The organism is Serratia sp. ASV30, from assembly GCF_016428815.1.
GTDB classification, from domain to species: domain Bacteria; phylum Pseudomonadota; class Gammaproteobacteria; order Enterobacterales; family Enterobacteriaceae; genus Chania; species Chania fonticola_C.
In genome coordinates this window covers 1-57,671 of the sequence record NZ_JAELTL010000032.1, presented here as the reverse complement: position 1 = coordinate 57,671, position 57,671 = coordinate 1, and the positions used below count along the sequence as shown (strand labels likewise).

46 protein-coding genes, 1 pseudogene and 1 riboswitch (1 of these 48 running past the window's edge) are annotated in these 57,671 nt (G+C 55.2%); of the genes and pseudogenes, 31 read left to right on the top strand and 16 right to left on the bottom strand.

The features are described from left to right. Positions 1-448 carry the 3' portion of a polymer-forming cytoskeletal protein gene (locus JHD74_RS15310; RefSeq protein WP_233169550.1) on the top strand. It extends 293 nt beyond the left edge of the window, so only the last 448 of its 741 coding nucleotides appear in the window; the start codon falls outside the window, past its left edge; it ends in the stop codon at positions 446-448. A 12-nt stretch (positions 449-460) separates the two neighbouring features. Here JHD74_RS15310 and pstB read toward each other — a convergent pair whose 3' ends face one another. The 3 genes from pstB to JHD74_RS15295 are packed head-to-tail and all read right to left on the bottom strand — an operon-like array spanning position 461 to position 5,110. Then, positions 461-1,273: a phosphate ABC transporter ATP-binding protein PstB gene (pstB, locus tag JHD74_RS15305; RefSeq protein ID WP_074031434.1), complete on the bottom strand. Its 813-nt coding sequence runs from the start codon at positions 1,271-1,273 to the stop codon at positions 461-463. 28 nt (positions 1,274-1,301) lie between these two features. Further along, positions 1,302-2,954, bottom strand: coding sequence for a phosphate ABC transporter permease PstA (gene pstA / locus JHD74_RS15300; protein WP_199063011.1), 1,653 nt, complete (start codon positions 2,952-2,954; stop codon positions 1,302-1,304). Then, positions 2,951-5,110, bottom strand: coding sequence for an ABC transporter permease subunit (locus JHD74_RS15295; RefSeq protein WP_199063010.1), 2,160 nt, complete (start codon positions 5,108-5,110; stop codon positions 2,951-2,953). Before JHD74_RS15295 ends, pstA begins: the two co-directional genes overlap by 4 nt. Before the next feature lie 255 nt (positions 5,111-5,365). On the opposite strand from JHD74_RS15295, the gene ppk1 reads away from it, so the two are divergent. Then, positions 5,366-7,429, top strand: coding sequence for a polyphosphate kinase 1 (gene ppk1 / locus JHD74_RS15290; protein WP_024486375.1), 2,064 nt, complete (start codon positions 5,366-5,368; stop codon positions 7,427-7,429). Between the two features lie 10 nt (positions 7,430-7,439). Next, positions 7,440-8,999: an exopolyphosphatase gene (gene ppx / locus JHD74_RS15285; RefSeq protein WP_024527048.1), complete on the top strand. Its 1,560-nt coding sequence runs from the start codon at positions 7,440-7,442 to the stop codon at positions 8,997-8,999. Between the two features lie 346 nt (positions 9,000-9,345). On the opposite strand, the gene JHD74_RS15280 is transcribed toward ppx, so the two are convergent. Then, entirely contained in the window at positions 9,346-11,589 is a 2,244-nt protein-coding gene (locus JHD74_RS15280) for an EAL domain-containing protein (RefSeq protein WP_024527047.1), read from the bottom strand. 520 nt (positions 11,590-12,109) lie between these two features. On the opposite strand from JHD74_RS15280, the gene JHD74_RS15275 reads away from it, so the two are divergent. The 3 genes from JHD74_RS15275 to JHD74_RS15265 all read left to right on the top strand — a co-directional run bounded on the left by JHD74_RS15275 (position 12,110) and on the right by JHD74_RS15265 (position 17,386). After that, positions 12,110-12,277, top strand: coding sequence for a YfgG family protein (locus JHD74_RS15275; RefSeq protein WP_065686557.1), 168 nt, complete (start codon positions 12,110-12,112; stop codon positions 12,275-12,277). Between the two features lie 165 nt (positions 12,278-12,442). Beyond that, positions 12,443-13,876, top strand: a complete 1,434-nt coding sequence (gene mgtE / locus JHD74_RS15270) for a magnesium transporter (RefSeq protein ID WP_024527046.1) — start codon at positions 12,443-12,445, stop codon at positions 13,874-13,876. A 168-nt stretch (positions 13,877-14,044) separates the two neighbouring features. Next, positions 14,045-17,386 (top strand): diguanylate cyclase, encoded by a 3,342-nt coding sequence (locus tag JHD74_RS15265; protein WP_199063009.1) that lies wholly within the window; start codon positions 14,045-14,047, stop codon positions 17,384-17,386. Here the strand turns inward: JHD74_RS15265 and alkA are convergent. Continuing rightward, positions 17,354-18,862 (bottom strand): DNA-3-methyladenine glycosylase 2, encoded by a 1,509-nt coding sequence (gene alkA / locus JHD74_RS15260; RefSeq protein ID WP_199063008.1) that lies wholly within the window; start codon positions 18,860-18,862, stop codon positions 17,354-17,356. The genes JHD74_RS15265 and alkA overlap by 33 nt on opposite strands. Positions 18,863-19,047: 185 nt before the next feature. Between alkA and yegD the strand changes: the two genes are divergently transcribed. Both yegD and JHD74_RS15250 read left to right on the top strand, forming a co-directional pair. After that, positions 19,048-20,400 carry a molecular chaperone gene (gene yegD, locus JHD74_RS15255; RefSeq protein WP_024527043.1) on the top strand — a complete coding sequence of 451 codons (1,353 nt, stop codon included), beginning with the start codon at positions 19,048-19,050 and terminating at the stop codon, positions 20,398-20,400. A 40-nt stretch (positions 20,401-20,440) separates the two neighbouring features. Then, on the top strand, positions 20,441-20,986 hold the full coding sequence (locus JHD74_RS15250) for a GNAT family N-acetyltransferase (protein WP_029710745.1): 546 nt from the start codon (positions 20,441-20,443) through the stop codon (positions 20,984-20,986). A gap of 42 nt (positions 20,987-21,028) precedes the next feature. Here the strand turns inward: JHD74_RS15250 and JHD74_RS15245 are convergent, their stop codons facing one another. Continuing rightward, positions 21,029-21,982: an aldo/keto reductase gene (locus tag JHD74_RS15245; RefSeq protein ID WP_024527042.1), complete on the bottom strand. Its 954-nt coding sequence runs from the start codon at positions 21,980-21,982 to the stop codon at positions 21,029-21,031. Positions 21,983-22,254: 272 nt separating this feature from the next. Between JHD74_RS15245 and JHD74_RS15240 the strand changes: the two genes are divergently transcribed. Genes JHD74_RS15240 through baeR form a run of 6 tightly spaced genes read left to right on the top strand, consistent with a single transcriptional unit; the run spans position 22,255 to position 33,284 of the window. Further along, a complete protein-coding gene (locus JHD74_RS15240) occupies positions 22,255-23,517 on the top strand; it encodes an MdtA/MuxA family multidrug efflux RND transporter periplasmic adaptor subunit (RefSeq protein WP_199063007.1) in 1,263 nt (420 codons plus the stop codon). After that, complete coding sequence (locus JHD74_RS15235) at positions 23,517-26,636, top strand: MdtB/MuxB family multidrug efflux RND transporter permease subunit (RefSeq protein WP_199063006.1); 3,120 nt, start codon at positions 23,517-23,519, stop codon at positions 26,634-26,636. Before JHD74_RS15240 ends, JHD74_RS15235 begins: the two co-directional genes overlap by 1 nt. After that, entirely contained in the window at positions 26,633-29,713 is a 3,081-nt protein-coding gene (gene mdtC / locus JHD74_RS15230; RefSeq protein ID WP_199063005.1) for a multidrug efflux RND transporter permease subunit MdtC, read from the top strand. The genes JHD74_RS15235 and mdtC overlap by 4 nt, the downstream gene beginning before the upstream one ends. A gap of 29 nt (positions 29,714-29,742) precedes the next feature. Further along, positions 29,743-31,188, top strand: a complete 1,446-nt coding sequence (locus tag JHD74_RS15225) for an MFS transporter (RefSeq protein ID WP_199063004.1) — start codon at positions 29,743-29,745, stop codon at positions 31,186-31,188. After that, the gene (baeS, locus tag JHD74_RS15220; protein WP_024527037.1) at positions 31,185-32,555 is read left to right on the top strand and encodes a two-component system sensor histidine kinase BaeS; all 1,371 of its coding nucleotides are present in this window, start codon (positions 31,185-31,187) and stop codon (positions 32,553-32,555) included. The genes JHD74_RS15225 and baeS overlap by 4 nt, the downstream gene beginning before the upstream one ends. Before the next feature lie 12 nt (positions 32,556-32,567). After that, on the top strand, positions 32,568-33,284 hold the full coding sequence (gene baeR / locus JHD74_RS15215; RefSeq protein WP_024527036.1) for a two-component system response regulator BaeR: 717 nt from the start codon (positions 32,568-32,570) through the stop codon (positions 33,282-33,284). Positions 33,285-33,287: 3 nt separating this feature from the next. On the opposite strand, the gene JHD74_RS15210 is transcribed toward baeR, so the two are convergent. Together JHD74_RS15210 and JHD74_RS15205 are read right to left on the bottom strand one after the other, a co-directional pair. Continuing rightward, positions 33,288-33,677, bottom strand: a complete 390-nt coding sequence (locus tag JHD74_RS15210; RefSeq protein WP_199063003.1) for a type II toxin-antitoxin system VapC family toxin — start codon at positions 33,675-33,677, stop codon at positions 33,288-33,290. 6 nt (positions 33,678-33,683) lie between these two features. Further along, positions 33,684-33,944, bottom strand: coding sequence for an antitoxin (locus tag JHD74_RS15205; protein ID WP_024527034.1), 261 nt, complete (start codon positions 33,942-33,944; stop codon positions 33,684-33,686). A 345-nt stretch (positions 33,945-34,289) separates the two neighbouring features. On the opposite strand from JHD74_RS15205, the gene JHD74_RS15200 reads away from it, so the two are divergent. The 16 genes from JHD74_RS15200 to gutQ all read left to right on the top strand — a co-directional run bounded on the left by JHD74_RS15200 (position 34,290) and on the right by gutQ (position 50,765). Beyond that, the gene (locus JHD74_RS15200; protein ID WP_024527033.1) at positions 34,290-34,628 is read left to right on the top strand and encodes a YegP family protein; all 339 of its coding nucleotides are present in this window, start codon (positions 34,290-34,292) and stop codon (positions 34,626-34,628) included. A 180-nt stretch (positions 34,629-34,808) separates the two neighbouring features. Continuing rightward, the gene (yegQ, locus tag JHD74_RS15195; protein ID WP_024527032.1) at positions 34,809-36,161 is read left to right on the top strand and encodes a tRNA 5-hydroxyuridine modification protein YegQ; all 1,353 of its coding nucleotides are present in this window, start codon (positions 34,809-34,811) and stop codon (positions 36,159-36,161) included. Between the two features lie 532 nt (positions 36,162-36,693). Continuing rightward, entirely contained in the window at positions 36,694-37,593 is a 900-nt protein-coding gene (gene yegS / locus JHD74_RS15190) for a lipid kinase YegS (RefSeq protein WP_074029415.1), read from the top strand. A 442-nt stretch (positions 37,594-38,035) separates the two neighbouring features. After that, positions 38,036-39,250, top strand: a complete 1,215-nt coding sequence (gene manD, locus JHD74_RS15185) for a D-mannonate dehydratase ManD (protein WP_024486179.1) — start codon at positions 38,036-38,038, stop codon at positions 39,248-39,250. Between the two features lie 14 nt (positions 39,251-39,264). Next, positions 39,265-40,278: a Zn-dependent oxidoreductase gene (locus JHD74_RS15180; RefSeq protein ID WP_199063002.1), complete on the top strand. Its 1,014-nt coding sequence runs from the start codon at positions 39,265-39,267 to the stop codon at positions 40,276-40,278. Between the two features lie 107 nt (positions 40,279-40,385). After that, positions 40,386-41,780, top strand: coding sequence for an MFS transporter (locus JHD74_RS15175; RefSeq protein WP_024527029.1), 1,395 nt, complete (start codon positions 40,386-40,388; stop codon positions 41,778-41,780). 67 nt (positions 41,781-41,847) lie between these two features. After that, on the top strand, positions 41,848-43,308 hold the full coding sequence (locus JHD74_RS15170; RefSeq protein ID WP_024527028.1) for a mannitol dehydrogenase family protein: 1,461 nt from the start codon (positions 41,848-41,850) through the stop codon (positions 43,306-43,308). A 101-nt stretch (positions 43,309-43,409) separates the two neighbouring features. After that, the gene (locus JHD74_RS15165; protein ID WP_024527027.1) at positions 43,410-44,096 is read left to right on the top strand and encodes a GntR family transcriptional regulator; all 687 of its coding nucleotides are present in this window, start codon (positions 43,410-43,412) and stop codon (positions 44,094-44,096) included. Positions 44,097-44,320: 224 nt separating this feature from the next. Further along, positions 44,321-45,370, top strand: a complete 1,050-nt coding sequence (gene fbaB / locus JHD74_RS15160) for a class I fructose-bisphosphate aldolase (RefSeq protein WP_021178801.1) — start codon at positions 44,321-44,323, stop codon at positions 45,368-45,370. A gap of 243 nt (positions 45,371-45,613) precedes the next feature. After that, the gene (locus JHD74_RS15155) at positions 45,614-46,162 is read left to right on the top strand and encodes a PTS glucitol/sorbitol transporter subunit IIC (protein WP_021178802.1); all 549 of its coding nucleotides are present in this window, start codon (positions 45,614-45,616) and stop codon (positions 46,160-46,162) included. Positions 46,163-46,177: 15 nt separating this feature from the next. After that, the gene (locus tag JHD74_RS15150; RefSeq protein ID WP_024527025.1) at positions 46,178-47,167 is read left to right on the top strand and encodes a PTS glucitol/sorbitol transporter subunit IIB; all 990 of its coding nucleotides are present in this window, start codon (positions 46,178-46,180) and stop codon (positions 47,165-47,167) included. Positions 47,168-47,185: 18 nt separating this feature from the next. Beyond that, positions 47,186-47,548, top strand: coding sequence for a PTS glucitol/sorbitol transporter subunit IIA (gene srlB / locus JHD74_RS15145; RefSeq protein ID WP_021178804.1), 363 nt, complete (start codon positions 47,186-47,188; stop codon positions 47,546-47,548). A 10-nt stretch (positions 47,549-47,558) separates the two neighbouring features. Further along, entirely contained in the window at positions 47,559-48,338 is a 780-nt protein-coding gene (srlD, locus tag JHD74_RS15140) for a sorbitol-6-phosphate dehydrogenase (RefSeq protein WP_074029427.1), read from the top strand. Positions 48,339-48,584: 246 nt separating this feature from the next. Then, entirely contained in the window at positions 48,585-48,941 is a 357-nt protein-coding gene (gene gutM / locus JHD74_RS15135) for a transcriptional regulator GutM (RefSeq protein WP_024527023.1), read from the top strand. 83 nt (positions 48,942-49,024) lie between these two features. After that, entirely contained in the window at positions 49,025-49,801 is a 777-nt protein-coding gene (locus JHD74_RS15130) for a DNA-binding transcriptional repressor (RefSeq protein ID WP_021178807.1), read from the top strand. Next, the gene (gene gutQ, locus JHD74_RS15125; RefSeq protein WP_024527022.1) at positions 49,794-50,765 is read left to right on the top strand and encodes an arabinose-5-phosphate isomerase GutQ; all 972 of its coding nucleotides are present in this window, start codon (positions 49,794-49,796) and stop codon (positions 50,763-50,765) included. Before JHD74_RS15130 ends, gutQ begins: the two co-directional genes overlap by 8 nt. An 82-nt stretch (positions 50,766-50,847) precedes the next feature. Here the strand turns inward: gutQ and JHD74_RS15120 are convergent, their stop codons facing one another. The 4 genes from JHD74_RS15120 to thiM form a co-directional block, all read right to left on the bottom strand. After that, on the bottom strand, positions 50,848-51,306 hold the full coding sequence (locus JHD74_RS15120; protein ID WP_199063001.1) for an inhibitor of vertebrate lysozyme family protein: 459 nt from the start codon (positions 51,304-51,306) through the stop codon (positions 50,848-50,850). An 84-nt stretch (positions 51,307-51,390) separates the two neighbouring features. Next, positions 51,391-52,440: a Fic family protein gene (locus JHD74_RS15115; protein ID WP_199063000.1), complete on the bottom strand. Its 1,050-nt coding sequence runs from the start codon at positions 52,438-52,440 to the stop codon at positions 51,391-51,393. Positions 52,441-52,567: 127 nt separating this feature from the next. Next, the gene (gene thiD / locus JHD74_RS15110) at positions 52,568-53,368 is read right to left on the bottom strand and encodes a bifunctional hydroxymethylpyrimidine kinase/phosphomethylpyrimidine kinase (RefSeq protein ID WP_199062999.1); all 801 of its coding nucleotides are present in this window, start codon (positions 53,366-53,368) and stop codon (positions 52,568-52,570) included. Beyond that, on the bottom strand, positions 53,365-54,159 hold the full coding sequence (gene thiM, locus JHD74_RS15105; RefSeq protein ID WP_024527018.1) for a hydroxyethylthiazole kinase: 795 nt from the start codon (positions 54,157-54,159) through the stop codon (positions 53,365-53,367). Before thiM ends, thiD begins: the two co-directional genes overlap by 4 nt. Positions 54,160-54,195: 36 nt before the next feature. Then, positions 54,196-54,287, bottom strand: a riboswitch (TPP riboswitch). Between the two features lie 250 nt (positions 54,288-54,537). On the opposite strand from thiM, the gene JHD74_RS15100 reads away from it, so the two are divergent. Then, on the top strand, positions 54,538-54,942 hold the full coding sequence (locus JHD74_RS15100; RefSeq protein WP_199063013.1) for a tyrosine-type recombinase/integrase: 405 nt from the start codon (positions 54,538-54,540) through the stop codon (positions 54,940-54,942). A 284-nt stretch (positions 54,943-55,226) separates the two neighbouring features. Here the strand turns inward: JHD74_RS15100 and JHD74_RS15095 are convergent, their stop codons facing one another. The 4 genes and pseudogenes from JHD74_RS15095 to JHD74_RS15080 form a co-directional block, all read right to left on the bottom strand. After that, on the bottom strand, positions 55,227-56,126 hold the full coding sequence (locus tag JHD74_RS15095; RefSeq protein WP_199062998.1) for an IS1 family transposase: 900 nt from the start codon (positions 56,124-56,126) through the stop codon (positions 55,227-55,229). Between the two features lie 74 nt (positions 56,127-56,200). Next, positions 56,201-56,464 carry a PAAR domain-containing protein gene (locus tag JHD74_RS15090; protein ID WP_199062997.1) on the bottom strand — a complete coding sequence of 88 codons (264 nt, stop codon included), beginning with the start codon at positions 56,462-56,464 and terminating at the stop codon, positions 56,201-56,203. Positions 56,465-56,540: 76 nt separating this feature from the next. Then, entirely contained in the window at positions 56,541-57,293 is a 753-nt protein-coding gene (locus tag JHD74_RS15085) for a hypothetical protein (RefSeq protein ID WP_199062996.1), read from the bottom strand. A 43-nt stretch (positions 57,294-57,336) separates the two neighbouring features. Further along, positions 57,337-57,671 (bottom strand): annotated as a pseudogene (locus JHD74_RS15080) (hypothetical protein); the annotation flags it as partial.

The window sequence follows — 57,671 nt, the reverse complement described above, 5'->3', positions numbered from 1 at the left end:
TGCCGACGCCATCAAGCCAATCCGTGCCAAGAAGGACACCTTTATCTCCAATGGTGCGCTGTTCACCGGTGTGATCGAAGGCGATGGCAATATCATTGTCGAAGGCCGAGTTGAGGGAAACATCATTTGCAGCCACATGGTGCGCATTGAAACCAGCGGCCATGTCAAAGGCGAGATCCGCGCCCAGCAAATCATGATCAATGGCCCCGTTGAAGGCCGTTGCTTCGCCGACTCGCTGTCAATCCAGCCGAAGGGCAGCATGCGCGGTGATATTTTCGCCGACGAAATCTCCATCGAGAAAGGCGGCCTGTTTATTGGTCAGTCCCAACTGATGCAAAAAACGCCTCCACAGGCCCAGCCCGCTCAGGCAAAAGTGACCACACTGAAAAAGGTTGAAACTGAACAGCAGGAACAACCGACCGCACAGCCGAGCAAGCATGCCAATTAAGCTCCTCGCCCGTCAGCCATAGCGGCCAGTAATGTAATCCTCTGTACGGCGTTGGCGTGGCGAAGTGAAAATCGCGTCGGTATCGTTATATTCCACCAGCGTCCCCTGGTGGATAAACGCCGTATAATCTGAAACCCGCGCAGCCTGCTGCATGTTGTGGGTCACCAGCACCACGCTGTAGCGCTGTTTCAGCACCGAAATCAATTCCTCGATGGTTAAGGTGGAAATCGGATCCAGCGCAGAGGTCGGTTCATCGAGCAACAACACTTCCGGTTCAACCGCGATCGCCCGTGCAATCACCAACCGCTGTTGTTGGCCGCTGGATAGGCGGAACGCATTTTCCCGTAACCGATCTTTCACCTCATGCCACAGCGCGGCGGCACGTAAGGATCGCTCCACGGCTTCATCCAGAATGCGCCTGTCACGGACGCCCTGTAAGCGCAGGCCGTAAACCACGTTTTCGTAGATCGATTTCGGGAACGGGTTTGGCCGCTGAAATACCATGCCCACGCGCCGCCGCAAAGCGGCAACGTCAATCTGCGGGCCGGAAATGGTTTCGCCATTAAGCTGCAGTTCGCCGTCAATCCGGCAGCGCTCCACCAGATCGTTCATCCGGTTAAAGCAGCGCAACAGCGTCGACTTGCCGCAGCCAGAAGGACCGATCAGCGCCGTCACCCGGTGTTTGGGAATGCGCAGGGAAATATTGTGCAGCACCTGCTTGTCACCATAAAACAGATCCAGGCCGTTGACCGCCAGCGCGGTATGCTCATCGGCAAGATGCTGGACGTCCAACCGGGGTAGGCTGCCCGGCGTTATCAGACTCATTTGGCACTCCCCAAAAGATTTAACCTTGTTACTGCGACCATGCTTTATACCGCTCCCTTAGCGAATGCCGGATACCCATTGCCGTCAGGTTCAACCCAACAACAATTAACACCAGCAGGAATGCCGTGGCAAACACCAGTGGCCGCGCTGCTTCTACGCTGGGGCTCTGAAATGCCATATCGTAGATCTGGAAGCTCAGGTGCATGAATTTACGTTCCAGGTGCAAATAGGGGAAAATATCGTCCACCGGCAGCACCGGTACCGATTTCACCACGCCAACCAGCATCAGCGGAGCTGTTTCCCCAGCCGCTCGTGCTACGGCCAGGATCAGGCCGGTCATCATCGCCGGTGCCGCCATCGGCAGCACGATCCGCCAGAGGGTCTCCGCCCGGGTGGCTCCCAGAGCTAATGACCCTTGGCGCAACGAAACGGGAATGCGCGACAACCCTTCTTCAGTAGCGACAATCACCACCGGCAAGGTCAGCAAGGCCAGGGTCAAGGCGGCCCACAGCACTCCCGGTGTGCCGAACGTTGGGTTCGGCAAGGAGTCGGCGTAAAACAGCCGATCGAGCGAGCCTCCCACCATATAGACAAAGAATCCCAGACCAAATACCCCGTAGACGATCGACGGCACCCCTGCCAGATTCACTACGGAGATGCGGATCAGCCGCGTCAGCAGATTATTACCGGCATACTCGTGCAGATAGACGGCGGCAATCACGCCAAACGGCATCACCACGATCGACATCAGGATCACCATCAACACGGTACCAAAGATCGCCGGGAACACGCCCCCTTCGGTATTGGCTTCCCGTGGGCTGTCGGTCAGAAATTTTTGTATTTGCTTGGTCCAGTGCGCCAGCTTCTGCCCGCTGCTCATGTCGTTCGGATACCAGGCATCGCGCACCTGGCTCAGGGCAATGGTGTGAACCTGCCCGTGCATGTCGCGCAGCAGTAAGGCATCACGCTGGCGATCGCGTTCCAATCCTTGCAGCTTGCCTGCAAGCTGACGGTATTGGCGTTGCAACTCCTGCCGTTCGGCACGGATAGAGGCTTGCCAGCGCGCATCCAGCTTATTCTCACGCTGCAGGCTCTTTTCATGCAGGCGTAAATGCTCAAACTGTTCGTTAATCCGTGCCATGTCGCGAAACTGAATATCATGTGCCTGTCGCGTCAGCGCCGCAATCTGCGGCAAGCGCTGTTGCAACGCCTGGCTCAGATCGCTGCCGGTTAACGGTTGGCCATCTTCCAGTAAACCGGCCAGGTAGCCGTAAGCGGTGCCGCGACTGTTGCGCTCCAACACCAATAAGTCGCGAGGGGTGGTCATTTTACTGACGTCACTGGCCAGCAAAGTACGAAAATCCTGCCCTTCGTTTTCCCGGTTCCCCACTTTGATCAAGTAACGGATAAAGCTTTGTGCTTCTCCTGGTGGCAATGCAACACCGGCGTCTTGCAATTGCTGGCGCGAGATCGTCTGCCGTTGATACAGCTCACCCACGACCGTTACCGGGCCTGCGGCCGTCTGATTCAGCTCGAACTGATAGACTGGGCTGGGCCAGAAATAACGCGTCCCCTGCCCGGCCAGCAGCAGTAAAATGCCGATCAGCGCCAGCAGGCTGATGGCCACCGATGCCGCCGTCAGCCAAATCCACGGGGAGCCGCTTTTAACCCAGCTTCTCATGGTGTCTCCTGGTTCAGCGTATAGCGCTTACGCAAGCGTAAACGTACCGCCTCCGCCAGCGTGTTAAACACAAAGGTAAAGATGAACAGCACCAGCGCGGTCAGGAACAGGACCCGATAATGGCTGCTGCCCGTGACGGCCTCTGGCATTTCGATAGCGATATTGGCCGCCATCGCCCGTAAGCCCTGGAACAGGCTGCCGTCGATCAGCGGCGTGTTGCCGGTGGCCATCAGCACGATCATGGTTTCCCCCACCGCGCGGCCAAAACCGATCATTAGCGCAGAGAAAATACCGGCGCTGGCGGAGGGCAGCACCACTCGCAATACGGTTTGCCACTGGGTGGCCCCCAGAGCCAATGAACCCCGGCTAAGCGAGGCTGGCACGCTGAATAACGCATCCTCTGCCAGCGAAAAGATAATCGGCACCAGTGCGAAGCCCATCGCCACGCCCACCACCAACGTATTGCGCTGATCGAAGTCCTCACCCAACCAGAAATGCAGCGGTTCACCAAACAGCTTAAGCTCCAGCCAAGGTCCTACGGCAAGCGCCAGCCAAACCGTTAGCACCACCACCGGTAACAGCAACAGTAAATCCCAACCCGGTGACCAAGGCCGCCTCATAAATCGGTTAACCAGCCAACTGCATAACAGCACGACCCCTGCCAACAAGAACGGCAAAGCCAACACGGCCAGCAGATAACGCTCGATCATCGGTGCCAGCCAGATACCGGCCACCAGCCCAATCACCACCGTTGGCAACGCGCCCATCACCTCGACCGCCGGTTTGACGACCCGCCTTAACCCTGCCGACATAAAGCAGGCGGTATAAATCGCCCCGGCCAACGCCAGCGGGATGGCGAATAACATGGAGTACGCCGCCGCCTTGAAGGTGCCAAAGATCACCGGCATCAGGCTGAATTTAGCCTGGTAGCTATCTTCCCCCGAGGTGGATTGCCACACATAGGCCGGCTCAGGGTAGTTCTCATACCACAGCCGCTGCCACAGTGAACGCCAGGTGACGTCTGGATAGAGATTATCCACGGCATAATGCTGCCAACCCTGGGCCGTTTCCAGCAACAGACCGTCGCCACGTGGGGCAAACGCCATCTGTTGTACGTTGGCGGGGAGCTTGTCCTTGAGCAACGGCTTGGACTGGATACTGGAAAACAAGGCGAACTCGCCCTGCGGCTGCAAGGTGGCGAATACCCGCCGATACGGCTCGGCGACCAACAACTCCTGCGTGGTAGTCTGATGGGCAAATTGCTGTATCGGTGCTAACTGGTAGCGCTGGTTTTTCTCCACGTCAAACCATTCACGCAGGCTGCCGTCGCCAGCCTGGATCAGTAATGCGCTCCCCCCTGGCAACGCCGTCAGGCGGTAGGGAGGATGTTCACCCAGGATTCGCGTTTCACGCAGCTGCGGTTGCGTCCCTTCAATCTGATAGCGGGCCAGTTGGTTACCGATTAACAGATAAAGCTGGCGGCCATCCGGCGTTAGCAGTAGTTGTTGTGGTGCGTCGGCCAAAGGGATTTCCGTGGGTTGGCCCTGAAGCGTCGGGCTGAAACGCCCAAACAGCAGCCGATTGTCGTCCGTTACCGCCGCCAGCAGGAAATTGGCCTGGCGGACTTGTGCCAGGCTTAGCAATGTCAATGCATGCCCATGGGGATCAAACGCCAAGGGCTCCTGCCCCAGCGGGAAACGCCACTGGGGTTCACCACCGCCCGCCGGTGCAAAATCTGCTTGGGCAACCACCAATCGGCCATCCCCGCGAGCCAGGGCAAACAGGTCACGCTCTCCAACCGCCTGAGCCAATAATGTAGGCTGGCTCAATAGCGTTTGCTGTGCAGGGTTATTGCTCGGTGCCTGCAACGGATAAAAATGCCCTTCCCCCTGGCGATCGATGCGATAACCAATACGCTGCTGTACGTCCATCCCAATGGCCAGCGCCGGGGAGCTGTAGCTCATTGGCAATACGCGCGAAGTGCCTAGCGAGGCCGGTTTGAACAGCGGTAAAACCGAAAGCAAGAGATAGACAAAGATCAGCATCAGCGTCATCAATACCAGCAGCCCGCTGACGGTCACGGCCCCTTGTACGCCACGATCAACGTGCGCACGCAGGCGATCCCGGGGATGTTGGTTAAGCGTTGTCTGTGCCATTTGCCTGTCGTCGGTTCCGTTGTCGGGCTTGCACCCAAAGATAACCGGGCATCTTATGTCAGTTTTGTGACGTTTGCATGACAAAGTTGCCGGGTACCACGATGGAGGAATAACAATTTGTGGCGGGCAATGCGGCGGGATAACTCCGCAGATATGTTGGACATTGTTGTCAATCTCTCGCAATAATGAAGAAGGACACTAGAGCGGTATTCGGCGATAAGTCCGATCCTTTTCTAAAATTGAACTGGAGTAGCAATGGGTCAGGAAAAGCTCTACATCGACAAAGAATTAAGCTGGTTATCCTTTAATGAACGCGTGTTGCAGGAAGCCGCAGATAAGAGCAATCCCTTGATTGAGCGCATGCGATTTCTGGGCATTTACTCCAATAACCTGGATGAATTCTACAAAGTCCGCTTTGCCGATCTGAAACGGCGCATCTTGATTAGCGAAGAACAGGGTTCAGGTGGCGCTTCACGTCATTTGCTGAAAAAAATTCAGGCCAAGGTGCTGAAGACCGATCAGGAGTTCGACGGCCTGTACAACGATCTGCTGCTGGAGATGGCGCGCAACCAGATCTTCCTGATCAACGAGCGCCAGGTGTCGGAGAACCAGCAAATCTGGCTGCGGCAATACTTCAAGCATCATTTGCGCCAGCACATCACGCCGATCCTGATCAATCACGACACCAATCTGGTGCAGTTCCTGAAGGACGATTACACCTATCTGGCGGTGGAGATCATTCGCGGTACGCGCATCGATTATGCGTTACTGGAAATTCCTTCCGATAAAGTGCCCCGTTTCGTCAATCTGCCGCCGGAAGCCCCCCGCCGACGCAAGCCAATGATCCTGTTGGATAACATCCTGCGCTATTGCCTGGACGACATCTTCAAGGGCTTCTTCGACTATGACGCGCTCAACGCCTATTCGATGAAAATGACGCGCGATGCAGAATACGATCTGGTGACCGAAATGGAATCCAGCCTGTTGGAACTGATGTCGTCGAGCCTGAAACAGCGCCTGACCGCCGAGCCGGTACGCTTTGTGTATCAGCGCGATATGCCCAACGAGATGGTGGAGCTGCTACGCAACAAGCTGGGGATATCCAATTACGACTCGGTGATTGCCGGTGGCCGTTACCACAATTTTAAAGACTTCATCAGCTTCCCGAACGTCGGCAAGGCCAATCTGGTCAATCGCCCGTTACCGCGCCTGCGGCATATCTGGTTCGATAAATTCCGCAACGGCTTCGATGCCATCCGCGAAAAAGACGTGCTGCTGTATTACCCGTACCACACCTTTGAACACGTGCTGGAGCTGTTGCGTCAGGCGTCGTTCGATCCCAGCGTGCTGGCGATAAAAATCAATATCTATCGGGTAGCCAAAGACTCGCGCATTATCGAATCGATGATCCATGCGGCGCATAACGGCAAGAAAGTGACCGTGGTGGTGGAGCTACAGGCACGCTTCGACGAAGAGGCCAACATCCACTGGGCCAAACGCTTGACCGAGGCCGGGGTGCACGTGATCTTCTCCGCACCGGGGCTGAAAATTCACGCCAAACTATTCCTGATTTCGCGCCGTGAAGGCGACGATATTGTGCGCTATGCTCATATTGGTACCGGCAACTTTAACGAAAAAACCGCCCGTATCTACACCGACTACTCGCTGCTGACCGCCGATTCGCGCATCACTAACGAAGTACGCCGGGTATTCAATTTTATTGAAAATCCGTACCGGCCGGTCTCCTTCGACAACCTGATGGTGTCGCCGCAGAACTCCCGCCGTATGCTGTACGATCTGATCGATCGTGAAATTGCCAACGCATTAGCCGGTGAAAACGCCGCTATTATGTTGAAAATAAATAATCTGGTGGATAAAGGGCTGGTAGATCGGTTATATACCGCTGCCGCTGCCGGCGTGAAAATCCGTCTGTTGGTACGTGGCATGTGTTCGCTGATCCCCAACCTGCCGGGCATTAGTGACAATATTCAGGTTATCAGCATCGTCGACCGTTTTCTGGAACACGATCGGGTATACGTTTTCGAAAACAAAGGTGACAAACGGGTTTACCTCTCTTCCGCCGACTGGATGACCCGTAACATAGATTACCGTATCGAAGTGGCAGTATCGCTGCTGGATCCGGCGCTCAAGCAGCGCGTTCTGGACATTCTGGAGCTGCTGTTCAGCGATACGGTCAAGGCACGCTATATCGATAAAGAACTGAGCAACCAGTATGTACCGCGTGGCAATCGCCGTAAGGTCCGTGCACAGGTGGCCATTTATGAGTATTTAAAAGCTCTGGAACAACCGGACAACTAGGCCAGCAACTATGCCGCTAAAAAGCACTGCAACCAATAATAAGCCACAGGAAATCGCTGCCATCGATCTTGGCTCGAACAGTTTCCATATGGTGATCGCCCGCGTCGTTAACGGCGCCTTACAGGTGTTAGGCCGTTTAAAACAGCGGGTACACCTTGCCGATGGATTGGACAGCGAAAACGTGCTCAGTGAAGAAGCCATGGAGCGCGGCTTGGCCTGCCTGGCGCTGTTTGCCGAGCGATTACAGGGGTTCCCGGCGGATAACGTCACGATCGTAGGTACTCACACCCTGCGTCAGGCGGTGAATGCCGAGGTGTTCCTCAAGCGGGCGGAAAAAGTGATCCCTTATCCAATCGAAATCATCGCCGGGCAGGAAGAGGCCCGCCTGATTTTTATGGGTGTCGAACATACTCAGCCGGAAAAAGGCCGCAAGCTGGTGATCGACATCGGTGGTGGTTCTACCGAACTGGTGATCGGGGAGGATTTCGAGCCTCTGCTGGCAGAGAGCCGTCGCATGGGTTGCGTGAGCTTTGCCCACCTGTTCTTCCCAGATGGGGAGATCAGCAAAACCAACTTTAAGCGGGCACGCCTGGCCGCCGCACAAAAATTGGAAACCCTGGCCTGGCAATACCGCATTCAGGGTTGGCAATATGCCTTGGGGGCATCTGGCACCATCAAGGCCGCTCACGAAGTTTTGGTGGCCATGGGTGAAAAAGACGGTTTGATTACCCTTGAACGGCTGGAGTTGCTGGTTGAGCAGGTGTTGCAGTTTAAAAACTTCAGCGCCCTGAGCCTGCCGGGCCTGTCGGAAGATCGTCAATCGGTATTTGTGCCGGGGCTGGCGATCCTGTGTGGGGTGTTTGATGCGCTGGCAATCCGCGATCTGCGCCTGTCAGACGGAGCCCTGCGCGAAGGTGTGCTGTATGAAATGGAAGGCCGCTTCCGCCACCAGGATATTCGCAGCCGCACGGCCAAAAGCCTGGCCGATCACTATAATATTGACCGCGAGCAGGCCAAGCGCGTGCTCGATACCACCGAGCTGTTGTACGCTCAGTGGATGGCGCAAAATACCAAACTGGTGCAGCCACAGTTGGAGGCGCTGTTGAAATGGGCCGCCATGCTGCATGAGGTGGGGCTGAGCATCAACCATAGCGGTATGCACCGCCACTCCGCCTATATTCTGCAAAATACCAACCTGCCGGGCTTCAACCAGGAACAGCAGTTGCTGCTGTCGGCGCTGGTGCGCTTCCAGCGTAAAGCGATCAAGCTCGAAGAGTTACCCCGCTTGAACCTGTTCAAGAAGAAATATTATCTGCCGCTGATCCAGTTGTTACGCCTGAGTACCCTGCTTAACAATCAGCGTCAGGCCACTACCACGCCGGAAACTCTACGCCTGACAACCGATGATAATCACTGGACGCTACGCTTCCCAGTGGGCTATCTGACGCAGAATAACCTGGTACAGCTCGATTTCGAGCGTGAGCAGGAATACTGGAATGACGTGGTTGGCTGGAAACTGGTGATAGAAGAAGAAGGCGAGCAGGACGCAGACGCAAAACCTGCGGCGTAACCCACACCGTATTCAGTACGTTTTGATTGAGATCTTAATGGAATATCCAGCCGTTTGTGCCCCTCACCCCAACCCTCTCCCACGGGGAGAGGGAGCTGACCGGAGTGCTTGGTTAGCCTATGCTGCTTCGGTATATGCGGAGTAGAACGCGGATGGAGTATGGCGCAGAAAAATCAGCGTACTCGATCGGTCCCTGTGGGAGAGGGAGCTGACCGGAGTGTTTGGGTGGCCTATGCTGCTCCGGTATATGCGGAGTAGAACGCGGATGGAGTATGGCGCAGAAAAATCAGCGTACTCGATCGGTCCCCTCTCCCTGTGGGAGAGGGTTAGGGTGAGGGGCATACTCTCAGTCAGACTCTTCGTCTTCCGACTGTGGTTCCATCGGCACTAGAGACGCCAACAACTGAGGTTTACCGATAAAGTAGCCCTGCATATAATCCACACCCAGGCTTTTAAGCGCATCGCGCTGCTCGGCCGACTCGACATATTCCGCCACAATCGACAACCTTCTCATCAGCGCCACTTTACAGATTGACGAAATGATCTGGTAATCCACCTTGCTGGTCAGCATGTCCTGCACAAAACTGCCATCGATCTTCAAGATATCGACATGCAGCTCTTTCAGTCGATCGTAGGTGGCATAGCCGGTGCCAAAATCATCCAGGGCAATGCGGCAACCTAACTGACGCAGCTCTTTCAGCGAGTTCTTGGCATATTTCACATCCTGCACCAGATGAGACTCTGTCACCTCCAGCACCAGTTGATAAGGCTCAATCTGGTATTGCCGCAGGGCATCGCGCACGTCTTGGCACAGGCTTGGGCGACATAGCGAGGACGGTGACAAATTCACTGCAAAGCGCGCGCTAGGCATACCTTCGCGATGGAGCGCCATAAACTGCAGGGTTTGGCGCAGTACCCACATATCCAACTGGTAAGCCAAACCAAATTCATGCACCACCGGTAGAAATTCGTTGGGAGGAATGACGTTACCTTCATCATCCAGCATACGCAGCAGGATCTCATGGTAAGAATCGCCGCGAATCCCGACAATCGGTTGAGCCATCAGCATGAAACCGTCGTTATCTAGCGAACGTTGCACCCAGTGTAACAAAGCGACTTTGCGCTTGATTTCATCCTGCACCACATGATGACCGTTCTGCACGTTTTCAGGCCGACCACTGGTCAGCGACATTTCCGCCAACGAGCTCAATTCCCCCAGTAACAGATGCAGATGTTCCACTTCCGAATAGACTCCACAGTAGCTCATTCCCAGCGGTGGATGGATTGGCAGACCGTTCCACACCAGACGAAACTTCTCCAGCGTACTCTGGATTTTGGCCACCCGTGCCTCACCGTCAGAACCGTTGAGCCGCAGCACCAGATCGTACCCCGGCAGGTGATAGACGTCTTCCCCTTCCTCGAGCACCGTGCGCAGGCTGCCCGCCAATTTCTGTTTGAAGCGGATGCGCAACTGCATACCATAGTTCCGGCTGAGCAAATCCAACTCGGAAATCCGCAGGAAGCACAGCGTAGAGCGCGGCACCTTGGCCAGATCGCGCTTCAATGCGCGCAGGTTGGGCAGGCCGATAACGGGATCTTTCAGAGAGGCGTTTTGCGCCTTGGCATGATCCATTCGCTGGCGAGTGTGCACCGCAGAAGTCAGCAAAATACTGAGGGTGAACGCCAGCATCATTGACGAGATCATGGTCAGGTTATGCAGCAGGCTGTCCCACTGCACATAGCCCGGATAGTTAAAGAACAGCACCAGCAGAGTCGCCGCCCAGATAATACAGTTGAACAGATAACCAAAGCGCATGGCGCTATACAGCATCACCGGCAATAACAGCGTCAGGCTGTAGTCGGGCACCTGCATCGCGTTGGTATCTGCCGTGTGGTAGGCAAGTACCACCACCAAGGCAATCAGCACCACCAACCACAGTTGCAGCTCACTCTTTTTGACCGACGGCGCCATCTCACGGCGGATCCTTCCCAACAGTACGCGGGCAAATTTGGGATTCTTAATGATCCGTAAGGCGAAATAGAACAACTGCATGGAAGACAGGCAGCCAATCAGGATCGCCTGAAAATTGATCAGTGCGTGTAAATGATTACCGTTACCGGAAAGCATGCCGAGTTCGTCCGGCAAAAAATCGAGGCCGATAACCAGCTGTAAACCAAATATAAACAGCACTGGCGGCATCAGCACCAGCCAGATCAGCCGGTATTTACCCAGCTTCAGCTCGGTGAGCCCCACACACCAGCGGCGCTGCGACTGGCAGCGATAGCCCCACCAGCAAATGCTCAGACATCCCACATACAGCAACGTCATGATCACGTCGACTTCGCTGCCGGAACGGTTGGAGTAACGGATGAGGATCGCCAAAGCGATGCCTGGCATGGCACGCCAGTCATAAACCATCAGCAAAGAAAAGCAGACCACCAGCGGTAGATAAACCAGATACACTTTGCCATCAGGCAGCATCAGGCGTGGCGATAGCCAGCCTGCAAGCGGCACCAGCAGCAGGCTCAGCACTATAGGCTGCCCCCACCAACGGTCACGTAAATTATTCCAGAACTTTAAAATACCCATCAAGACACTGTATCCGCTAAGGCGTGATTCACTTCGTCGCTTAAGCGTTTTAAATCGCAGAAAAGGCAGGATCCGATCCCACCACAGAACCATTCGGGGAGCAAGCTGAGACATGCACTTCCAGCATCAAGAATGGCTGTGAATTCTATTCTCTGCGATAGCTTAAGATTTGACCACGATCAATTAATAGAGAAAAGGCTAAGAAAAATCCATACGCCACTTCATAGGCTGATAATAACCTATTAATACACAACAAAAAATCAGACAAAATCTATATCCCATGGATTTAGAGTGACCGCTTAAAAAGCGGTGGACATAAACCACAACTAAATTGCTCAGTCAAACGCACGGAAATAAATGGACATCTTTTGTCATCAGAGCCTAGAATTCCATTTACAATTTAGATCAATGTTAGCCATGGCAGGCCAAACAACAGTAATCGCCACCATCATTTACCAGCGGCAGCCCCAAACGGTGCTTGAACAATGCCAATGGGAAAAACCGACGGGCTCAATGAACCATGAGAAAGACCACAACCGGGCGCATGACCAAAGTCGTGCTGCTGATCAGTTTCATCATTCTAGTCGGTCGCCTGCTGTATGCCGCCATTGCCGCTATTCCCCATCATCAGGAAAAAAGATCGCTGCCTGAACCGCAGACCCAGGAAGCCCGCGTGGATAATCGGTGATTATCTTGCCCTACCAAGCGACCATCACCCTGAGTCACTGGCACGCCAAAGCTGCTGACCCTGCGCCATCAGATTGATAAAAATCACGCCAACTGCCGCTATGCTCTATCTTTTAAAGATAGTCTAAAAGGAACCCGGTGTGCCAAGTCAGCGTTAAGGAATTCCATGTCCGCCGCAACACATAACGTCAAAAAAGTCGCTGAGTATCGTCAGCGCATTCTAAGCCTACTGTTAAATAATGCCCCTTTGATTGACGGCATTCTTGGTCGCTCAGGGGATGAAAAACAACTCAGCGAAGGCGAACTGCTTAATCATACCGCCGAAATCACCCACTTGCTGCAAGATATGCACGCCGCTGACCTTGCGGACCTGCTAGAAGCGTTGCCACAAGATGAACGCCTGGCGCTTTGGCGGCTGGTGGATAACACCAAGCGCGGCCAAACTCTGGTAGAAGTTGCTGAACCCGTCTGGGATAGCCTGATCGAAGAGATGAGCGATAAAGACCTGCTCAAGGCGATCAAAACCCTGGATGTCGATGAACAGGCCTATCTGGCGCAATATCTGCCGCGTAACCTGATGGGCCGCCTGCTGACCTCACTGGAGCCAGAGCAGCGTGAGCAGGTGCGCGAGATGGTGCATTACGGCAAGGATACCGTCGGCTGGATGATGGATTTCGAGCTGGTCTCGGTACGCCCTGATGTCTCTTTGGGGGCCGTACACCGTTTCCTGCGTCAACGCAAAACCATTCCGGACGCTACCGATAAACTGTTCGTCACCGATCGCAAAAATACCCTGTTAGGTGAACTACCGCTGACCGCGATCCTGCTTAACGATCCGCAAACCCCGGTGTTTAAGGTGATGGACAGCGATCCCACCACCTTCCAACCGGAAGACAAAGCCGAAGCTGCGGCCAGCGCGTTCGAACGTTATGACCTGATCAGCGCCCCGGTGATCGATGCCAAAGGCAAACTGATGGGGCGGTTAACCATCGAAGAAATCGTTGACGTGGTTAACGAAGAAAGCGACACCACTCTGCGTCGTATGGGGGGGTTAAGCCCGGAAGAAGACGTGTTTGCCCCGGTCAGCAAGGCGGTGAAAACCCGTTGGGCCTGGCTGGCAATCAACCTCTGTACCGCCTTTATCGCCTCCAGAGTTATTGGCCTGTTTGAACACACCATTTCACAATTGGTAGCGCTGGCCGCCTTGATGCCCATCGTCGCCGGTATCGGCGGTAATACCGGCAACCAGACCATTACCATGATCGTGCGCGCGCTGGCGCTGCATCAGATCGAAGAGGGCAATATTTCGCGCCTGTTGTTCAGAGAACTGGGCGTAGCCATCATCAACGGGATCGTCTGGGGCGGCATCATGGGGCTGGTCACCTATCTGCTGTATGGCGATTTGGCAATGGGAGGCGTGATGACGCTGGCCATGATGCTCAACCTGCTGGTCGCCGCGCTGATGGGGGTGATCATACCGATGACCATGCTCAAACTGGGCCGCGATCCTGCCGTGGGCTCCAGCGTACTGATCACCGCCCTGACCGATACCGGCGGCTTCTTTATCTTTCTGGGGTTGGCGACCGTGTTCCTGCTTTAGCCGGTGTCACCGATGGTCAGACTGAAACGGAGCCAAGTTGTGCGTAACACTGTGGCTTGTAACAAGACAAGTATATACTTGGATAGGTATTACTCGCCCGCGGCCCCCCCTCTGGTGAGTAAAATGGCGGCAGGTTTTCCTGGTCGATAGCACAAGTGAAGGTTACCGATGGATCTCAGCGCAGCGCAGCACCCACTCAAGGCTAAAGGTGCCTTGTTCACCCACTCGTTGCTGAGCGCACTGATTGTGTTTCTGCTGGCCTACCTGTGCCTGACGCTATCAGCAGAATCCAGCCACTTTACCCCGCTGTGGTTCCCGACTGCCGCCGTTATTATGCTGATGTTCCACCAACCACCACGCAATTGGCCGTTGCACTTGATCTTCAGCGGGATCGGCATGTGTATTGCCAGTTTCGTGCTGTTCGGCCTCAGTTGGTTCCCGGTCAAGCTCACACTGATCAACCTGCTGGAAGCCACCGTCTGTACCCTGCTATTACGGCGAATACTGCAGCCGAACGATCCGTTAAACGACTTGGCAAGCTGGTTGAAATTTGTTTTCTGCGCCGTGATCTTCATGCCTATGTTCAGCGCACTACTGGCGGCCGCAGTAGCGCCAGAACCGGGGGAAACCTTTTGGCAGCCCTTCAGCACCTGGTTTATTTCCGAAGCGATTGGCGTACTGGCTCTGGCACCGATCGGGCTGGTTTATCGCCGCTCAATGTTAAGAACGCTAAACCTGTTTGAACTGCTGCTGGTATCGCTGGGGACACTGGTCTTCAGCTATCTGGCGCTGCTCAACCTCCCCTTCCCATTTACCTTTATCATCCTGCCGTTGCTGTGGGCAGCGATCAGCCTACCGCGGCTCGAAGCCTTTATCATCTGTTTTACCACGACCCTGATGATTACGGTGATGATCTCGCTAGGGCTGTTGCATTATCAGGATAGGGGAGCGTTTTTAAGCGATGTGACAATCTACCTGCCGCTGATGTTGATCCTGATCCCGGCCCATGCCATGGCGATGGTGATGCATGCCTTCCGGGTAGAAAAAGAGCATATCGTGGAAAGCGAAGCGCGTTTCCGTAATGCGTTGGAGTATTCGGCTATCGGCATGGCGCTGGTGTCACCTGAAGGGAAATGGTTACAGGTCAATCAGGCGCTGTGCAAACTGCTGCGCTATCCCCCAGAAACCCTGCGCCGCCTGACGTTTCAAGAAATTACCCATCCCGATGATTTAAATGCCGATCTGACACAGTTACAAGACCTGCTTGATGGCCACATCAGCAGCTACACCATGGAAAAACGCTATATCCGCAGCGACGGAGAGAGCGTCTGGACACTGCTGGCGGTATCCTTGGTGCGCGATCCGCAGGGCCAACCGCTGTACTTTATTTCCCAAGTAGAAGATATCAACGAACTAAAACGTACCGAAGCGGAGAACCGCAGCCTGATGGAACGCATAACGCTAGCCAATCAGGCCGGCGGGATCGGCGTGTGGGAATGGATGTTGCCCGGAGATAAACTCACCTGGGACAAACGAATGTTCGAGCTGTACGAACTGACGCCGGATCAAAACCCCACCTTGGCACTGTGGAGTTCTTTGATGCTGGAGGAGGATCGTGAACGCATTGAGCGGCAAATGGCAACACTCACAGACCGCCACCAGCCGTTTGTGATGGAGTTCCGCATCAAGACCCGCCTGGGGGGAATTCGTCATATTCGCGCCCAGGGTAATACCATTTTCGATGAACACGGCGAGCCAAAGCGGATGATCGGTACCCATATCGACATGACGGAAATCAAATCGCTGACCGAAGCGCTGCACGAAGAGAAGGAACGTTTGCACATTACGCTGGACGCCATCGGCGAAGGGGTGATTTCCACCGACCGCGACATGCGTATCACCTTTATGAACCCGGTAGCTGAACAAATGTGCGGATGGCCGCTGGAGATGGCGCTCGGTATGCCGATCAACGGCGTAGTGCGGATGACCAACGGCCAGGATGGCCCAGAGATAGAAAATCCGGTGCAAAACTGTCTGCATGAGGGGCCCCCCCTGCCAGCAGAATACGCTCTGGTACTGCATAGCCGTGACGGACGCCGCTTCGACGTACAGGAATCGGTGTCGCCGCTAAAAACCATCGAGGGCGAGGTGATGGGGGCAGTGATGGTGTTGCAGGACGTCAGCGCCTCGCGGGAACTGATGAAAAAGCTCAGCTATAACGCCTCACACGATGCGCTGACCAACCTGAAAAACCGCACCAGCTTCGAAAAGAGGCTGAAGGGTGCCATTGCCAGCGCGGCCGAACACCAGCAACAGCACTCGCTGGTATTCCTCGATCTCGACAGGTTCAAGGCGGTTAACGATAGCGCCGGACACGCGGCAGGCGATGCCTTGCTCAGGGAGATTGGCCAACTGATGCAACGCCAACTGCGTAACAGCGACTGCCTGGCGCGGCTCGGTGGCGACGAATTTGGCCTGATCCTGTTCGACTGTTCGTTGGAGCAGGCCAAGCTCCTGATGCAGCAGATGATCGAGCAGGTCGGCGAACATCCATTCTGCTGGGCAGGCAAGGTTTATCATGTCGGCGCCAGCGCCGGTATTACCCAAATCGGGGCCACCAGCGGCAAGAGCAGCGAGCTATTGGCACAGGCCGATATCGCCTGTTATACCGCCAAGCACCATGGCCGCGGTCAGGTTTATATTTATGAAGCCCGGCAAAAACAACAGATGGAGCGCCAGCATGAGCTGCTAACGCGCCAGGAAGTGCTGAATATTATCGATGATCAGCAATTGCTGTTACACGTCAGGGCTGCCTCACCGCCTAAAACGCCGCAGGCGGTCTGTTTCTATCAGTTAAAGCTGCACGTTAACCCACCCGACGATCGCCTGCTGGCCTCAGGGTCCTTCCTTGCCGCCGCCCAGCTCTACGGCATGCTGCCGGATGTCGATCGCTGGATGGTAAGCCAGATACTGGAAAGACACGCCGAGGCTCTGCGCCGCAAGGGGCTGGCCATTGCGCTGCCATTGGCCACAGACAGCGTGCTGGATCTTGATTTTCAACATTATTTGCTGGAGTTACTGGCAGCTTCCGTGCTGCCGGCCAGCGCACTGTATCTGATGGTGGATGAGACCATTGTGCTCGATCACCCAGAGGATGGCGGTGCCTTTATCCGCCGTTTGCAGCAGATGGGCTGCAAGCTGATCGTCAATGGTTTTGGCCGCAATCTGAACGCCTTCGATCAGTTAAACGGCCAGACTATCGATTACATCCGCATCGACGAGCGTTTTATCACCGACGTCCACTGCAACCAAATGGATGAGCTGATGGTTTCGATGATCCATGGTGCCGCGCATCGTATTAATACCCAAACTCTGGCCGGCCCCGCACATCAGCAAGTTACGCTAAGTGCGCTGACTGCCATCGGGGTCGATCTGGTAGACGGTGACACCGTTGCGCTGGAACTACCGCTGAGCGATTTACTCAGCGGCGGCTACTTCGGTATTCACTGAAGGTGCCCAACGATCGCTATGCCACAGATGCAAGGTGGCGTAAGAACGCCAAGGCCGCCAGCGTTCAGCATAGTGCTCAATCTGGCGTGGCGTCATGCCGGGGAAACGCTGTTTGATCAGATAGTCTCCCGCCAGAAAAACGTCCGGCCATGACCAGGCCCGCATAGCAATATAGCTGGCGGTCCAACTGCCTATCCCCGGCAGTGCGGTTAACTCTTTGATACCCTGGTCGATATCCAGCACGTTATCCAGTTGCAAACGCCCTTCTGTCACCCTGCGCGCAATTTCAATCAGCGCCGCCGCACGCTTCAGTTGTACGCCCAATGGGCGCAGATCTTCCGGTTGCAGCTGGGCAATCCGCGCCGCCTGCGGAAAAATATGAGTGATATCGCCATACGGTTGCTCCAGCACCGTTCCCCAGCGTTCGGCCATCCGTCCGGCAAAGGTAGCCGCCATCTTGACGCTGACCAACTGCCCCAACACCGCACGCGTAGCCTGCTCAAAGCTGCTGACGCAGCCTGGCAAACGTAAACCGGGCGCATCCGCCGCTAACGCGCCTAACGCCTCGCAAATACGGTCCGGCGCGGCATCCAGATCGAACAGTTGGCGAATACGCCGCAGGACTTCGGTCGTCACTCGACTGAGCGATGGGGCAATTTCCACCCGCACCCGGTTGCGCGCCTCTTCTGGCTGGACGCTCACCCAACCGCAATATTCGACGCCCCCCTGATCCACCGCGATCGAACGGCAGTATTGTTGCCCGACAACGCTTTCCACGCCGCTTACTGCACGCGCCTGTAAGAACCCCAGCATACGCGGCCAATCGTAAGGTGGTCGATACCCCAGATGAAACACCAGCCCGCTGGAGGCGGCACGCTCACTTCGGCCAGCAGTGCTACGCAATACCGAAGGGATCAGGCGATAACGGGCTTTAAACAGCTCATTGAAACGCCGCAGGCTGCCAAACCCGGCGGCAAACGCCACCTCGCTCAGGGGCAAATCGGTATCCGCCAGCAGCCGTTTGGCCTGCAACAGACGGTGCGACTGGGCGTAATCAATGGGGGAAGCGCCGAACTGCTCGGCAAAAATGCGCCGCAGATGGCGATCGGAAATCCCCAGTCGGGTAGCCAGTTGTTCACAGCTGTGCTCTGAAAGATAGCCCTGCTCGATCAGTTGAACCGCAACCTGAGCATAGCGATTGCCCAGATCGATCAGCGCCAACCCTGGAGCCAATTCAGGGCGGCATTTCAGGCAGGGGCGAAAACCGGCCAGTTCAGCGGCGGCAGCGCTAGGGTAAAACGTACAATTTTCGATTTTTGGCGTGCGGGCGCTACATACCGGCCTGCAATAGATACCGGTGGAGGAGACACCGACAAAAAATCGTCCGTCAAACTTACGGTCACGCGCACTCAGCGCGCTATACAGCGCCTGTTGTTGATTCTTCATGGCATCGCTCGGAGTCAGTTTTTTGTTCATTATGGCGTTCGGACCTGTGGCTGACGTGCGGGAATCGGACATTAACCTGTTTGATATCGCTGCCATCAAGTTAACCATGCCGCCGCGATTGCCGCTAAATTTTTCGCCAGTTAGCCGCCCACTCGTTGCTCGGCAGACCAGTCTCGGGTAAAGTCGCCCCCCTTCATCGGCATGGGGAACGAAAAATGTTTATTGGCTTCGATTATGGCACTGCCAACTGTTCTGTCGCCGTTATGCGCGACCAGGGTCCTGAACTACTGACGTTGGAAAACAACGAACCGTATCTCCCTTCGATGCTGTGCGCACCGACGCGTGAGGCGGTGAGTGAGTGCCTGCATCGCCACTGGCAGGTGCCAACCGGCAGTGAGGAAAACCAGCAGTTGCTGCGCCGCGCCATTACCTTCAACCGCGAGGAAGATATCCCGGTCAACGGCGACAGCGTGCTGTTCGGCCTGCAGGCGCTGGCTCATTACATCGAAGATCCGGAAGAAGTGTATTTTGTCCGCTCACCGAAATCCTTCCTCGGGGCTAACGGCCTTAAGCCACAGCAGATTGCGCTATTTGAAGATCTGGTGTGCGCCATGATGTTCCACATCAAGCGCCAGGCGGAAGACGTGTTACAAACCGGCATCGATCAGGCCGTCATTGGCCGCCCGATTAACTTCCAGGGCACCGGCGGTGAAGAGGCTAACCAGCAGGCGCAGGGGATTTTGCATCGCGCCGCACAACGGGCCGGTTTCAAAGAGATCGAGTTTCAGTTCGAACCGGTTGCAGCCGGGCTAGACTTTGAAGCGACGCTAAGCGAAGAGAAAACCGTGCTGGTGGTCGATATCGGCGGCGGAACCACCGACTGCTCGGTACTGCTGATGGGACCACAATGGCGCGATCGTGCCGATCGCCAGCAGAGCCTGTTGGGGCACAGCGGTTGCCGCGTGGGCGGTAACGATCTGGATATCATGCTGGCGTTCAAACAGTTGATGCCGCTGTTTGGTATGGGCGGTGAAACGGAGAAGGGCATCGCCATGCCTGCATTGCCTTACTGGAACGCGGTAGCGACCAACGATGTCCCGGCCCAAATCGATTTCTACAGCACGGCCAATGGCCGTATGCTGCGCGATCTGATCCGTGACGCTGCCGAACCCGAGAAGGTGAAACGTCTGTTGAAAGTACATCAGCAGCGCCTGAGCTATCGGCTGGTACGTGCAGCGGAAGAGAGTAAAATCGCGCTATCTGGTCAGGCAAGCATCAGCGCCCAACTGGATTTTGTGCAGCCGGAGCTGGCAGAGATGATCAGCCAGGAGCAGTTGGCCGATGCCATTGCCCAACCTCTGCTACGTATCCAGGAACAGGTTAGCGCCGCCTTGGCCACCAGCCAAAGCAAGCCGCAGGTCATTTACCTGACCGGTGGTAGCGCACGCTCACCGCTGCTGCGAACCGCTCTGCAACAGCAGTTGCCGGGGATCCCGATCGTCGGTGGCAACGATTTTGGCTCGGTCACCGCCGGGTTGGCACGCTGGGCGCAGACGCTGTTTCGTTGATTAACGTAGGGGCGGCTAACGCCCCTGACAATGGAGCATTATGGCTATCATCGCGGGTGAAACACCCAGATTGCTGCTACGCGGTTGGCAAGATAGCGATCTGCCCGCCTTTGCCGCGCTCAATAGCGACCCTGAGGTGATGAAGTACTTCCCGGCAACGCTAAGCCACGCTGAAAGCGACGCTCAGGCCAATCGCATCCGCCAATTTATACAACAGCACGGCTGGGGGCTGTGGGCCGTCGAGGTGAAGCATCAAGCCGCCTTTATCGGCTTTGTGGGGCTAGCCATTCCTGGCGACGATTTGCCCTGCTCGCCCTGCGTGGAAATTGGCTGGCGGTTGGCGAAGGAGCATTGGGGCCAAGGCTATGCCAGCGAAGCGGCTCATTGCGCGCTGGATATCGCTTTCAATAGGCTGCAACTGTCAGAAGTCGTGTCCTTTACCGCTGTCATTAATCTCCCTTCCCGCCGAGTGATGGAGCGCATCGGGATGACCTTCAGCGGTGAAACCTTCGAGCATCCCCGTTTACCTCTGGGCCATCCGTTACGCCAGCATGTGTTGTATCGTAAGCTGTCGCCAAACACGTGATGGTGATGATAACTCATTGAATAATATTTGATGTCAGGTGTCTTACCAGGCACTTGCCTCATCCAACGCCTTGATATCCTCGGCAGCCAATTGCAACTGTGTGGCACTCACCAACTCATCCAACTGGGTTAACGAGGTGGCGCTAACGATTGGCGCGGTGATGCTTGGGCGAGCAATCAACCAGGCCAACGAGATCTGTGCGGACGTGGTCTGGTGCTTCTCTGCCAGCAGATCGAGGGCCGCCAAAATGCGGAAACCGCGCGGATTCAGATAACGCGACACAATGGTGTCTCCACGCTGGCTCTTACCCACATCCTGGGCGCTACGATATTTGCCGGTGAGGAAACCACTGGCCAGTGAGAAGAAGTTGATCACCCCCAACCCCTGTTGCTGCGCCACCGCTTCCAGCGCCTGCTCATAGCCTTCACGGGCATACAGATTGTATTCCGGTTGCAGGGTTTCATAGCGCGCCAGTCCGTTTTGCTCGCTGACTTTCAGCGCTTCCACCAGCCGGTCTGCCTGATAGTTGGAAGCGCCAATGGCTCGCACCTTCCCGGCCTTGATCAGTTCATCGAACGCCGCCAGGGTTTCCGCCAGCGGGGTGTCCTGGTCGTCATCATGAGACTGATAAAGATCGATATAATCGGTTTGCAGGCGGCGCAATGAATCCTCTACGGCCTGACGAATATAGCGTGGCGACAAGCCTTGTTTGCCCTCACCCATCGGTTTTCCCACCTTGGTAGCGATGATCACCTGGTCACGCTTGCCGCTTTTCTTCAGCCAGTTACCGATCACCGTTTCCGATTCACCGCCTTTATTGCCTGGTGCCCAGCTCGAATAGACGTCGGCGGTATCGATAAAATTCAGCTGATTGGCTACCAGCGCATCCAGCAGACTGAAAGACGTGGCCTCGTCTACCGTCCAGCCAAAGACGTTGCCACCAAAGGTCAGTTGCGGAACCTGAATACCTGAACGGCCCAACGGTTGCTTGCTCATGATGTCGCTCCTGAGGGAAAAGAAAAAATTCGCTCTCAATTATTAGCGCGAAAGCGGCTGGAACGCTAAAACGAATCGGTTATATGTCAGAAAATGTCTAGCTAAGCGTTGTTTCGGTTAAATATACATTCTCCGCCGATAAACCTGACGTTTCCTCCATATTTCCTTCATTTTTACACCGTGACGGCTCGCTAAACTAGTATCCTGTAAGGAGTATCACTTTTGGCAACTGATTGCCCGCATGACTGTCTCTGGAGAGAATGCCCAACGCCATGAATACAAAACCCAAACGCCGCTCACTGCTCCTGCGCCTGCTAGCCATAGTTATCGTGGTGCTTGCCGCCATTCTGATCTGGCGTCACTTTAGCGCGCCACAGGCTACCGATGCAGCGCCGGGTGCGCAGCAGGCAGGTTCAGGCCCAGCTGGAGCCGCAGGCAGAGCCGGTGGTAGACGAGGAGCACCGATGTCTCCAGTACAGGCTGCCACCGCCACAGTGCAGAGCGTGCCGCGTTTCCTCTCGGGATTAGGCACCGCCACCGCGGCCAACACCGTGACCGTCACCAGCCGCGTCGATGGTCAATTAATGGCAATCCACTTTACCGAAGGCCAACAGGTCAAGGCAGGAGACCTGCTGGTTGAGATCGACCCGCGCCCTTACGAAGTGCAATTAACTCAGGCTCTGGGGCAGTTAGCCAAAGATCAGGCGACGTTGGCCAATGCCAAACGCGACCTCGCCCGTTACCAACAGTTGGCGAAAACCAACCTGGTATCACGCCAAGAGCTGGATACCCAGGAGTCGTTGGTTCGCCAGACCGAAGGGGCCATCAAAGCCGATCAAGGGGCAGTGGACAGTGCCAAACTGCAAATAACCTACAGTAAGATCACCGCGCCGATTGATGGCCGCGTGGGTCTGAAATTGGTTGATGTAGGCAACTACATCGCCAGCGGCAGCACCACCGGCATCGTGGTGCTCACCCAAACACACCCTATCGATGTGGTCTTCACCCTGCCGGAGAGCAATATCGCCGATCTGGTCAAAGCGCAGAAAGCTGGCCCGGTAAGCGTCCAAGCCTGGGATCGTACCAATCAGCAGTTGTTAACCACCGGTGAGTTATTGAGCCTGGATAACCAGATCGATACCGCGACGGGCACCATCAAACTGAAGGCTCGCTTCGACAATCAGGACGACGCGCTGTTCCCGAATCAGTTCGTTAACGCCCGGCTGAAGGTTGCCACCCTGCAAAATGCGGTGGTGATCCCTACCGCCGCGCTGCAAATGGGCAACGAAGGCAACTTCGTCTGGCTGCTGAGCGCAGACAACAAGGTCAGCAAACATCGGGTTACCGCCGGTATTCAGGATAGCCAGCAGGTAGTGATTAGCGCCGGTGTCAATGCGGGCGACCGCGTCGTCACTGACGGGATCGACCGCCTGACCGAAGGCATGCAGGTTGAAGTGGTGGCACCTCATAAAGCGGCGGCCACCCCGAATGCAGAACAACCGAAACGCCGCGCTAAACCTCAGGGGAATTCCTGATGCAGTCGATGTCCCCCCATAGCGGCGGTGGGCCTTCCCGCCTGTTTATTCTTCGCCCGGTAGCCACCACGCTGTTTATGCTGGCTATCATGCTGGCCGGGATCATTGGCTATCGTTCACTGCCAGTTTCTGCCCTGCCGGAAGTGGATTATCCAACCATCCAGATCGTCACGCTCTACCCTGGCGCCAGCCCGGATGTGGTTACTTCGGCAATCACCGCGCCGTTGGAGCGACAGTTCGGCCAGATGTCCGGCCTTAAGCAGATGGCCTCGCAGAGTTCCGGTGGAGCCTCGGTGATCACGCTGCAATTCCAGCTTGAACTGCCGCTGGACGTTGCCGAGCAGGAAGTGCAGGCGGCTATCAATGCCGCCACCAACCTGCTGCCCAACGATCTGCCCTACCCGCCGATTTACAGCAAGGTTAACCCGGCCGATCCACCGATCCTGACGCTGGCCGTCACCTCAACCGCCCTGCCGATGACCCAGGTAGAAGACATGGTGGAAACCCGGGTGGCACAAAAGATTTCGCAGGTCAGCGGGGTCGGTCTGGTCACCATTTCCGGCGGCCAGCGTCCGGCCGTACGGGTGAAGCTCAATGCCACGGCGGTGGCCGCCTATGGGCTGGATAGCGAAACCATTCGCACCGCCATCAGTAACGCCAACGTCAACTCGGCCAAAGGTAGTCTGGACGGCCCGACGCGTTCGGTTACGCTCTCTGCCAACGATCAGATGAAAACCGCTGAGGATTACCGTCAGCTGATTATCGCCTATCAGAACGGCGCGGCTATCCGCCTGCAAGATATCGCCACCATTGAGCAAGGCGCGGAGAACAACCGCCTGGCGGCATGGGCCAATAAAGAGCAGGCCATTGTGCTGAATATTCAGCGCCAGCCAGGTGCCAACGTGATCACCACCGCCGACAGTATTCGCGAGATGCTGCCAGAACTGATCAAGAGCCTGCCAAAGTCGGTAGATGTGAAGGTGCTGACCGACCGCACCACCACCATCCGGGCCTCGGTCAGCGACGTACAGTTTGAGCTGCTGCTGGCGATCGCCTTGGTCATCATGGTGATCTACGTCTTCCTGCGTAACGTACCCGCCACCATTATTCCGAGCGTGGCGGTGCCGCTTTCCCTGGTGGGCACCTTTGCCGTCATGTATTTCCTCGACTTCTCCATCAACAACCTGACGCTGATGGCGCTGACCATCGCCACCGGCTTTGTGGTGGATGACGCCATCGTGGTGATCGAAAATATCTCGCGCTATATCGAAAAAGGTGAAAAACCGCTCGATGCGGCGCTGAAAGGGGCCGGAGAGATCGGCTTTACCATTATCTCGCTGACCTTCTCGCTGGTAGCGGTGCTGATCCCGCTGCTGTTTATGGGCGATATCGTTGGCCGTCTGTTCCGCGAGTTTGCGGTGACGCTGGCAGTGGCGATCCTGATTTCCGCGCTGGTGTCGCTGACGCTGACGCCGATGATGTGCGCCAGGATGCTTAGCCACGAATCGCTGCGTAAGCAAAACCGTTTCTCCCGCGCCTCCGAGCGTTTCTTTGACCGGGTGATCGCCCAATACGGCGTGTGGCTGAAAGTGGTGTTGAACCATCAGTGGCTGACGTTAGGCGTCGTCTTCGGCACCATGGCGCTGACCGTGTTACTGTATGTGCTGATGCCGAAAGGCTTCTTCCCGGTGCAGGATAACGGCATCATTCAGGGTACGCTGGAAGCCCCACAGAGTGTTTCGTTCAGTAACATGGCCGAGCGCCAGCAACAGGTGGCCGCCGAAATCCTCAAGGATCCGGCAGTAGAGAGCCTGACGTCCTTTGTCGGTGTGGATGGCAGCAACGCCACGCTCAACAGCGGCCGTTTGCAGATCAACCTGAAGCCGCTGAGCGAACGTAGCGATCGCATTCCGGCGATCATTACTCGCCTGCAACAACAAACGGCACAGTTCCCCGGCGTGAAGCTGTATCTGCAACCGGTGCAGGATCTGACTATCGATACGCAGGTGAGCCGCACGCAGTACCAGTTCACCCTCCAGGCAATGTCACTGGATGAACTCAGCCTGTGGGTGCCGAAGTTAATGGCCGAATTGCAGCAGGCGCCACAACTGGCCGAAGTGACCAGCAACTGGCAGGATCAGGGGCTGGTAGCCTATGTGAATGTCGATCGAGACTCGGCCTCGCGCCTTGGCATCACCATGAGCGATGTCGACAGCGCACTGTATAACGCCTTCGGTCAGCGCCTGATCTCGACCATCTACACCCAGGCCAACCAATATCGGGTGGTGCTGGAACATGATGTCTCCACCACTCCAGGGCTTTCCGCGTTAAACGATATCCGCCTGACCAGCAGCAACGGCACCATCGTGCCATTAAGCACCATCGCCAAAATAGAAGAACGCGTTGGCCCGCTGTCGATCAACCATCTCGATCAGTTCCCGTCGGCCACCGTGTCGTTTAACGTGGCCGGTAATTACTCGCTCGGGGAAGCGGTAGAGGCGATCACTCAGGCTGAGAAAGACCTCAATATGCCCAAAGACATCACCACCCAGTTCCAGGGGGCCACGCTGGCATTCCAGGCTGCCCTTGGCAGCACGCTGTGGCTGATCCTGGCGGCGGTGGTAGCAATGTATATCGTGCTGGGCGTGCTGTATGAGAGCTTTATCCACCCAGTGACCATTCTTTCTACTCTGCCCACTGCCGGAGTCGGGGCGCTGCTGGCGCTGATGCTCTCCGGCCATGAGCTGGATGTGATCGCCATTATCGGTATCATCTTGCTGATCGGCATCGTGAAAAAGAACGCCATCATGATGATCGACTTTGCGCTGGCCGCCGAACGTGAGCAAGGGATGACGCCGTACGATGCCATCTATCAGGCCTGCCTGCTGCGTTTTCGCCCGATCCTGATGACCACGCTGGCCGCGCTGCTGGGGGCATTACCGCTGATGCTGAGTACCGGCGTCGGTGCCGAGCTGCGCCGCCCGCTGGGTGTCTGTATGGTCGGTGGCCTGGTGATGAGCCAGATCCTGACGCTGTTCACCACGCCGGTGATTTACCTGCTGTTTGATAAATTGGCGCGCAATACTCACCGCCAGCCTGATCCGCAGGAGCTACCGTGAAATTCTTTGCCCTGTTTATCTACCGGCCGGTTGCCACAACGCTGTTGACGCTAGCGATCACCATCGCCGGAGTGATTGGCTTTCGGCTGCTGCCGGTTTCGCCGCTGCCGCAGGTGGATTTCCCCGTCATTCTGGTCAGCGCTTCGTTGCCTGGCGCCGATCCGGAAACCATGGCCTCCTCGGTGGCTACACCGCTGGAACGGGCCCTGGGCCGGATCGCCGGGGTGAATGAAATGACCTCGACAAGTTCACTTGGCAGCACCAGGGTGATCCTGCAGTTCGATCTCGATCGCGATATCAACGGGGCTGCGCGTGACGTACAGGCAGCGATTAACGCCGCCCAAAGTCTGTTGCCTACCGGGATGCCAAGCCGCCCCACCTATCGCAAGATCAACCCATCCGACGCGCCAATCATGATCCTGACGCTGACTTCGGATACCTACAACCAAGGGCAATTGTATGACTTCGCTTCCACGCAGCTGGCGCAAAAAATTGCCCAGACGGAAGGCGTAGGCGATGTCTCTGTCGGCGGGAGTTCCCTACCTGCGGTACGCGTGGAGCTTAATCCCGGCGCCTTATTCAACCAGGGGATTTCACTGGATGCGGTAAGGCAAACCATCGCCAACGCTAACGTACGCCGCCCGCAAGGCGCGGTAGATGACCCACAGCAGCGCTGGCAGATCCAGGCCAACGACGAATTGAAAACCGCGGCGGCCTACCAGCCGTTGGTTATTCACTATAACAACGGCGCAGCGGTACGCCTGAGCGACGTGGCCAACGTCATCGATTCGGTCCAGGACGTACGCAACGCCGGGATGACCAACGCCAAACCTGCCATCATTCTGACCATCAGCCGTGCTCCCGGTGCCAATATCATTCAAACCGTGGATCGTATCCGCGCCGAGTTGCCCGCGTTGCGGGAGAACATCCCCGCCTCGATCGAACTGAGTATTGCCCAGGATCGCTCACCGACGATCCGTGCCTCGCTGGCCGAGGTGGAGCAATCTTTGGTAGTAGCCATCGGGCTGGTGATCCTGGTGGTCTTCATCTTCTTGCGCTCTGGCCGCGCAACGCTGATCCCGGCAGTGGCCGTACCGGTTTCCCTGATCGGCTCCTTCGCCGCCATGTACCTGTGCGGCTTCAGCCTGAACAACCTGTCGCTGATGGCGCTGACCATCGCCACCGGCTTTGTGGTCGATGACGCCATCGTGGTGCTGGAAAACATTTCGCGCCACGTCGAGGCCGGGATGAAACCGATCAAAGCCGCCCTGCAAGGGGTGCGAGAGGTCGGCTTCACGGTGCTTTCCATGAGCGTATCGCTGGTGGCGGTGTTTATCCCCTTGCTGTTTATGGCCGGCTTGCCAGGCAGGCTGTTCCGTGAATTTGCCGTGACGCTTTCGGTGTCGATCGGGCTTTCATTGCTGATTTCACTGACGCTGACGCCGATGATGTGCGCCTATCTGCTGCGCTACCAGCCACCGCGCGAACAGCGGCGTCTTCGGGGTTTTGGCCGCATGTTGCTGGGTTTGCAGCAGGGCTATGGCCGCTCGCTCAACTGGGTATTGGGCCATTCCCGCTGGGTAATGGCTGTGTTCCTGGCCACTATTGCCCTCAACGTCTGGCTATACATCAGTATTCCAAAAACCTTCTTCCCCGAGCAGGATACCGGCCGCCTGATGGGCTTTATCCAGGCCGACCAGAGCATTTCATTTCAGGCGATGCGCAGCAAACTGCAAGACTTTATGAAGATCGTGCGGGAAGACAAGGACGTGGATAACGTCACCGGTTTTACCGGCGGTTCACGCACCAACAGCGGCTCGATGTTTATCTCCCTCAAACCGCTGTCGGAACGTACCGATGATGCCCAGAAGGTGATCGCTCGCCTGCGTGCCAAACTGGCGAAAGAACCGGGGGCTAGCCTGTTCTTGATGGCGGTACAGGATATCCGCGTCGGTGGGCGGCAGGCCAACGCCAGCTATCAATACACGCTGTTGGCCGACGATCTTGGCGCTCTGCGCGAATGGGAACCGAAGATCCGCACCGCACTGGCAGCGTTGCCGGAGCTGGCGGACGTCAACTCCGATCAGCAGGACAAAGGCTCGGAAATGGACCTGACCTACGATCGCGAAACCATGTCGCGGCTGGGAATTTCGGTCAACGACGCCAACAACCTGCTCAACAACGCTTTCGGACAGCGCCAGATTTCCACCATCTATCAGCCGCTCAACCAATACAAAGTGGTGATGGAGGTGGCTCCGCCCTATACCCAGGACGTGAGCTCGCTGGACAAAATGTTTGTGATCAACAGCAGCGGCCAGTCGATCCCGCTGTCTTACTTTGCCCAATGGCGGCCAGCTAACGCACCGCTGGCGGTGAACCATCAGGGGCTGTCGGCAGCCTCCACTATCTCATTCAACCTGCCGGACGGTGGCAGCCTGTCCGAGGCGACAGCAGCCATCGAACGGACCATGACGCAATTGGGTGTTCCCTCCACCGTGCGAGGTTCGTTTGCCGGTACCGCACAGGTATTCCAGGAAACGTTGAAATCACAGCTGTTCCTGATCGCTGCGGCCATCGCCACGGTGTATATCGTGCTGGGCATACTGTATGAGAGCTATATCCATCCGCTGACCATCCTGTCTACGCTGCCTTCTGCCGGGGTTGGGGCGTTGCTGGCGCTGGAACTGTTTGACGCACCGTTTAGCCTGATTGCGCTAATCGGTATTATGCTGTTGATTGGTATCGTTAAAAAGAATGCCATTATGATGGTCGACTTTGCCCTGGATGCGCAACGCAACGGCGGGATCAGCGCCCGTGAGGCCATCTTCCAGGCTTGCCTGCTGCGTTTTCGCCCCATCATGATGACGACGTTGGCGGCCCTGTTTGGCGCCTTACCACTGGTTCTGACCAGCGGCGACGGGGCGGAGCTACGACAGCCGCTGGGGATCACCATCGCCGGGGGGCTGCTGATGAGCCAATTGTTGACGCTGTATACCACGCCGGTGATCTATCTGTACTTTGACCGCTTACAGATGAAGTTCCGGCACGGTAAAAAACTGACGCCGCTGCCTCACTGATCGACAGCAACGCGGGAGAGAAAGGACCTATGAGCATCAAACCCAGCGCCCCGCCAGGATCCACCTCGGTGCGATGGCAGCTGTGGATCGTGGCTTTCGGCTTCTTTATGCAGACGCTGGATACCACCATCGTCAATACCGCGTTGCCCTCCATGGCGGCCAGCCTGGGGGAAAACCCGCTACGCATGCAATCGGTGATTGTTTCCTATGTGTTGACGGTCGCAGTAATGCTACCTGCCAGCGGCTGGTTGGCGGATCGGGTAGGCGTCAAACGGGTGTTCTTCAGCGCCATCGTGCTATTCACGCTCGGGTCGATCCTGTGCGCCCGTTCAGAAACCCTGAATGAGTTGGTGGCCTCCCGCGTGATACAGGGCATCGGCGGCGCGATGATGGTGCCGGTCGGCAGGCTGACGGTGATGAAAATCGTCCCGCGTGAACAGTATATGGCGGCGATGACCTTCGTCACCCTACCCGGCCAGATAGGCCCGCTGATGGGGCCTGCTTTAGGGGGCTTTCTGGTGCAATACGCCAGTTGGCACTGGATCTTCCTGATCAATATTCCCGTGGGTATCGCCGGAGCGATTGCCACCGCGCTGCTGATGCCCAATTACACCATGCAGACCCGGCGTTTCGATATCAGCGGCTTTATCATGTTGGCGATCGGCATGGCTACGCTGACGCTGGCACTTGACGGGCATAAAGGCATGGGGCTTTCCTCTGCTACCATCACCGGGCTGGTGGTGATGGGTTGCGCTGCGTTGGCTGGCTACTGGTTGCACGCCAGAGGTAACAGCCGGGCGCTGTTTTCACTACGATTATTCAAGACGGAAACCTACCGCGTTGGTCTGACTGGCAGCCTGTTGGGGCGGATCGGCAGCGGTATGTTGCCCTTTATGACCCCGTTATTTCTCCAGGTGGGCATGGGGTTTTCCCCTTTTCACGCCGGGTTGATGATGATCCCGATGATCATCGGCAGCATGGGCATGAAGCGCATCGTGGTACAGGTGGTTAACCGCTTCGGTTATCGTAATGTGCTAGTGACTGCCACGTTGATGTTGGCGCTGGTCACCCTGAGTTTTCCGCTGGTGGCGATGCTGGGCTGGGTTTATCTGCTGCCGGTGGTGCTGTTCTTCCAGGGCATGGTTAACTCCCTGCGTTTTTCCGCCATGAATACCCTGACGCTGAAAGATCTGCCCGATCGGCTGGCCAGCAGCGGTAACAGTTTGCTGTCGATGGTGATGCAGCTTTCCATGAGCCTGGGCGTCAGCATTGCCGGGATCCTGATTGGCAGCTTCGCGCATCATCAGGTGGTGGCCGATAGCCCGGCTATCCACAACGCCTTTATCTACAGCTATGGCTGCATGGCACTGATTATTGCCCTACCGGCGCTGGCTTTCGCCCGCGTACCGACCGACATCGCCCCCAACCGTACGTTGACCAAAGAGCCGGGCACCGACTCCACGAGGACACAATGAGAATTGGCATTACCGGTAAGCTGTTTATGGCGATCTTCGCCACCTGCATGTTGGTGTTGATCACCATGCACTGGGGCGTACGCGTCAGCTTTGAACGGGGTTTTATCGATTATATCAAGCACAGCAATGAGCAACGCATCAGCATGCTCGGCGACGCGTTGGAAGATCAGTATCGTCGCCATGGCAACTGGGAGTTTCTGCGTAACAACGATCAGGTGGTGTATCAGATCATGCGTTCGTTTGAGCAGAACAGCGACAGCAGCCACAATCTCCCCCCCAAGGGCTGGCGCACCCAATTCTGGGTGGTAGATAGCCAGTATAACCGGCTGGTGGGTCATTCCGGCCCGATCCCTAAAGAAAGTACCCGCCACCCGATTCATTACAACAATCAGATCGTCGGTTGGGTAGTGGCTACACCGCCAGAAAAACTGACACGCAATGCGGACATCAACTTCGATCGCCAGCAGCGGCGCACCAGTTGGATGATCGTTGGGCTATCCACCTTGTTGGCGGCGGCAGTGACCTGGCTGATGTCGCGCGGCCTGCTGGCACCGGTTAAACGCCTGGTCGCCGGTACCCATCGGCTGGCGGCGGGTGATTTCAGCGCTCGGGTAGCGGTCAGCAGCCAAGATGAGCTGGGCCGACTGGCGCAGGACTTTAACCAGCTTGCCACCTCGCTGGAAAAGAACGAGCAAATGCGGCGGGCGTTAATGGCGGATGTTTCCCACGAGCTGCGTACCCCACTGGCGGTACTGCGTGGCGAGTTGGAGGCGCTGCAAGACGGCGTTCGCCAACCCACACCGGCTTCGCTCAGTTCGCTACAGGCGGAGGTCTCAACCCTCACCAAATTGGTGGACGATCTGCACCAGTTATCACTCTCCGATCTCGGTGCCCTCGCCTACCGTAAATTGCCGGTGGATTGCGTGCATCTGGTGCAGATCGCAGTGGCGGCCTTCCGTGAACGTTTTCATGCCAAACAGTTGGAAATCGTCACCAACCTGCCGGAACAGATGCCACTGTTTGGCGATCCTGACCGACTGCTCCAGTTATTCAACAACCTGTTGGAAAACAGCCAACGCTATACCGATGCCGGTGGTCGGCTGGAGATTGGTATCGAACGCCTGCCGGGAACGGTGCGGATTTACTGGCAGGACAGCGCCCCAGGAGTGAACGACGAGCAGCTGGCTCTCATCTTCGAACGCTTTTATCGCACTGAAGGTTCGCGGAACCGCGCCAGCGGCGGTTCGGGGCTAGGGCTCTCCATCTGTCAGAACATTGTGGAGGCACACGGCGGCGAGATCCGTGCACAACACTCGCCTTTAGGCGGCGTGCGCATTACAGTAGATTTCCCCATCTCTGGTGAATAATAAGGTTGTTTGATGGAAAACCAAAATCAGCCACTACAGATCATGATTGTGGAAGATGAACCCAAGCTGGGCCAGCTGTTGGTCGATTATCTGCAGGCGGCTGGCTATGCCACCCGCTGGCTGAGCAACGGCAGCGAGGTGATCCCGGCGGTGCATGAGCAGCCACCGGCGCTTATTTTGCTGGATTTGATGCTGCCAGGCTGCGATGGCTTAACCGTTTGCCGTGAGCTACGCCGCTTTACCGACATCCCCGTCATCATGGTGACCGCCAAAATCGAGGAGATCGACCGTCTACTGGGGCTGGAGATCGGGGCGGATGACTACATCTGCAAACCTTACAGCCCGCGCGAAGTGGTTGCCAGGGTGAAAACCATCTTGCGCCGTTGCTATCGGCCCCAGGAACATAGCGATGATGATTCACTGTTGCATATTGATGAGCCGCGCTTTCAGGCCAGCTATCAGGGCCATATCCTGGATCTGACACCGGCGGAGTTCCGCCTGCTGAAAACCCTGGCCTGCCAGCCGGGCAACGTGTTTTCCCGCGAACAACTGCTGAACAATCTGTATGACGATTACCGAGTGGTGACCGATCGCACCATCGATAGCCATATCAAGAATCTGCGCCGCAAGCTGGAGCTGATCGACGGCGACAAGGCGTTTATCCGTTCGGTTTACGGGGTGGGCTACCGCTGGGAAGCCGAACAGTGCCGGCTGGTCAATGGGTTGTGACGCTTACAGCGTCCAGTCTTCCACCTCAAGCTCCGCGACCATAGTGAAAGCCCGATCGCTAGTCACTATGGTTGCACCACGGCTTACCGCATGTGCGGCAATCAGCTGATCCAGCGCCCCCAGCGGTCTGCCTTGTTTTTCCATGCTTGCGCGCATGACTCCATAGCAATGTGCCGCCGCAGAGTCCCAGGAGTAAACGGTGACGGCGTCCAGGAACATCATCACCGTCTGTTTTAGTGCCTTGTTCTGTCGCTTGGCTACGCCATAAAGCAGTTCCGCCTGGGTGATGCTGGAAATGCACACCGACGATGGCGGTACCCGCTCCATCGCCGCAAGCAGCCGGGGATGTTGACGAAAAAGCAGGCTTACCGTGTTAGTGTCGAACATATACATGACTGACTATTTCTCCTTGAACGGATCCCGCTCTGCGGGCCCTTGCTGGCGATCGTCAGCAGTCAGGAAGTCATCAGGAACCCCTGCACTTTGCAGCATGGTCAACAGCGGTTGCCAGGAGTCCAATTTCATTGGGTGTTTCGACAAGATCACGTTGCCCTGTTCATCCCGGCGAATATAAACCTGATCGACATCGAATTCGAATTCCACTGGCAATCTCACCGCCTGATTTCTACCGTTTTTAAAAAGCTTGGCGACCCTTTCCATATTGCACCTCCTCACGCTGGCATAGGCCAAAGCATATGCCTATTCTGAGTGGATGCCAAGGCCAAGCTGCCTGTTTTTCATTCACATAAGGAATGCGGATATCAGCCACCCTATCCTCTCAACGTAGCAAAATCATCTGCCGTCGAACGTTTTGTGCCAACGATGCGAACCGTTACGCAATCGCCAATGCAACCAGGGCAACCGCCCCCCAGCCCAACCTGGCCATGAACACAAAAAGCCACCCATTTCTGTGCTCTGATACGCATTACTTCACCGTTAAAAAAACGCTTGCTGAGACATTAGCTACACTTATCTCACTTATTGGCACTAATCAGGAGCAGGACCATGGCAAGTGGACATTATGAGCTGACAAAATCGAGCAACGGGCAGTATCACTTCAACCTGAAGGCCAGCAATGGCGAGATCATTCTCTCCAGCGAGATGTATGCCAGCAAAGCCTCGGCGGAAAACGGAATTGCCTCCGTGCAAACCAATTCGCCTAATGAGGCGCAGTTTGAAGTGAAAGTCAGCAGCAACAACAAACCCTATTTCGTGCTGAAAGCCAAAAACCATCAGGTGATTGGCACCAGCCAGATGTACAGCTCGGATAGCGCAGCGAAAAGCGGGATTCAGTCGGTGATCAAGAATGGCCCTACAACAGATGTACGTGATTTAAGCGTATAAATCTCATCAGGCCTGCGCGCGGTATCCGCTACCGCGCGGTTTTTCTGATGATGAAGATCAATCTCCCTTTAAAATTTCCGGTTAATTGCTGATTTCTTGGCGGGCTGCCGCTACAATCCCCCGCTTTCACTGCGCCATTGGGTGGCGCGGTGCTGACCTGAAATCAGACCGAGAATCACTATGTTTACACCAGAACTCCTCTCCCCGGCGGGAACGCTGAAAAACATGCGTTACGCCTTTGCCTATGGGGCCGATGCGGTTTACGCTGGCCAGCCGCGTTATAGCCTACGGGTACGTAATAACGAATTTAACCACGAGAACCTGCAGCTTGGGATTAACGAAGCCCATGCGCTAGGCAAAAGGTTCTACGTGGTGGTTAACATCGCGCCACACAACGCCAAACTGAAAACCTTCCTGCGTGACCTGAAACCGGTGATCGACATGGGCCCGGACGCGCTGATCATGTCCGACCCCGGTTTAATCATGATGGTGCGCGAAGCTTTCCCGCAGATGGACATTCACCTCTCGGTGCAGGCTAACGCGGTGAACTGGGCAACGGTGAAGTTCTGGCAGCAGATGGGCTTGACGCGAGTGATCCTTTCCCGCGAGCTGTCGCTGGATGAAGTGGCGGAAATCCGTAGCCAGGTGCCAGAAATGGAGCTGGAGATCTTCGTGCATGGCGCACTGTGCATGGCCTATTCCGGCCGCTGCCTGCTTTCCGGTTACATCAACAAACGCGATCCCAATCAAGGCACCTGCACCAATGCCTGCCGCTGGCAGTACAAGGCAGAAGAAGGCAAGGAAGACGATACCGGCAACATCGTGCATCTGCATGAGCCTATCGCGGTGCAAAACGTCGAGCCGACGCTGGGCATTGGCGCGCCAACCGATAAAGTCTTTATGCTTTCCGAAGCGCAGAAACCCGGCGAGTACATGAGCGCGTTTGAGGACGAGCACGGCACCTACATCATGAACTCAAAAGATCTGCGAGCCATCCAGCACGTAGAGCGCCTCACTCAGTTGGGCGTACATTCGCTGAAGATTGAAGGCCGTACCAAGTCGTTTTATTACTGCGCCCGCACCGCACAGGTTTATCGCCGTGCCATTGACGACGCCGTTGCCGGTAAACCCTTCGATCCTAGCCTGCTGACCACGCTGGAAGGCCTGGCTCATCGTGGCTATACCGAAGGTTTCCTGCGCCGCCATACACACGATGCCCATCAGAACTATGATTACGGCTCCTCCATTTCCGAACTGCAACAGTTTGTCGGGGAATTTACCGGGGTGCGCCGTAACGGCTGGGCGGAAGTGGATGTAAAAAATAAATTCCTGGTCGGTGACAGCGTAGAGATGATGACGCCAGGGGGTAACATATTGTTTACCCTGGAAAGTTTGCAAAACAAGAAGGGCGAAACGATCGATGTCGCTCCGGGCAACGGCCATATCGTTTATTTGCCGATCCCCGAGGATATCGACCTCAATTATGCGTTGTTGATCCGCAATTTGCCGCAGGATGATAGCCAGAACGGTTAAGATGTTTATCGCCACCCGCCTGGGTGGCAATTTTTGGCAAATATTAGAATCAGATCACATCAATTAGCACGCGGCTTGGTTATTATCAGGCTGCTTAAAACTAATAACGAAATATTTGCATAGCAATACTAGGAACCACCTCCTTAGCCAGCCCAATCTCCCTTGGGTTGGCCTTTTCTTTTTTATCCCCTTTAATTTCAATTAACTGAAAATTTTATTGGCATTTTTAGGATATTTCTTGCATTACGCCAGGCGGCTTATCATTTTCTCTGCAATATATAAACTATTCTATAGCGATTAATAAGGCCGTTAATACCAACGCTTAACTCGCGTGGGAGAAAGATATTCCCCCCATTGGGCATTGACTATATAAATACCCGGCCGCAGCCAAACTCGCATTACCTGAATATTCTTATGGCCCGCCACTGGCTTGTGGTTTATCGTTAACAGCTTGGGTTAGGGGTCTAGCTACAGGGAAAACCACCTGGCCACCCTTTGACAGCCGATTCGTTTTTCGCCACAAGGATCAGGAATGCACCAATATGCACCAGCACTGCTTATCATCAATGGTAAAAGCTCCGGCAACGAGGAAGTTCGCGCAGCGGTGAACCTGCTGCGCCATGAGGGCCAGACCCTGCATGTCCGCGTCACCTGGGAACTGGGAGATGCTGCTCGTTACGTCAAAGAGGCTAGCCAACTGAGGGTTGAAACCGTGATCGCCGGTGGCGGTGACGGCACCATCAATGAGGTCGCTGCCGCATTGGCACAACTCCCCGCAGAATCTCGCCCAATACTCGGCATACTGCCGCTGGGCACCGCCAACGACTTTGCTACCGCCTGCTCTATTCCCCTACAACCAGATTTGGCCTTGCAGTTAGCCATCAAGGGCCGAGCGGTGCCGATCGATCTGGCCAAGGTCAATGACGAACGCTATTTCATCAATATGGCGACTGGCGGCTTTGGCACCCGCATCACCACCGAAACCCCGGAAAAACTGAAGTCTGCGCTGGGGGGCGTTTCTTATTTCATCCATGGGCTGCTGCGCCTGGATGCGCTGAAAGCCGACAGCTGCGAGATCCGTGGGCCCGATTTCCATTGGGCCGGAGAAGCGCTGGTGATCGGTATCGGTAACGGCAGGCAAGCCGGGGGTGGGCAAAAGCTTTGCCCTGGCGCGCTGATCAACGACGGTTTATTGCAGGTACGCCTGCTCACCGCCGAAGAGTTGCTGCCTACGCTGGTCAATATCTTGTTTAGCGGTGAGGAAAACAGCAACGTAGTTGATGCCTCATTGCCATGGCTGGAAATCACCGCGCCACATGAAATCACCTTTAACCTTGATGGCGAACCGCTGAAGGGCCGCAATTTCCGCATTGAGGTGCTGCCAAATGCTATTGAGTGCCGCTTGCCACCAAATTGCGACCTGCTGGGATAAGCAAATAAGCCACGCGCTCAGATCGAGCAGGCGTTAGCCCGACGTAACCCCCTCACCCTACCCCTCTCCCCAAGGAGAGGGGACAATACGTGCTACAAATTAGATCCTGCGCTCAACCACTACATCGTCTAAACGCCCTCTCCAACAGAGTGATTTAATCTGCGGCAACCCCATCTCGTCCCCACCACATCATCGAAACAGCTCCCTCTCACTGTTGGAGAGGGTTGGGGTGAAGGGCTGGTGCAACAAATTAACTCCCGCTTCTGAACACGCCAGCGAACCAACATCCCTCTTTTTACCTCAAGATAACCCCCCCCCATGTCTGCGATCCACCAATAAATGTGATCTCCAGCGGCAATTCTCATAAATCATACTTGTATGGTAGTTAGTTCAAGGTTAATTTCCGCCCATACGTTATCAGCAACAACAGGATGTGGAAGTCATGAAAATTGTTAAAGCCGAGGTGTTTGTCACCTGCCCTGGAAGAAATTTCGTCACCCTGAAGATCACTACCGACTGCGGGCTAACCGGGATCGGCGATGCAACCCTGAATGGCCGCGAACTGCCGGTCGCGTCTTATCTGGAAGACCACGTCTGCCCGCAGCTGATTGGCCGCGATGCTCACCAGATCGAAGATATCTGGCAGTACTTCTACAAAGGTGCTTACTGGCGCCGTGGCCCGGTGACTATGTCGGCAATCTCTGCGGTGGATACGGCATTGTGGGATATCAAGGCCAAAGCGGCCAATATGCCGTTGTACCAGTTGCTGGGTGGCGCTTCACGTACCGGCGTCATGGTGTATTGCCACACCACCGGCCACTCGATTGACGAAGTGCTGGACGATTATGCCAAGCACAAGGAACTGGGCTTCAAGGCGATCCGCGCTCAATGTGGCGTACCAGGGATGAAAACCACCTACGGCATGGCCAAGGGCAAAGGCCTGGCGTATGAGCCTGCGACCAAAGGTAACTGGCCGGAAGAGCAGCTGTGGTCAACCGAGAAATACCTCGATTTCACCCCTAAACTGTTTGAAGCCGTGCGTGACAAATTCGGTTTTGACGAACATCTGCTGCATGACATGCATCACCGCCTGACGCCGATCGAAGCGGCCCGCTTTGGCAAAAGCGTTGAGCAATATCGCCTGTTCTGGATGGAAGATCCTACCCCGGCCGAAAACCAGGAGTGCTTCCGCCTGATCCGCCAGCATACCGTGACCCCGATTGCGGTCGGTGAGGTGTTCAACAGCATCTGGGACTGCAAACAGCTGATTGAAGAGCAACTGATCGATTACATTCGCACCACCATCACCCACGCCGGGGGCATCACCGGCATGCGCCGTATCGCCGATTTCGCTTCGCTGTATCAGGTGCGTACCGGCTCACACGGCCCTTCCGATCTTTCGCCAATCTGCATGGCGGCGGCGTTGCACTTTGACTTGTGGGTGCCGAACTTCGGCGTGCAGGAATATATGGGCTACTCCGAACAGATGCTGGAAGTGTTCCCACATAACTGGACGTTTGACAACGGCTATATGCATCCAGGCGAAAAACCAGGGTTGGGCATCGAGTTTGACGAAAAACTGGCTGCCAAATATCCCTACGATCCGGCCTACCTACCGGTAGCGCGCCTGGAAGACGGCACCCTGTGGAACTGGTAAACCGAGGAGTTTCTATGAAAAGCATTACTGTTCAACAGCCAGGGCAATTGGTGATTGAAGAACGCCCGTTGCCCTCACCGCAGCAGGGTGAAGTCCGGATCCGTGTGGCTAGCGCCGGGATCTGCGGTTCCGACGTGCATATCTACCGTGGCCATAACCCGTTTGCCAAATACCCGCGCGTGATCGGCCATGAATTCTTTGGCCATATCGACGCTATTGGCGAAGGTGTCGCCCCGTCACGCATCGGCGAACGCGTGGTGGGCGATCCGGTCGTCAGCTGCGGCCATTGCTATCCCTGCTCGGTGGGCAGGCCGAACGTCTGCACCGAACTGCAGGTTATTGGCGTGCACCGTGACGGCGGATTCAGCGAATATGTGACGCTACCGGCCAAAAATGCCCATCGGGTGCCGGACAGCATTCCAGACAACGAAGCCACGATGGTCGAACCCTTCACCATTGCTGCCAACATCTGTAGCCAACTGCAACCTGGCCCGTTAGATGTGGCATTGGTGTATGGTGCCGGGCCGATGGGCCTCACCTCTATTCAGGCACTGCGCGGCGTTTACGGCGTTAAACAGATTGTGGTGGCTGACCGTATCGATGAGCGCCTGGCTATGGCCACCGCCAACGGCGCGGATGTGGTAATCAACAACAGCCAGCTTGATTTGGCCAACGAGTTACAAAAACTCGGCATCCGGCCAACGCTGATCATCGATGCTGCCTGCCACCCGGCCATTCTGCCGGAGGCGATCGGCTTGGCTTCTCCCGCCGCACGCATTGGCATTATGGGCTTCTCTGCCGAGCCCTGCGTGATCAGCCAGCAAGCCATTACCAGCAAAGAGATCTCGATTTACAGCTCCCGCCTCAACAGCAACCGCTTCCCGCAGGTGATTGCCTGGATGACGCAACGCCAGATCCAACCAGAGAAGTTGATCACCCATCAGTTTACGTTTACGCAAGTGCTTGAAGCGATGGAGATCTTCGAAAAAGACCAAAAGCAGTGCTGTAAGGTTTTACTGAAATTCTGACCTGACCACTTTCCAGCTACGGCCTGCTGTAGCTGGAGAGAAACAGGGGCTTCTGACCCTAATCTTTGCCGTCCTTACAACAACAATTTGCAGAGAACAGAACAATGATGAACGCAAAAATTGACAACACTCAGCCGGAAAGAAGTACCTCGGATCTGATCAAGGCAGCCGTTTCCGGCTGGCTTGGTACCGCACTGGAATTTATGGATTTTCAGCTTTATTCGCTAGGTGCAGCATTAGTCTTCCATGAAATATTTTTCCCGGAACAGTCTGCCGCCATGGCGTTAATCTTGGCGATGGGAACCTACGGCGCGGGTTATATCGCCCGTATCGCGGGTGCCTTCTTCTTTGGACGCATGGGGGATACCATCGGCCGTAAAAGGGTGCTGTTTATTACCATTACCATGATGGGGATCTGCACCACCTTAATCGGCGTGCTGCCAACCTATGCGCAAATCGGTATTTTCGCCCCTCTATTACTGGTGTTACTGCGTATTATTCAAGGGCTGGGTGCCGGTGCGGAAATATCCGGAGCCGGAACCATGCTGGCGGAATATGCGCCTAAGGGTAAACGCGGGATTATCTCTTCCCTGGTTGCCATGGGCACCAACTGTGGCACGCTGTCGGCAACTGCAATCTGGGCCGTCATGTTCTTCTTCCTGTCTAAAGAAGAGCTGCTGGCCTGGGGTTGGCGCGTACCTTTCCTGGCCAGCGTGGTCGTCATGCTGTTCGCCATCTGGCTGCGTATGAACCTGAAAGAAAGCCCGGTGTTTGAAAAGGTTAACGACGACAGCACCACCGCAACACCGGCTCACGCCGTGGCTGACAATACCCATTCGCTGTCGGCGATGTTCAGCAGCAAATCCTTCTGGCTGGCTACCGGGCTGCGTTTTGGCCAGGCAGGCAACTCCGGTCTGATCCAGACCTTCCTGGCCGGTTATCTGGTGCAAACTCTGCTGTTTGAGAAGGCTATCCCTACCGACGCCTTGATGATCAGCTCCGCCATTGGCTTTATTACCATCCCGTTCCTTGGCTGGCTCTCCGACAAGATCGGCCGCCGGGTGCCTTATATCCTGGTCAATATCTCCGCCATCATTCTGGCTTACCCAATGATTTCGATGATTGTGGATAAGACCAATGAGGTGAACGTGATTATGGCCTCGATCATTATTATCCATAACGTCGCGGTGCTGGGCCTGTTTGCGCTGGAAAACATCACCATGGCGGAAATGTTTGGTTCACGTAACCGTTTTACCCGCATGGCAATCTCCAAAGAGGCCGGTGGTTTGGTGGCGGTCGGCTTCGGCCCGGTATTGGCCGGTATCTTCTGCAATATGACCGATTCCTGGTGGCCAATCGCCGTTATGATGATCGTTTACTCCGTTATCGGCTTGCTGGCCGCGATATTGATGCCAGAAGTCAGAGATCGCGACCTGAGCCTGGCGGAAGATGCCGCAGAAAGCCCTGCGCTGCCGATTGCCCAACGCGTCAGCAGTCATTAATCCCCTTCAATTTTCTGCCGCAGAGAAGGTTCTGCGGCAATCAGACCATTACACAGTGAGTGTTAACATGGATACCAAGCTGTTAGCCGCCAACGCCATTGTTCCGCAGTACGATCGTAGCAAACTGGTTCCGCGCCTGGTTCATCTGGGCTTTGGTGCCTTTCATCGCGCCCACCAGGCGCTATACGCCGATATCCTGGCACAGGAGCACGGCAGCGACTGGGGATATTGCGAAATCAACCTGATCGGTGGCGAACAGCAAATCGCCGATCTCAAACAGCAAGATATGCTCTACAGCGTGGCAGAGATGTCAGCCGATGCCTGGCAATGCAGAGTGGTGGGCGTAGTAAAACAGGCGCTACATGCGCAAGTTGACGGGCTGGACGCCGTATTCCAGGCCCTGGCCCAGCCCGAAGTGGCGATTGTGTCCATGACCATCACCGAAAAAGGCTACTGTCATTCCCCCGCCACCGGCCAGTTGCAGCTGGATCATCCGTTGATTATGCGGGATCTGGCTAATCCGCATCATCCGCAGAGCGCCGTTGGGGTCATCGTCGCAGCCTTAGCTCAGCGTAAAGCGGCCGGGCAATCTGCATTCAGCGTAATGTCTTGCGACAATATGCCGGAAAACGGCCATGTCACCCGTAACGTGATCACCGCCTATGCCAAAGCGCTCGATCCGGCGTTGGCAACGTGGATCGAAACCTACGTCACCTTCCCTTCCACCATGGTCGATCGCATCGTGCCAGCCGTGACGCCAGACACCCTGGCCCAGGTCGCACAGCAAACCGGCGTGCAGGACCCGGCAGCCGTAGCCTGCGAGCCGTTCCGCCAATGGGTGATTGAGGACAATTTTGTCGCGGGCCGCCCGGCATGGGAACAAGCCGGTGCCGAACTGGTCAGCGATGTCTTGCCGTTCGAAGAGATGAAGCTGCGTATGCTGAACGGCAGCCACTCGTTCCTGGCCTATCTGGGTTATTTAGCCGGTTACCGGCATATCAGCGACTGTATGCAGGATGCGCATTACGTCAATGCCGCCCGCCATCTGATGCTGGCTGAGCAGGCTCCCACGCTGAACACCCCGGGCACCGATCTGGAGAAATACGCCGATTCCCTGCTGGCACGCTATCGCAACACGGCGTTGAAGCACCGCACCTGGCAAATCGCCATGGACGGTACGCAAAAGCTGCCGCAGCGCATGCTGGATTCGGTGCGCTGGCATCTGGCCAACGGTAGTGATTTTGACTGTCTGGCGCTGGGCGTAGCGGGTTGGATGCGTTACGTCGGCGGTAAGGACGAACAGGGTCAACCGATCGACATCAGCGATCCATTGCGTGAGGAAATTGCCCGACGCGTCGCCAACAGTGCTGAAGGTGAGCCTCGCGTGATGGCGTTACTGCAAATGACCTCGGTATTCGGACGCGACCTGCCGGATAACCAACGCTTCGTCAACGCCGTGACCAATGCTTATCTGGCGCTGTTGGCGCGGGGAGCGAAAGCAACGGTGGCAAGAGTGCTGGCGCGTTAATAGCAAAGCATAGAATGCGGGTGGATTTATCCGCCCTCTCTCACGGGTTAATCTGCTAGTATGGTGGCATTCACTACTACTCTCATATATTGATTGTCGCCATGTCAGAATCGTACGTCCTCACGAATAATGTCCCGGTCAATCAGCAGATCTATCGTTTCCTGCGCAAAGATATCGTCGATTGCACCATCCCTCCGGGCACGTTGCTTTCCGAGAAAGAGATCTCCACCCGTTTCAGCGTTTCACGCCAACCGGTGCGCGAAGCCTTTATCAAACTGGCTGAAGCGGGGCTGGTGCAGATCTTGCCGCAACGCGGTACCTTCGTGATGAAAATTTCCGCCAAACGAGTGGCCGACGGGCGCTTTATCCGTCAGGCGGTAGAATGTGCCATCGTGCGGCGAGTTGCCACCACCATCACCCCCGAGCAGTTGATGACGCTGGAGCATAACCTGCATCGCCAGGAGCTGGCGGCACAGAATAATCAGATCCGTGAGTTTTTGGCGCTGGACGACGAATTCCACCATCTGCTGACGCAAATGGCCAACTGTGCCCTGGCGTGGGAAACCATCGAGACCATCAAAGCGACGATGGATCGGGTGCGCTTCCTCAGCCTGAGCGAAGTGTCACCGCCGGAGAATCTGATCCACCAGCATTACCGCATTTTTGAGGCACTGAAAGCCCAGGATCCAGATGCGGCGGAGCGGGCTATTCACGAGCATTTACAAGAGATGATCTACTCGATCACCCCGATTGCCCTGCAAAACACCGACTGGTTTGAAGCCGAATAAAAGCAATTCCCCTCTCCGATCAGGAAAGGGGACACCATCAACAAGCGCTCACTCGCAAATTTTGCCTTCTAAATAGCATTTCTTCTCAATCGCATCTATTGTCTCTTCGCATCATCAGGTTTTGATTAGTATCTTTTGCATAGCTTCAATCACCGCTTTTGACTACGCCGGTGGCCAAATACCCAGAGTTACCGGTGTATAGGAAGCTTTAACGGGAGTGAATCATGACGGATATTGCACAATTGTTAGGTAAGGAAGCGGAAGACCTTCTGCAACACCGCTGCACCACCATCCCTGCGGAAAATCTGTACCTGCCCGGTGGCGACTTTGTTGATCGGGTGATGATCGACAACAACCGCCCAAACAGCGTGCTGCGCTCAATGCAAACCTTGCTCAACCATGGCCGCCTGGCGGGCACCGGTTACCTGTCTATCCTGCCGGTCGATCAGGGGGTGGAGCACTCTGCCGGGGCCTCGTTTGCCGCCAACCCGCTCTATTTTGATCCGAAAAATATCGTTGAACTGGCGATCGAAGCCGGGTGTAACTGCGTGGCATCCACTTACGGCGTGCTGGCTTCAGTCTCCCGCCGCTATGCCCACAAGATCCCGTTCCTGGTCAAACTGAACCACAACGAAACCCTGAGCTATCCAACGCAATACGACCAGACCCTGTATGCCAGCGTTGAGCAGGCGTTCAACATGGGTGCGGTGGCGGTTGGTGCAACCATTTACTTCGGTTCCGAGCAATCACGCCGCCAGATTGAAGAGATCTCGATCGCCTTTGAGCGCGCTCACGAACTGGGCATGGTGACCGTATTGTGGGCCTATCTACGTAACCCTGCGTTCAACAAGGATGGCGTCGATTATCATTCCAGCGCCGATCTGACCGGCCAAGCCAACCACATTGCGGCCACCATCGGTGCCGATATCGTTAAACAGAAAATGGCCGAGAACAACGGCGGCTACCGTGCGGTGAAATTCGGTTATACCGACGATCGCGTCTATGACAAGCTGACCACCGATCACCCAATCGATCTGGTGCGCTACCAGTTGGCAAACTGCTACATGGGCCGTGCTGGTTTAATCAACTCTGGCGGCGCGGCAGGGGAAAACGATCTGCAAGAGTCAGTGCGTACCGCCGTGATCAACAAGCGGGCTGGCGGGATGGGCCTGATCCTGGGGCGTAAAGCGTTCAAGAAATCGATGAAGGATGGCATCGCCCTGATCAATGCCGTGCAGGACACCTATCTCGACAACAGCGTTACCATCGCTTAATCGTTATTTATCAAATTATTAGTCTTCAAGGCTCAGCTCTGCTGGGCCTTTTTCATGCCCTCGCCCCTCTCTCCTTTCATCATTAATTACTTTTCTTTCATCTTTAACTTTCACAATAAAATATTTATCTTTCAAAGTGTGATCCATTTAAAACAAAAACCGCAGCAAAGTGGTTACTGTATGACCCATGGCGACAGAGCCGCACTTCGCTCCAGGCCATAGCATCCATCACAGGAGAAAAAAATGATTGAGCTAATAACCCACGGAGCCGAATGGTTTATCGGCCTGTTCCAAAAAGGCGGAGAAGTGTTTGTCGGTATGGTGACCGGCATTTTACCGTTGTTGATCAGCCTGTTAGTTATCATGAACGCGTTGATCAACTTTGTTGGCCAGGAACGTATCGAACGTTTGGCACAGCGCTGTGCCGGTAACCCGGTTTCACGCTACCTACTGCTCCCCCTGATCGGCACCTTTGTGTTTTGTAATCCGATGACGTTGAGTCTCGGACGTTTTATGCCAGAGAAATATAAACCCAGTTATTACGCCGCAGCCTCCTACAGTTGCCACTCCATGAACGGCCTGTTCCCCCATATCAACCCTGGCGAACTGTTCGTTTACCTCGGAATTGCCAGCGGTTTGACCACGCTTGGTTTGCCGTTGGCCCCTCTGGCAGTGAGTTATTTCCTGGTTGGGCTGTTCACCAACTTCTTCCGCGGTTGGATCACCGATCTCACCACCAGCGTGTTTGAACGCAAGATGGGCATCCAACTGGATCGCCAGGTTCAACTTTAATTTGTGGAGCGCAGCATGAGTGCTTATATCCGTATTGAGAAAGGTGCTGGCGGTTGGGGTGGCCCACTACAGTTACCTATCGAACCCGGTAAGAAAATCGTCTATATCACCGCTGGTACCCGTCCGGCGATCGTCGATAAGCTCAGCGATTTAACCGGCTGGCCTGCGGTCGACGGTTTCAAAGAAGGCGAACCACCGGCGGAAGAGATTGGCCTGGCGATTATTGACTGTGGGGGGACGTTGCGTTGTGGCATCTACCCTAAACGCCGCATCCCAACCATCAATATTCATTCAACTGGCCGTTCTGGCCCGCTGGCGCAGTTTATTCTGGAGGATATTTACGTTTCCGGCGTGCGGGAAAACAACATCAGCCTGATTGAGGTTGCACAAGGGTCTGAAACTCCTCTGCCCACTGAAAAACAGCCACAACCAAAGGTACGTGACTACGATACCAGCAAAAAAATCACCGAACAGAGCGATGGCCTGTTGGCAAAAGTCGGGATGGGTATGGGGTCAGTTGTAGCGGTGTTTTTCCAGGCCGGACGTGACACCATCGACACCGTGTTAAAAACCATTTTGCCGTTTATGGCCTTCGTCTCGGCGCTGATCGGCATCATCATGGCCTCTGGTCTGGGTGACTTTATCGCCCACGGCCTGACGCCGCTGGCCAACAGCCCAATCGGCTTGGTGACATTGGCGCTGATCTGTTCCTTCCCCCTGCTTTCACCGTTCCTCGGCCCTGGCGCCGTCATCGCTCAGGTCATCGGCGTGTTGGTGGGCGTACAGATTGGTCTTGGCCATATCCCCCCTCAGCTGGCTCTCCCGGCGTTGTTCGCCATTAACGCCCAGGCCGCCTGTGACTTTATCCCGGTAGGTCTGTCCCTGGCAGAGGCCAAGCAGGATACGGTGCGTGTCGGCGTCCCTTCGGTATTGGTTGGGCGCTTCCTCACTGGCGCACCTACGGTACTGATCGCCTGGGCCGCATCGGCCTTTATCTACCAATAAATTGCCCGGAGGAAAACCATGAGCACCATTTTCCAGACCACGATCACCCAGATTGGCGGCTGCGCCCGTGACGCACTGTTGGACAACATGCTGATCACCTTCCGCGAAGGCGCACCGGCAGATATTGAAGAGTACTGCTTCATCCACCAGCACGGCGAGACCGCCGGTGAATTACAAACCGGGGGCGTAATGGAACTTGGCGACCGGCGCTACCCCATCACCGCTGTCGGAGAGGTTGCCACCCAGAACCTGCGCGAATTGGGCCATATCACCGTACGTTTTGATGGAGAAACTCAGGCTGAATTCCCTGGCACGATCCACGTAACAGGCAGCACGCCCGCTGATATCCCGTTAGGCAGCACACTGAAATTTATCGCATAAGGAGTAGATCATGTCTGAAGTAGCTGTAGTGATTGGCGGTGGCCAAACGTTGGGTGCTTTCCTGTGCCATGGCCTGGCTGAAGCGGGTTATCGCGTTGCGGTCGCCGATTTGAATGCCGACAACGCCAATCTGGTGGCACAGCAAATCAATCAGGAGTTCGGGGCCGATCGCGCCATCGGTTTCCAGGCCGATGCCACCGATGAGGCCAGCGTTATCGCGCTGGCTAGCGCGGTTGACCGGGCTTTCGGTCAGACAAACCTGTTGGTGTATAGCGCCGGGATTGCCAAAGCCGCGCCGATCACCGATTTCCCACTGGGGGACTTTGATCGCTCCTTGCAGGTGAACCTGGTGGGTTATTTCCTTTGTGCCCGCGAGTTCTCTCGCCTGATGATCCGCGACGGTATCACCGGACGCATCATTCAAATCAACTCTAAATCCGGCAAGGTCGGCAGTAAGCATAATTCCGGCTACAGCGCCGCCAAGTTCGGTGGCGTTGGATTGACGCAGTCGCTGGCGCTCGATCTGGCCGATTACGGGATCACCGTGCACTCCCTGATGCTCGGTAACCTGTTGAAGTCGCCGATGTTCCAGTCGCTATTGCCGCAATATGCGCAGAAGCTGGGGATCAAGCCTGAAGAGGTCGAGAAGTATTACACCGATAAGGTTCCGCTGAAACGCGGCTGTGACTATCAGGACGTGCTGAACACGCTGCTATTTTATGCCAGCGACAAAGCCTCTTACTGTACCGGCCAGTCGATCAACATTACCGGTGGCCAGGTGATGTTCTGATTTACGGGTTGGGAATAAGGGCTAACTAGAATATGTACCTAACAGCCCCTCACCCCCACCCTCTCCCAATGCATAGACCATGCTCCTCATGGACACCTGTTTTAGGGAGAGGGAGCCAGTCCGGAGCCGCGGTCTGGTGCAGGAGCAAACTTGTGGCACGTACAGTCCCCTCTCCCTGTGGGAGAGGGTTAGGGTGAGGGGACGATCACCGGACTCCCTTTCATTTTCACACAGGAGAACAACCGTATGACCAGCGCACTAGTTACCTTCGCCGTTATCGCATGGCTGATGCAAATCGCCCTGGGTTGGTGGCAGCTCCAACGCTTTAACCGCGCGTTCGAGAGCCTGTGCCAGTTGGGCACCGTGGGCGTTGGCCGCTCTGGGGGGAGGTTCAAACCCCGCGTGGTATTGGCGCTGGCGTTTGACGCCCAACAACGAGTCTGTGGCAGCATGCTGATGCGTGGCCTGACCATCTTCGCCCAGCCGAAACAACTCACGCAGTTACATGGCATGCACCAACAACAACTCTGCCCAGATGTGATCTTCCCTGAGGATCGGGCATGCCAAACTGCACTATCGTTAGCGATCGCACCGAAATCATGATATTTTCACATTAAAAGACATTACCTTTCATAGTGAACTATATCACCGAGAGGAATGGTCAACTCTTGTGAACAGGGATCTCTATGAAACCAAAGCAGCGGCAAGCCGCTATCCTCGAATACTTGCAGCGGCATGGCAAAACGGCAGTGGATGCCCTGGCAGAGCATTTTTCCACGACCGGCACCACCATCCGTAAAGATCTCACCTTGCTGGAAGAAGAAGGCGAGGTGATCCGCACCTATGGCGGCGTGGTGCTTAGCCGTGACGATGGCGATCAGCCCATCGATCGTAAAACCCATATCAACACCGAAAAGAAACGCCAGATCGCCTATGCGGCCATCAAGCTGATCGACGATGGCGATTCACTGATCTTTGACGCGGGCAGCACGGTATTGCAGATGGTGCCGCATCTGGCGCAGTTCAATAACATCACCGTGATGACCAACAGCCTGACTATCGTTAACGCGCTGGTGGAACTGGATAACGATCAAACCATCCTGATGCCCGGTGGCACCTACCGGAAAAAATCCGCCTCCTTTCATGGCAGCCTGGCGGAATCGGCATTTCAGCAGTTCAGCTTCGACAAGCTGTTTATTGGGGCCGACGGTGTCGACCTCAATGCGGGTGTCACCACCTTTAATGAGGTGCATAATGTCAGCAAGGCGATGTGTGAAGCCGCCAGCCGCATTGTATTGCTGGTCGATTCCTCGAAGTTTGGCCGCAAAAGCCCTAACGTGGTGTGCGATCTGAGCGTCGTGGATACTCTGATCACCGATAACGGCATCAACCCGGATTACCTGGCTGCGCTACAGGCCAAAGGTATCAATATCATTCTGGTAGGAGACCCCCTTGATGAGTAACGCCACTGCCCTGCTCAACTTTGCCCGTGAAACACTGGAAATTGAGCTGACCGAAGCGCAGCGCCTGCTGACACGCTTGGATGACAACTTTGTCCAAGCCTGTGAACTGCTGCTCAACTGCCGTGGCAAGGCGGTGATTTCCGGGATTGGTAAATCCGGCCATATCGGCAAGAAGATTGCCGCTTCATTGGCCAGCACCGGCACCCCGTCGTTTTTCGTCCATCCGGCGGAAGCCTTGCATGGCGATTTGGGGATGATCGGCGCCGAGGATGTGGTGATCTTCATCTCCTATTCAGGCCGCGCCAAAGAGCTGGATCTGATCCTGCCGCTGCTGGCAGAGAGCAAGATCCCAGTCATTGCCATGACCGGTGGCAAAGAGTCGCCACTGGCGCTGGGTGCTGCCTGTACGTTGGACATCAGCGTTGAACGTGAAGCCTGCCCGATGGGCCTGGCACCAACCTCCAGCGGAGTGACGACGCTGATGATGGGGGATGCATTAGCGATGGCCCTGATGCGCCAGCGTGGTTTTAATGCCGAGGACTTTGCCCGCTCCCATCCAGGTGGCAGCCTGGGTGCTCGCCTGCTAAATCGCGTCCATCATTTGATGCGTACTGGCGATCGCCTGCCGATGGTGCAAGAAAGCGCCAACGTGATGGAAGCCATGCTGGAGTTGAGCCGTACCGGACTAGGCTTGGTAGCCGTATGTGATGCACAGCAAAAAGTGGTGGGCGTGTTTACCGACGGCGACCTGCGCCGCTGGTTGGTGAAGGGCAATAGCCTCAATGATGGCCTCAGCCCGGCGATCACTCGCCCCGGCTACCGCTTGCCAGAACAGTGGCGTGCCGGGGAAGCCCTGGAAGCGCTGCACGAACAGCACATCAGCGCCGCTCCGGTGGTAGATATCGATGGTGTACTGGTAGGGGCAATCAATCTGCACGACCTGCATCAGGCCGGGATCGGCTGATAGTAGCAAACCTCTCAAGCAGGGGCGTAGCATGCTACGCCCGCTTAACGGCCTTGGCGCATAGCTTTGCCCCTCAGCAGCGTTACTTCCAGTCTGGATTACCCTCAAACTGTTTCTTCAGCAACGCTTTCATCTGATCATCCGGTTTACCCAACCATTGATATTTGGCGTATTTCTTCGGATGGTCGATAGCCTGCGGCTTATTGGGCACTTCAACCCGCACGCCCCAAGCCTGGGATTTGTCTGCTTTGAAAGCCACAATCATAAAGTTATTGGCGCAGTCATGCGGCTTGCAGATGTTACCGATCTGGTAGCTTTTCCCTTGCCAGGTGACGGTTTCGGCTGGTGTGGAAGTGCCGATCCCTTTGCGCGCCCAACCCGGTAACTGTGCCTGGCCCTTCACCATATTTTTCCAACTGGTTTGGTAGCCCGGCTGCTGGATCAGATCTGAAGCAGTGATAATCTGTTCGGCAAAACTGCCGGTGCTAAATCCAAGCAGGGCCGCAACCATGGCTCCCAGCAACCTCTTTTTTCCTATCATGGTCTTCTCCCTCGGTAAATCAAAAGCGTAGCTCCAAGTAGCTCAGACCACAATTACACGGGAAAGTTGGCTCAGCGTTTGTCATCAGACTACCTGCCAATACCCTTTTTTTGTTGCCCCAACCCTGATTAACCGCTTTCCTTCTTGGAGCACCTTGAGGCTTCGCTCAATGGTACGGCTGCTCATCGCCAATGTTTCCGCCAATTGGGCAATGGTGACGGACGGGTTGGCAGCAATAATGGCCAAGACACGTTCAGTCGTTCGGCTAAGCGGTGGTAAATTTTCTTCCGACATTTCTTCCGACATTTCTTCCGACATTTCTTCCGACATTTCTTCCGACATTTCTTCCGACATTGTGGCAGGTTTCCCCTTCTGCCCGCCAATACCTTCAGCTAATGCCGCCACCAGTTTCTCCAGCATGAAATCAATAAATGCGGTGCAATCGCTAGCCCGATCACAGACTCCCAGGACTCGGTAATAGTCCTGCTGCTGATTATGGATCAGGGTTTCAACCGGTAGCCATGCTAGCTCTGAACGCCATTCACTGAGGATCAACGTTTGCCATAAACGCCCCATTCGCCCATTGCCATCGGCAAACGGATGAATAAATTCGAATTCATAGTGAAAGATAGAGCTGGCGATCAGTGGATGAATATCGGTGTGCTTTAACCACGCCAGCAGATCGCCAACCAAACGCGATAGTTGGTTGGCAGGTGGTGCCATAGGGATAAGTTGTTTATCCCTATATACCCCAACATTACCGCTGCGTAGCTGCCCCGGAGCATCGACCAGCCCTCCCATTAAAAAGCCATGTGCCACCAACAAATCCTCAAGACGATGGCTTTGCCAGCTTGGCAATTTTTCATAGGTAAGAATGGCGTTACGGACTTCCTGAATATCTTTTGCCGGTGCCAACACCCGCTTACCGTCCATAATTGCAGTCACCTGCTCAGTAGACAGGCTATTATGCTCAATGGCCAATGACGCCTGGATGGTGCGGATACGGTTCTCTTTGCGTAACAAAGGTGAAGATTGCCCAGCCTGCGCAGCCCAATGCCCCAATAGCTCCCCCACCTCAATCACCTGATTCAGGATAGCTGGCGTAATGGTATAAGGTGGTTGATAACCAGCCATCTTGCTTCCCTTTGTTAGCACAAATCAATCAGCCTGAGCCCCATTGGGCTTGGTTCCCGATCATGGGGGGCTTGGTGGAAAATATCAAGCAATTGACCAACTAGCATCGGCTAGTGGAAAAGTTGGCTCACCACCAGGCATGGAAATGATGCACCGGCCCAATACCCTGCCCCACCTCCAGGCTATCGGCCTGCTGTAAAGCCAGTTGCAGGTAGTTTTTTGCCGCTGCCACGGTATCGGCCCAGCTCTGGTGGCGCGGACGCAGGGCAGCCAGTGCCGCAGATAGGGTGCAACCGGTGCCGTGCGTGTGCCTGGTCACTATGCGCGGCGCACTAAAGCGCTGCTCAAAGCCAGGAGCAAATAGCCAATCTGGGCTTTCCTCTTCACTTAGATGCCCCCCCTTCATCAACACCGCCTGACAGCCCATCGCCAACAATGCCTGGCCCTGCTCACGCATTTGCGCTTCGTTTTGTGCCGGAGCACAGGCCAGCAAAGCAGCGGCCTCAGGCAAGTTCGGCGTGATAATGGAAACCAATGGCATTAGCTCACGGCGGATGGATTCCACCGCATCCGGTGCCAGCAGCGGGTCACCACTTTTAGCCAGCATCACCGTATCCAGCACCACATAAGGCAGCTTGTAATGGCGTAGGCGCTCGGCCACTGCCCGCACGATATCGGCATTAGCCAACATGCCGATTTTAGCGCTATCGATACGCACATCGCTGAGTACCGAATCCAACTGGGCGGCCACAAATGCCGGTTCGATATGATATACCGACTGCACGCCACGGGTATTCTGCGCCACCAGCGCGGTGATCACGCTGGTGCCATAGGCCCCCAACGCGGAGAAGGCTTTCAGATCGGCCTGAATACCGGCCCCGCCGCTAGGATCGGTGCCAGCGATGGTGAGTGCGTTAATCCGTTTCATAGCAGATCCTCCATCCTCAGTTGGTAGAGGGCATCCAGGAAGGCGGCAGTAAAGCTGCCAGGGCCAGAACACTGCGCCGTGGCCCTTTCACCACAAAGCGCCATCACGCGGCAAGCGGTGGCAACGTTATCCAGCCGATCGCCTGGCAAACTGCAAAATGCTGCTGCAACCGCTGAAAGCGCACAGCCAGTCCCCACCACGCGCGTCATTAATACATCACCACCCGTAACGGCCCAGTCTCGCTCGCCATCGGTGATGTAATCTGTCTCACCGGTGACGGCCACAATAGCCCCGCAATTACGCGCCAATACCTGTGCTGCGGGTAATGCAACCAGCGAGTCATCCTGGCTATCTACGCCACGGGCGCTGGTCTGCAGGCCGCTCAATGCAATGATTTCCGACGCGTTGCCACGGATCGCCACAGGCCGCAGGGTGAGCAAACGGCGGGCGAAGGTAGCGCGATATTCCAATCCCCCAACGGCAACCGGATCCAGTAACCAGGGTTTTTCAGCACAATTGGCAGCCTCGATGGCGGCTAGCATTGATTCTGCTCGCGATGCATGCAGGGTGCCGATATTGATCAACAGCGCATCGGCCACGCGGCTGAACTGCGCGGCCTCTTCCGGCTCCACCACCATCGCGGGGGAAGCTCCAAGCGCCAGCAGCACATTGGCCGTCAGCTCTTGCACCACTTCGTTGGTCAGGCAGTGGATCAATGGAGGTTGGCGTTTAAATTGGTTAAAACAGGCCGCGGCACGGGTGCCGGGTAACACATCAGGTCGAGTAAACATAATGCTCCCAACCGGCGTTCAAGAAGGCGGGTACCGGCTGAGATACCGCGACATCCCTACGCTGGCATAATCCAGATCAGGTAATACGGGTAATTTCTCAGCCCCTAAGGGCACCCCGAGTCGACGTTTGCCATTATTGAGGTTACGATCGGTAAGGTCAATCATGGCAAGCAAGTTACGCACCTCAGAAATGAAGTACATGGACGTAAAACCATTACAGCCGTTATCGGTAAAATTAGTGAAACAGCCTTAGTAAAGAACAGTACCACGCCCTCTGGCCCACTCTTAGTGATACTCCATCGCAAGCAGCAATACGTTTTTTTATGGTCACGGGGGCCTGGAAGAGTGAAGTAACGAAGATGACATGGTCCGAGCTGGATCTGGACTCTGCCTGCCACGAGAACAAAAACCCGGCAAGAACGCATCTACCCTCTCCCTGCTGTACTCATTGAGTTGTTAAAAGAGTGGTCTTGGACAAGAAAGACCAACGATAGCCTTGGTTGGGGTTACATTGGTGAGACAACGATGGCACATTCAGCAGAACGCTTACGCCCGATTGTTGGTAATGATTTCACGACACATGATATTCGCCGTAGTGCCGCGTCATTGATGAGTGGTGAGGCAGGTATTGATCCGATGGTTGTTGATCTGCTATTGGGGCACAGTGTTAAGGCGGTAACGTCCAAGATTCTTGCGACTTACCAGCCCAAGGCTTTTCAGGAGAATGTGAATGCTGCCTGGCCTGTTTGGTTCGAGTCGTTTCAGCAGGAGATTATTGGTTAGGAAGTAGCATCAATCAGAGGAGTCATGATGCATTGGTGTGTTAATGCTGATAATTAACGATTATTTATTGAAGATAAGGAAAAAGTTGTTAACCATGATACGCCACACGACAGTTCGTACAGGCTTGGCTCGTCTTAGATGCCCCAGCGAAGTCGCAGAGGCTGTTTTAGGCCATTCTCGCAAAGGTATCGAGGGCACCTATGACCTCCACCGCTACGAGGATAAGTGTAAGGTCTGGCTGCAAAAATGGGCTGACTACCTCGATACCTTGAAGGTATGATTTTTCAATTCCGAGTATCTTCAGATCGTTTCCTAGTATAGAAATTATTCATCGTTTGCTTATTGATTTGAACATGGCGACGGCTACGCTGCCATGCTATCCAAGCCACCAATTCTTCGTACCCTTGCTGCTTCATCGTCAGCGCAAAGCTATCTCGCCAACGATTGAGTAACAACATCTGTACCCCCAGTTGGCGTTGAATATCCGAAATGGTATCTCCCCGAACCAGGCAATCGACATAAGATGACCAGAGTGGCATATGATAGTGCTTTCTCAGCGGTGTATTGGCTAGCAGGTTGAAGCCTTGCTGACAGCCTGTGCAATAGAACTGCGGGCGGGCATGAATACGGTAGCAAGATTGCCCACACTCCGAACAATCAGCCGTTTGGCTGAACTCAAGCTCATGTAGCCAGGCTTTGAACTGTTCACACTGCTGGCTCACTTTTTTGGGTAGTTCGACAAACTCTCGCTGCTGACGTGGGAACCACCACGCATACAACGCGGGATAGTCCACACGCATTATCTCGGCGATGACATTATCACGATGGTAAACGCCTGCTATCGAAATATTCAGGCGTTCGCTAATCTTGGCGGTGGTCATCCCTGAAAGGCGGTAAGCAGCAATATGGGGCCACAAAGGAATAAACTCCTGCCGACATCTTGCCAGTGGCGTTCCATACAAGCGATTGAATCCTCCATCACAGCTTTTACACCGATAGTTTTTGATGGTTTTGTCTCGTTTGCTCGCCCGGTTGTCTACCCGAAACGACTTGTGGCCGCACTTGGGGCAGCACTCTGGCGTTTCAAACGGGAAATGCTTCAGATAGTGGATCAGGCGATCGGCCTCTTGATGCAGAGACTCCGGCAGATAAAGGTAATAGTTGATCTCAGTTTCATGAATCACGTTACAAATCTCGTTTTATTCTTTACAGCTATGACCTTCTCGGGGAGATAGCTACGGGAGCGTAATGCTACCCGTTATCCAGAATGAGTTGTGCCATGCCTGCTAGCTATCAAACGTGCACCACAACTGGTTAGGTCTCCTTCACGAGCGACATTTTTACCACTAACGCTAAATCCTTGAGCATGGCCAACAATCACTGTAGAACCATGTTGTGGGCATACGACTGTATCCCCTTCACAGGCGACCATCGCGCCCTGATTTTTAAAGCCTGAACAGGCAGTAGTAACAACTCCGCCATGATCAGTTTTATCGCCCAGCACAATCAATGGTTTAGACATGTTAATCCTGTTCTCTGAGTGATTTTTCTACGGATAGGTATGAACCGGGTTTCCAACAAAAGTAAGCACTTTCCCATCACGCTATTTGATTTGACCATTGCATGAAACATTGTTGGAGGTGATAAACCCTCAAGAAGATCTCTTTTGCCGCCAAGCAGTTGTGCCAACGTGGGCGTAGAGGATCATTGAAACAATAAGCCCCATCATAATATTGGGCAATGGTTAGCAATAGGTGGGCATGATCATCGCAGTTAACTGGCAGGGCTTGGGTGCTGATCTTGTGCAAAGCCTGATACATCGCAGAGAACTCTGCGAAATCAACGGGCATATAGCTTCTCCCTTCTGCGACAAAGAGTTTATTGGTTGCCAGAGAAGGATCATGCCACTGAGGTTGGTTGGTCTCTGGCTGATATTGGGGTACTACAATGCTGAGGATCAGTGACATTTGTTCCTCAAACCAATCCCGAGTCCAATCTTGTTGATACTCAATGAGATAGCTATGGATCGGATCATCATCAGCTAAGTAGAGAGCATCCAACTCTTGAAGGACAATCTGTTTTAAAGTGTGAAAACGACTATCTTGCATGAAGAAAGAACCAAAACAGAGCCTGGCTGAGCATACCCGTATTGCCAACAATTGGCTTGGGCGGCCATTGTCCTCAGTCCACTGATAACTCTGTGTGACTGCCTGCGCCAGAGCCTCCTCGGTGATGTTATGCATGGCTATCAAGGCCGAGAAGTTAGCCGAGAGATTTTCTACCCCATTGGTAACGAAATCCCGCGTTCGATTGTCATAAATAGTGTCATGCATAGCAGACGTTATTTTCATTTTTCGTTACCCCCGGTAGCTGTTGTAAGGGTCGTTAAGTCAATTACTTAAATAAATCAGGTAAGAAAGCCAACGCTGGATTAGCTTCTTTTAATTTATCCATAACAGGCTGGAACCACTCCGGTTTCTGCCATTGGTTAAAATCGGGGCGATGATCAATAGCCATCGGGGTTTTCAACAACGGGTGATCAATTTCTGGTGTGGTTAACCCATGACGTGTCCGGAAGTTTTTTACTGCCTGATACTCGAAAGGCCAAAGTAATAACACAGGCTGTTCAATCTCATGGCCGGTAATGCTGCTTTTATTGTTATCCAAAAATAATGACACCCATTTCAGATGGTTATCACAAAGCTCCATAAGCCATTCTTTTACGATAC

What these genes read in the sequence shown, in the direction of transcription:
- pstB (WP_074031434.1), bottom strand. Translation starts at nt 1,273, where the DNA reads ATGAGTCTGATAACGCCGGGCAGCCTACCCCGGTTGGACGTCCAGCAT.
- pstA (WP_199063011.1), bottom strand. Translation starts at nt 2,954, where the DNA reads ATGAGAAGCTGGGTTAAAAGCGGCTCCCCGTGGATTTGGCTGACGGCG.
- JHD74_RS15295 (WP_199063010.1), bottom strand. Translation starts at nt 5,110, where the DNA reads ATGGCACAGACAACGCTTAACCAACATCCCCGGGATCGCCTGCGTGCG.
- ppk1 (WP_024486375.1), top strand. Translation starts at nt 5,366, where the DNA reads ATGGGTCAGGAAAAGCTCTACATCGACAAAGAATTAAGCTGGTTATCC.
- ppx (WP_024527048.1), top strand. Translation starts at nt 7,440, where the DNA reads ATGCCGCTAAAAAGCACTGCAACCAATAATAAGCCACAGGAAATCGCT.
- JHD74_RS15280 (WP_024527047.1), bottom strand. Translation starts at nt 11,589, where the DNA reads ATGGGTATTTTAAAGTTCTGGAATAATTTACGTGACCGTTGGTGGGGG.
- JHD74_RS15275 (WP_065686557.1), top strand. Translation starts at nt 12,110, where the DNA reads ATGAGAAAGACCACAACCGGGCGCATGACCAAAGTCGTGCTGCTGATC.
- mgtE (WP_024527046.1), top strand. Translation starts at nt 12,443, where the DNA reads ATGTCCGCCGCAACACATAACGTCAAAAAAGTCGCTGAGTATCGTCAG.
- JHD74_RS15265 (WP_199063009.1), top strand. Translation starts at nt 14,045, where the DNA reads ATGGATCTCAGCGCAGCGCAGCACCCACTCAAGGCTAAAGGTGCCTTG.
- alkA (WP_199063008.1), bottom strand. Translation starts at nt 18,862, where the DNA reads ATGAACAAAAAACTGACTCCGAGCGATGCCATGAAGAATCAACAACAG.
- yegD (WP_024527043.1), top strand. Translation starts at nt 19,048, where the DNA reads ATGTTTATTGGCTTCGATTATGGCACTGCCAACTGTTCTGTCGCCGTT.
- JHD74_RS15250 (WP_029710745.1), top strand. Translation starts at nt 20,441, where the DNA reads ATGGCTATCATCGCGGGTGAAACACCCAGATTGCTGCTACGCGGTTGG.
- JHD74_RS15245 (WP_024527042.1), bottom strand. Translation starts at nt 21,982, where the DNA reads ATGAGCAAGCAACCGTTGGGCCGTTCAGGTATTCAGGTTCCGCAACTG.
- JHD74_RS15240 (WP_199063007.1), top strand. Translation starts at nt 22,255, where the DNA reads ATGAATACAAAACCCAAACGCCGCTCACTGCTCCTGCGCCTGCTAGCC.
- JHD74_RS15235 (WP_199063006.1), top strand. Translation starts at nt 23,517, where the DNA reads ATGCAGTCGATGTCCCCCCATAGCGGCGGTGGGCCTTCCCGCCTGTTT.
- JHD74_RS15225 (WP_199063004.1), top strand. Translation starts at nt 29,743, where the DNA reads ATGAGCATCAAACCCAGCGCCCCGCCAGGATCCACCTCGGTGCGATGG.
- baeS (WP_024527037.1), top strand. Translation starts at nt 31,185, where the DNA reads ATGAGAATTGGCATTACCGGTAAGCTGTTTATGGCGATCTTCGCCACC.
- baeR (WP_024527036.1), top strand. Translation starts at nt 32,568, where the DNA reads ATGGAAAACCAAAATCAGCCACTACAGATCATGATTGTGGAAGATGAA.
- JHD74_RS15210 (WP_199063003.1), bottom strand. Translation starts at nt 33,677, where the DNA reads ATGTATATGTTCGACACTAACACGGTAAGCCTGCTTTTTCGTCAACAT.
- JHD74_RS15205 (WP_024527034.1), bottom strand. Translation starts at nt 33,944, where the DNA reads ATGGAAAGGGTCGCCAAGCTTTTTAAAAACGGTAGAAATCAGGCGGTG.
- JHD74_RS15200 (WP_024527033.1), top strand. Translation starts at nt 34,290, where the DNA reads ATGGCAAGTGGACATTATGAGCTGACAAAATCGAGCAACGGGCAGTAT.
- yegQ (WP_024527032.1), top strand. Translation starts at nt 34,809, where the DNA reads ATGTTTACACCAGAACTCCTCTCCCCGGCGGGAACGCTGAAAAACATG.
- yegS (WP_074029415.1), top strand. Translation starts at nt 36,694, where the DNA reads ATGCACCAATATGCACCAGCACTGCTTATCATCAATGGTAAAAGCTCC.
- manD (WP_024486179.1), top strand. Translation starts at nt 38,036, where the DNA reads ATGAAAATTGTTAAAGCCGAGGTGTTTGTCACCTGCCCTGGAAGAAAT.
- JHD74_RS15180 (WP_199063002.1), top strand. Translation starts at nt 39,265, where the DNA reads ATGAAAAGCATTACTGTTCAACAGCCAGGGCAATTGGTGATTGAAGAA.
- JHD74_RS15175 (WP_024527029.1), top strand. Translation starts at nt 40,386, where the DNA reads ATGAACGCAAAAATTGACAACACTCAGCCGGAAAGAAGTACCTCGGAT.
- JHD74_RS15170 (WP_024527028.1), top strand. Translation starts at nt 41,848, where the DNA reads ATGGATACCAAGCTGTTAGCCGCCAACGCCATTGTTCCGCAGTACGAT.
- JHD74_RS15165 (WP_024527027.1), top strand. Translation starts at nt 43,410, where the DNA reads ATGTCAGAATCGTACGTCCTCACGAATAATGTCCCGGTCAATCAGCAG.
- fbaB (WP_021178801.1), top strand. Translation starts at nt 44,321, where the DNA reads ATGACGGATATTGCACAATTGTTAGGTAAGGAAGCGGAAGACCTTCTG.
- JHD74_RS15155 (WP_021178802.1), top strand. Translation starts at nt 45,614, where the DNA reads ATGATTGAGCTAATAACCCACGGAGCCGAATGGTTTATCGGCCTGTTC.
- JHD74_RS15150 (WP_024527025.1), top strand. Translation starts at nt 46,178, where the DNA reads ATGAGTGCTTATATCCGTATTGAGAAAGGTGCTGGCGGTTGGGGTGGC.
- srlB (WP_021178804.1), top strand. Translation starts at nt 47,186, where the DNA reads ATGAGCACCATTTTCCAGACCACGATCACCCAGATTGGCGGCTGCGCC.
- srlD (WP_074029427.1), top strand. Translation starts at nt 47,559, where the DNA reads ATGTCTGAAGTAGCTGTAGTGATTGGCGGTGGCCAAACGTTGGGTGCT.
- gutM (WP_024527023.1), top strand. Translation starts at nt 48,585, where the DNA reads ATGACCAGCGCACTAGTTACCTTCGCCGTTATCGCATGGCTGATGCAA.
- JHD74_RS15130 (WP_021178807.1), top strand. Translation starts at nt 49,025, where the DNA reads ATGAAACCAAAGCAGCGGCAAGCCGCTATCCTCGAATACTTGCAGCGG.
- gutQ (WP_024527022.1), top strand. Translation starts at nt 49,794, where the DNA reads ATGAGTAACGCCACTGCCCTGCTCAACTTTGCCCGTGAAACACTGGAA.
- JHD74_RS15120 (WP_199063001.1), bottom strand. Translation starts at nt 51,306, where the DNA reads ATGATAGGAAAAAAGAGGTTGCTGGGAGCCATGGTTGCGGCCCTGCTT.
- JHD74_RS15115 (WP_199063000.1), bottom strand. Translation starts at nt 52,440, where the DNA reads ATGGCTGGTTATCAACCACCTTATACCATTACGCCAGCTATCCTGAAT.
- thiD (WP_199062999.1), bottom strand. Translation starts at nt 53,368, where the DNA reads ATGAAACGGATTAACGCACTCACCATCGCTGGCACCGATCCTAGCGGC.
- thiM (WP_024527018.1), bottom strand. Translation starts at nt 54,159, where the DNA reads ATGTTTACTCGACCTGATGTGTTACCCGGCACCCGTGCCGCGGCCTGT.
- JHD74_RS15090 (WP_199062997.1), bottom strand. Translation starts at nt 56,464, where the DNA reads ATGTCTAAACCATTGATTGTGCTGGGCGATAAAACTGATCATGGCGGA.
- JHD74_RS15085 (WP_199062996.1), bottom strand. Translation starts at nt 57,293, where the DNA reads ATGAAAATAACGTCTGCTATGCATGACACTATTTATGACAATCGAACG.